Below are 57,671 nucleotides of genomic sequence, written 5' to 3'. Positions count from 1 at the left end.
TCTGGGCAATCGTCGATTCAAGCGAACCAGCTTCCCCCGTCCGTAAGCGAACCTGAGACGCACGCAGAAAATTGGCATACAGCGAATCCTGCGTTTGCAAGTACTTCCGCAGTTCCAGCAGGTAGGACAACTCGTACCAGGAAGACTTGACCTGATACGCCAGTTCGTTTTCCGAAACCAGCGTCTGAGCTTCCGCCGTTCGGGTCTGATTTTCCAGCACCGAAGCACGAGCCCGAAATACCGCCGGGTTGGGTATGGTTTGACTGATGGTGACGTTCTGGTCGAATTTGTAGCTGTTGTACTGTCCGAGCAGAGCCGTAACCTCGGTTTTGGGCATTTCGCGGGCCGTTTGCTGAAGCGTTTGCCGGGCTTTTACTTCCAGTCGGGAGGCCGCCAGGGAGCGATTGTTTTGCAGGGCCGTTTGTACGGCCTGTTCGGGACTCAATGGGGTCTGGGCCTGACTCAGTAGTGGCGTAGTAAAAAGGAGCAGGAGTGCCGCTAGCCCCTTCGTTTTCGGTCGAAAACCTTTTTCCAGATACATATACAGAATGGGAATGACAAAAAGCGTAAGCAGCGTGGAAGTAATTAGTCCACCGATGACGACCGTAGCCAGCGGTTTTTGTACCTCACCCCCCGCACCCGTCGAAAGGGCCATAGGGAGGAAACCAAGGGAGGCAACCGTGGCAGTCATCAAAATGGGACGTAGCCGGGTGTTCGTACCCTGAAGAATAACCTCAGTCAAGTCTTCAATCCCCGATTTTCGCAGGTAGTTAAATTCTCCAATCAGTACGATGCCATTTAGTACCGCCACGCCAAACAGAGCAATGAAACCCACACCCGCCGAAATACTGAAGGGCATATCCCGCAGGACCAGAGCGAAAATGCCTCCAATGGCCGCCATCGGAATGGCCGTGAAAATCAGTAAAGACTGGCGGATGGACTGAAACGTAAAGTACAGCAACGTGAGAATGAGACCCAGGGCGACGGGTACGGCGATGGACAAACGACCCGTGGCTTTTTGCAGGTTTTCGAACTGCCCGCCGTAGGTGACGTAATAGCCCGTCGGGAATTTGACCTGCTGTTCGATTTTCGCCTGCAACTCTTCCACGACACTTCTGACGTCCCGACCCCGCACGTTGAAACCAATGGTAATCCGGCGTTTGGCGTCTTCCCGCTGAATCTGATTAGGTCCCAGTTGCAGGGAAACATCCGCCACCTGTTGCAGGGGAATGTGATTACCGTTGGCTGCCGTTACGAACAGATTCTGGACGTCTTCAATGCGTTGCCGGTTTTCGGGAGCGAAGCGTACGACCAGTTCAAAGCGTTTTTCGCCTTCGTACACCAGTCCGGCCGATTCGCCCGCGAAGGCCATACTCACCGCCTGATTGACGGTAGCAATGTCCAGACCAAACTTGGCGAGTTTATCCCGGTCGATACGGACGATGATCTGCGGTAAGCCGGAAATTTTTTCCTGATATACATCCTTTGCTCCATCGACGCTCCGGACCAGACCCACCACCTGCTGTTGCAGGCGGGCCAGTTCGTCCAGATTCTCACCAAAGATTTTGACGCCCACATCCTGCCGGACGCCGGAAATCAATTCGTTGGATCGGAACTGGATGGGCTGAGAGATGCCGAAGTTCACACCGGGAATGTCTTCCAGAGCTTCCGTCATCTGGTTGGCGAGGTCTTCACGCGTGCGGGCGGAGGTCCATTCTTCCTTGGGTTTGAGCTTAATTGTTAAATCACAGGCTTCCATCGGCATGGGATCGGTGGGGATTTCGGCCGCTCCGATTTTTCCAATGACCTGCGTGACTTCCGGAAAACGCTTGAGCAGTAAATCCGAAGCCTGCGTAACCTTATCGACGGTCTGGGTGATTGAACTGCCCGTGAGCAACATGGTTTCGGCCACGAAATCACCTTCTTCCAGGGTGGGAATGAATTCGCCCCCTAGTCGGGTAAATGTCCAGACCGAGACCGCAAATACGCTTAACGAAACGAGCAATACGGCAACCCGATGACGTAATGCTCCGCGAATCAGCGGGGTGTATTTTCGGTGGAAGAAGGCCATCAGTCGGTCGGAAAGCGAAGGCTTATGCGTAATGTTCTTACTGAGCAGCAAGGCCGTCATCATGGGCACGTAGGTCAGCGAAAGCAGAAAAGCACCCAGAATGGCAAAGCTTACGACCTGAGCCATAGGTTTGAACATCTTGCCTTCAATGCCCGAAAGCGTCCAGAGGGGCAGGTACACGATCAGAATGATGATTTCCCCAAAAGCCGCCGAACTCCGGATTTTACGAGCCGATTCGTACACTTCTTCATCCATTTCGGTCTGGGTCAGTCGGCCGGGCTTACGCAAGCCAAAATGGTGCAACGTGGCTTCCACGATGATGACCGAGCCATCGACAATTAGTCCGAAATCAATGGCTCCGAGGCTCATCAAATTGCCCGATACGCCGAGCCATTTCATCAGCGAAAAGGCAAAAAGCATGGAGAGTGGAATGACCGAAGCTGTGATGAGCCCCGCCCGCCAGTTCCCCAGAAACAGAACCAGTACGAAAATGACGATGAGTGCTCCCTCGACTAGGTTTTGCGTGACGGTACCAATGGCTCGTTCCACGAGTTCACTGCGTACCAGAAAAGGATCGATGACGACGCCTTCGGGTAAGGTTTTCTGAATCTGCTCGACCCGTTTTTCGACTCGCTTCACGACCTCGTTCGAGTTTTCCCCTTTCAGCATCATTACCAAACCGCCCACGGCTTCTCCTTCACCATTCCGGGTCAGAGCCCCGTACCGATTGGCGTAACCGAAACGTACCTGAGCCACGTCACGAATGAGAATGGGCGTACCGGCAGTAGTATTCCTGACGACGATCTTTTCAATATCTTCCAGCGTACCTACCAAGCCTTCCGACCGGATGAAAAGAGCCGTAGGTTTTTTGTCGATATACGCCCCGCCGGAGTTCTGGTTATTCCTTTCCAGAGCCGTGAAAATGTCGCTGATGCTGAGGTTGTAACTGCGAAGTTTTTCGGGCTGAACCGCCACTTCGTACTGCTTTAGAAATCCGCCCCAGCTATTGACTTCCGCAACGCCGGGTGTACCCAGCAGTTGCCGCCGTACGTACCAGTCCTGAATACTCCGCAGGCTCATGGCGTCGTACTGCTTTTCGTAACCTTTCTTGGCATGAAGGGTATACTGGTAAATTTCGCCGAGTCCGGTTGAAATGGGCGATAGTTCCGGGTTGCCTACGTTTTCCGGAATCAGGGTTTTGGCCTCGGTGAGGCGTTCACTTACCTGCTGCCGGGCCCAGTACAGGTCCGTTTCTTCGTGAAAAACGACGGTAACCACGGACAAACCAAACCTAGAAATGGAGCGTACTTCCTCAATTTCCGGAATACTGGCCATGGTTTGTTCAATAGGAAAGGTAATGAGCCGTTCGACTTCGGGAGCCGCCAGCGAAGGCGTCAGGGTAATGACCTGCACCTGATTATTAGTAATGTCGGGAACGGCATCGATGGGCAAGCGACTTAGGGAGTACGACCCCCAGCCAATCAGAGCCAGAATGACCACGCCCACAATGAGTTTATGGTCAATCGAAAACCGAATGATTTTATCCAGCATGGAAAGAAAATACTAAAGATGAACGGTAGAATGGGAGGAAAGGGGAGCAAATACCGTACGCCTAGCGAAGTACTCTCCGGTAGTACCAAGCGACGTATGTGTACGGAAAAATCATCCGTTTCCTAAGGAAAACGGATCGTATGGGCACACTGCTCCCGGCTTAGACCTGCAGGGGCGGTTGCCAGATCGAAAAAGCATAGCCTTGCGGCTGGGCGAGGATGTACCAGAACGAAGGTTTGTCTGGCGAAAGAGAAAGGGAGGTACTGGTAAACTCGGGTACGGTCAGGAGCGTAGCTACAAAGCCACCCGTACAATGGCAGACGCAAAAGGGCGAACACAGGGCGTGTTCGTGCGAATCTTCATCGTGATCCTGCGTCTGGATACTTACCTGTGTCGTTGTTGAGGCCGTACGTACGTGGTGATGCTCGGTACAGGGAGCTACCGAAAGAATCAACGTGTACAAAGCCAGAAACAACGCAAGGATTCGCATGCGGCAAAGATAAAGAATGGCTGAGGGAATATGTTCTTTGGGGGAGATGAATTTTGTGCGGGCAGACGGAGAGTTGATAGGTACTAGTGGTTGGTTGATAGTGAATGGAATCTCGGTTTTAAAATACAAAGAGCTGGTAACGCCATCGTTGCCAGCTCTTTGGTTTGCTTACGAAGCAATCCTTATTCAATCACCACGCGTTTCACGGTGCCGTCTTCGCCCTGCGTAACGGTCACGAAGAAGGTACCTTTTTCGGCTTTTTTCGTCAGCGTGATCTGACCTACGAAATCACCCTCAAAATCTTTTATTACTTCTTTGGCTACTTCACGTCCTTTTACATCCGTGACCAGAATCGTTACGTCACCCTTGACCGGAGACGTAAAACGTAAATTCAGGGTTTGATTAAAGGGCCGATTCGGGTATACGCTCAGGCTGCGTACGGTGCTGGACGAACTGCCCCCTTCCCAGGTCAGTACCTGCGGAGCCAGGTTCAGCTGTCGCTTCAATTGCGGAGCCCGGTACCGGAATTCGTTGCCGAACTTCTCCCCAAAATCTTTACCCCAGCGTTCCATGTCCCGGCCAAAGCGTTCCATTTCCTGATCGAACTTCTCCCATTCGCCCCGGGCGAGTGGCTCGTCGTTGCGGTAGGTGCGGGGAGCTTTGGGAGCCTTGGGTGGTTTGGGGGTACGGAAAGTCTGGACTTGATAGTCGCCCTTCTCCAATCGATTCAGTACGTCAGCTTCATCACCGATGATGATTCGGGTACGGCCGCCCGGAGACTGGGTATTATTCAACGAATCAACGAATCGGTCCAGTTGTTCCTGGGTGTCGAACGTGCGGTCAATCTGATGACCGTAGTTCCCATTCGACCGTTCGTAATGAAGCCGAAGCTTTTCTTTTTCTTTCTTGGAAGTACTTTTTTCCTGAGCGAAAGTCGTGCCCGCGGATACAAGAATCACCGCAACAAGTAAGGATGGCAAACGCATAAACGAGTTGGTTTGGTTTCGTGAGCTAAGGACAGTTGAAGCGGAAGCAATGTTGCACGATCGGGCATGATTTGTTGGGACAAATGAGCCGGAGACTTGTTAAAAATGCTTAAACTGATAACTTTGGCATCTTCCGGGGAAGAATCTGGGTCATACCTTCGTTAAACAGTCAGCATAAAACAGGTAGAGAGACCCGCGAAAAGTAAAAATGACGCAACAAAAAATCCGTTGGTTGGTGGCTTTGATGTCGCTGGCTCTTATTGGGCTGGTGGTGTTTCAGGTATTTGGGATTCGGGAAACGCTGAATGCCAAGGCCGATCAGTTTGACGGGACTGTAACTGAGGCCATGGATGCCGTGGTGCATAAACTGGAAAAAGTGGAGGTAACGGTATTGACCAATCGGCAGTTGGCCGCCGAACGCCGCAAGGAGCAGCTACAGCATCTGGCGATTCCGCAGAAAACCGTAAAAACGCCTCAAATTGTAAAGAGTAAAAAACAGCAGCCGCCGAGCAAGCCCGTCACCACTGCGGATCCGGCAACCATTACCCGCAAGTATGCTTCCCAGACGCCCATTGTGCAGCAATGGGAATTTTACGGTCGGGTAACGGCTCCGTCCGATGTACTGGGTCGTCCGAGTGGTCAACTGACGGAAGCGGAAATGCATTATATCGGTGAGTATTACCGCAATGATGGTCCAAACAATACGGCCGACCGTTCACGGGAAGAATTAGAGAAACGGTACGATGAAACCATGTTTCGCAACCTCCGCCGGGATGTAGAAACGGCCAAGCTTCGGAAAGACTCGGTCAGTCGTTTTCTGTCGAGTCGCGTAATAGGTTCAAAGAGCAAAAATACGGCGACGAAACCAGCGAAGACGAAACCTCGAACCGTGGTGGTCAAAGAACCCAAACGGTCCCTGCGGCGGGTAGATAGTAGTAAATCGCGTCCGCTGACGGAGTACGAGAAAGCCGAACAGAAATCGAGAGTGATGCGGGAGGTATTCCTGGATTTGCTCACGAATGATCGTCCGCTGACGCAACGGGTGGATATGACTATACTGGACTCGTTGCTGAAGTACGAATTTCAGCTACGCGGCATCGATCTGCCGTTTGAATATGGCTTGCGTTCAGATGACAACCCGCACGATTTTGTCTTCACCTCTTCGCCGGGGTACCGCGAAGATCGTCTGCTGGCGGGGTACAGTATGCAGCTCTTCCCTTCGGATTTACTGGCGACGGACAATATGCTGTTTGTCTATTTTCCGGAACGCCAAAGTTATCTGGCCGAACAGGTCTGGACGACGCTGATTAGTTCCGTAATTCTGATTCTGGTGATGGGCGTGTGTTTCTATGTGGCCATGAGTACCATTGTTCGACAGAAAAAACTTTCGGACATGAAAAACGACTTCATCAACAACATGACCCACGAGTTTAAAACGCCTGTATCCACCATTTCGCTGGCCACCCAGATGCTGGAGGATAGTGCCGTAGCCGCTTCGCCAACCATGTTGAAACGGTACTTAGGCATTATTCGGGATGAAAATCAGCGTCTAGGCTCACAGGTAGAGAAAGTTTTGCAGGCCGCCCGTTTTGATCGGGGGGAAGTTCGCATGAACCGCGAACAGACGGATATGCACGAGTTGATCGAAACCGTTGTACACAGCTTAAGTCCGCAGGTAGAAGCTCGGAACGGTATTCTGGAGACGCATTTACAGGCCAATCCTTCGATCATTACGGGGGATGAAGTACATTTAACCAACCTGATTTTTAACTTGCTGGATAATGCCATCAAGTACTCAGGCGAAACTACGGATGTCAGCATTCGTACCGAAAACGCCACCGGTGCCTTGAAGATCACCGTCAGCGACAAAGGCATTGGCATGAACAAAGAGGCTTTACGGCATATTTTCGAGCAATTTTACCGGGTTCCAACCGGAAACGTGCACGATGTGAAGGGCTTCGGATTGGGCCTGAGTTACGTAAAGAAAATTGTCGACGAACATAAAGGTAGCATCAAAGTAGACAGCACGCCGGGCAAGGGGAGTACCTTTGAAATAACCCTTCCGTATGTCTAACCGACGCTCCGATTTTTAGCATTGAACGTAAAGAGCAACAGAAATGAAAATCTTACTCGCCGAAGACGATCCGAATTTAGGAACGTTATTACAGGAATATTTAACCTTGAAAGGATACCCGGCCGACTTGGCCCGCGACGGCGATGAAGCCCTGAATCAGTTCGTGAAGCAGTCGTATGATCTGTGCATTTTTGATGTCATGATGCCTAAAAAAGACGGCTTTACGCTGGCGAAGGAAGTTCGTCAGGCCAATGCGGATATTCCCATTATTTTTCTGACGGCCAAAGCCATGAAGGAAGATACCCTGCAAGGTTTCCGACTCGGCGGAGATGATTATCTGACCAAGCCTTTCAACATGGAGGAACTGGTGGCCCGGATGGAGGCCATTCTGCGGCGGAGTCAGCGGAATGAACAAAAAGAACAGAAGTCCAACCGCATCTTCCAAATTGGTACCCTTACGTTCGATGCCGAACGGCAAACGCTCACCCACGGCGACGACGTGCAGAAATTAACCAGTCGTGAAGCCGAGCTTCTGAAAATTTTCTGTCAGCACCTGGGCCAGCCGCTGAGCCGGAGTTACATTCTGAAGGCAATCTGGGGAGACGACAGCTATTTCAACGCCCGCAGTATGGATGTGTATCTGACCAAAATTCGTAAGTACTTGCGTTCCGACGAACGGATTCAACTCATCAATCTCCACGGAGAAGGATTTAAGATGATTGTGGATTAACCGATTACTTGTATCAATTATGGCCCGAAGGTTCTAACACTTTCGGGCCATTTTGTTTGAGGATGATTACGCTGGTCGAATTATGAATCCGGACTAGCGACGTACGAACCCCAACGGGGTTCAATTTCACTAGCCTGGGGTTTTACCCCAGGATTCTTTCGGATGTGTAAGCCGTAACCATGAAACAGTATTCCCGTTTAACCCACAGAATCCGTTACTTTCCCCCGCTGCCGAAACACCAGCGATCCGCCCCACATCCCTACGCCACTGGCCAGTAATCCGTACACAATCGGGTTTGTCGCGGTATTCAGATAAGCACTTAACATCCAGCTAAGCAGCCCCAGACTCATGGAAAGCAGACAACCCGCGAGTGAAGCCCGTTTCCAATATAGTCCTGCCGTCATCGGAATAAATAGCGATACCAGACTAAAGGCCGAAGACTCGCTGACCAGCTCAAATACGTCCTGTTGTTCCAAGGCCATCCAGACTGCTGCCGCGGTGACGCCCAGTACCGAAAGCCGAATGGATAGCAGAAGTTGCTGATCGGTCAGCTTTGGAAAAAAAGGGCGAACCAGGTTTTCGCCTACCACCGCCGCCGGGGCCAGAATCGCCCCCGACGTGGTACTGAGCAGGGCCGAAATCAAGGCTCCGAAAAACAGAATCTGAACGGCCAGCGGAGCGTGTTGCAGTACCATGTTGGGAAGAATCAACTGCGGATCACCCTGCAATAATTCGGGATGAAGTCGTACGGCCAGCAACGCAATGAGCAGTGGAAAAAATGCCACCGTCCAGTACAGAAAACCAGCCGTAACGGCGGATCGTACTGCGGTATTGGCATCTTTTGCTGCCATCACCCGCTGAAATACATCCTGCTGGGGAATGGATCCTAACCCAATCGTAATCCAGGCAACGACGTACTCGGTGGAGTCGTGCCAGGAAAAACGGTGCGGAACGACGCGAAAAAAACCATCGGGTTGTCGGGCGAATACGGCACTTACGCTATCGGTTTCCATCCATAAAATGACTAGTAGAATGACCAGTCCGGCGATCAGGATGATATTATGCAGAAAATCGGTAATGGAGACCGACCACATCCCGCCCGTCAGCGTATACACCATGACAAGGCCCGCTCCGGCCCAGATACCCGTGGACATGGGTACGTCAAAAACGGTTTGTCCGATGATACTCATGGATACGAGCTGGGCGGCAATCCAGCCGAAATAGGAGGGAACAATCAGTAAGGCCGAGAGCAGTTCGGCGGACTTTCCGTACCGTAATCCGAAAAAATCGCAGAAGGTGATGATATTCCAGCGGTAAAAGATCCGGGCGTAAAATAGTCCAACCAATACCAGACACAAGCCCGCTCCAAACGGATCTTCGATCACGCCCAGAAAGCCTTCCCGTACAAAACGTCCCGGTGCTCCCATCATCGTTTCCGACCCGAACCAGGTGGCAAAGGTCACCATCGAAGCCAGGGCAAAATTGAGTTTTCGCCCCGCCAGTACAAAGTCTTCCGTATTCTTTACCCGTCGAGACGCCCAGAGGCCAACCCCCAGATTCAGGAGTAGATACACGACGATGGCAGCGATGAGCATACGGATTTGTTTAAGGATTGAAGGGATAAAAATACGCGGATAGCCGGGAAATCACGCCGGAGAAGTAGAATTTATAGGATTATATGAAAATATGTTCATATATTTGATCGATCATTCAAGACCTCGTATGACGATCACTGAAAAAAATCAGAGTAAGGAGAAACTCGAAAAAGCGGCATTCATTCTAAAGACTGTCGCTCACCCGACCCGACTCGCCATTATCGATTTACTCGGCACCCAGGAACGGATGAGTGTAAACGAGCTGGCCCGTGTGCTGGAATGTGAGCAGTCGTTGCTTTCGCACCACTTAATCAATATGAAGTTGAAAGGCATTTTACGGGCCGAGCAGGAAGGACAGAATCGCTATTATTCGTTAAAAGAACGGGACGTACTCAAGCTGATTGCCTGCATTGAGAACTGCGAATGCCGCATGTAGTATGGAGATTATAGGTTTTGGTTTAGCCATCTTTATTGGCTTATTACTCAGCTTGTTAGGCGGGGGTGGTTCGATTCTGACGGTACCCGTGCTGGTTTATATTTTTAAGCTACCTCCGTCGATTGCTACGGCCTATAGTTTGCTTATTGTCGGCTCAGCTTCGTTGCTGGGTTCGGTCGATTACCTGCGGCGAGGACTCGCCAGCCCCAGAACGGCGTTGTTTTTCTCGTTTCCGTCGTTTATGATGGTGTTTATTTCCCGCAAGTACCTCGTTCCGGCCTTACCCGAAGTCGTGATGGAAAGCAACGGCTGGGTGGTAACGAAAAGTACACTAATGATGCTGCTCTTTGCGGTACTGATGGTGTTATCGGCCCAGTCGATGATTCGCGGACGGCGGGAGCGGGTCGATACGGGTGAAGAAATCCGAAAGCGGCTAAACTATCCACTCATCTTCGTCGAAGGGCTGCTGGTGGGTACGCTTACGGGCTTTGTGGGCGTCGGGGGAGGTTTTCTGATCATTCCGGTACTGGCCAACTTCGTACGGCTGCCGATGAAGCTTGCCGTGGGTACTTCGCTGATGATCATTGCCATAAACTCCTGCATTGGCTTTCTGGGCGATCTGGGACAACATACGATGGATTGGAAATTTCTTGGGGAATTTACCAGTCTGACTTTACTGGGCGTGGTGGTAGGTACGGGGCTTTCCCGACGCATTCCCGGCCAGGTACTCAAGCCGGCCTTTGGCTGGTTTACCTTACTGATGGGAACGGGTATTCTGTTAAAAGAGTTAGTATTCTAAACCCGGACTTTCGAAACAATTTAGTATAGACAGAAGACTTTTATGAACGGAACATTTGAAGAAATTATCGCCTCGGACGAGCCCGTACTGCTCGAATTTTATACCGACTGGTGCAAGCCCTGTAAGAAGATGGCTCCCGAACTGGATACGGTGAAGGACATTTTCGGCGACGATCTGACCATTATTAAAATTGACGCCGAGAAGAACATGGGCCTGAAAAAACACCTTAAAGTAGATTCCGTACCGACCCTGATTCTGTACCAGAAAGGCAAGCAACTCTGGCGGCAGGCGGGTGGCATTTACGCCGACAAACTCGAACGAGTCATTCGGGAAAAGGTACGGTTTTAGTAGGAGCGTTTAGAGTTGAGTGTTTGGCGTTCTGGGTTGTTTTTCGCCAAGAACGAAGCAGAAGCAAAGACGCGACGTTTATAACTTAATGTACCTCCGTGCCAAACTTTGAGTACCTCTGTGGTTAAAACGGAACCCTGTTGGGAAAACTCAAAACCCTGAACTCAAAACTCTAAACCCAAAATACACTCATCCATGAACGGAAACTTTCAACAACTCATCGCCTCGGATAAACCCGTACTGATCGATTTTTTTGCCGAATGGTGTGGACCCTGTAAAATGATGGCTCCGTACCTGAAAGCAGTCAAGGAAAAACTGGGCGATCAGTTAACGGTCGTCAAAATTGACATTGATAAAAATCCGGCCTTGGCTCAGCAACTGCAAATCCAGTCGGTACCAACGCTGGCCCTGTACCAGAACGGCCAGCAACTCTGGCGACAATCGGGCGTACTGACGGCTCAGCAAATGGAGCAGGTCATTCGTCAGAAAGCCAGTATGTAAACGCATTGATTACGTAAAAGCTTTCCCCCATTTTACTTCAACAACACGACGAATCGTTATGATCATTGAGCAAATTTATACGGGCTGTCTGGCTCAGGGAGCATATTACCTCCAGTCGGGCACCGAGGCCGCTATTATTGATCCCCTGCGGGAAGTGCAGACGTATCTGAACAAAGCTGCCCGTAACGGAGCAACGATCAAGTATATCTTCGAGACCCACTTTCACGCGGATTTCGTATCGGGTCACGTGGATCTGTCGGCGAAAACGGGAGCACCCATCGTCTACGGTCCGAATGCTGCTCCGGCTTTTGAAGCCCTGATTGCCGAAGATGGTCAGGAGTTCACACTGGGCGACTGCCGCATTCGCGTGCTGCATACGCCGGGTCATACGCTTGAGTCAACCTGCTTTTTGTTACTGGACGAAAACGGCAAAGAAAATGCCGTCTTTACGGGCGATACGCTGTTTATTGGGGATGTGGGTCGCCCGGATTTAGCCCAGAAAGCCGACCTTACGCAGGACGATCTGGCCGGTATGCTCTATGATTCGCTGCGTTCCAAGCTGCTGCCTCTGCCCAACGACGTCATCGTGTATCCGGCTCACGGAGCGGGTTCGGCCTGTGGCAAAAACATGAGTAAGGAAACTTTTGATACGCTGGGTCATCAGAAAGAAGTAAACTATGCCCTGCAACCGCAAAGCAAGGAGGATTTCATTACGGCCGTTACTGATGGACTAACGCCGCCCCCCGCGTACTTCCCCGAAAATGTTCGCCTGAACAAAGCCGGTACGGAGCCGGTCGAAAAGGTACTCAAACGGGGTAACCACCCGCTTTCACCGGAAGCGTTTGAAGTCGTCGCGAACGAAACGGGAGCCCTGGTACTTGATACCCGAAAAGCTCAGGAATTTGCCCAGGCGTTCATTCCCCGGAGCATCAACATTGGCATCGACGGCGACTTTGCTCCCTGGGTGGGTACGCTCATCACCGACATCAATCAGCCCCTGTTACTGGTCACAGCACCGGGTCGCGAAGAAGAAGTCATTACGCGGCTTTCGCGGGTGGGTTACGATCAGGTACTGGGCTTCCTGGAAGGGGGTATGGAAAGCTGGCGAACCGCAAACAAAGAAGTAGATCAGATTGAATCGGTAGCGGCGGAAACCTTTGCGGCTGGTTTTGATCCCGAAAAAACGATAGTCAAAGACGTTCGTAAAGCCACTGAATTCGAAGGGGGCCACATTGCGGGTGCCGATAACGTTCCCCTGGCTTCCCTGAGCGAACAGATGGCTGAATTTCCCAAAGACGAACCTTTTTACGTACACTGTGCGGGTGGTTATCGCTCCATGATTGCGGCTTCAATCCTCAAAGCTCGCGGCTATGATCAGGTACGGGAAGTGGCGGGTGGCTTTGGAGCAATTGCCAAAACCAATATACCGACGGCTAGCGGACAACTGGCTGAGTAAGATTACGAAAAACTCGGTTACGCATTCAGGAAGATCGTGGATGCGGACTGAGTTTTATTCGTTCAAAAGAATACCTTTTGAGCGATTTTCATCCCTGTATGCAGGGATGAAGCTTTCCCTTCAGATTAAAACCTCTGTATTTTTTCGTCTCTTCATGGAATGGCTTACGCAACCCTGGCCCTGGTACGTGGCAGGTCCGCTCATTGGACTGACCGTGCCGATTCTGCTCCTGTTGGGCAATAAAACCTTCGGTATTTCTTCGTCACTACGGCACATTTGTGCAGCCTGTCTACCCGCGGGAATTCCCTTTTTTCAGTACGACTGGAAGAAGGAAAGCTGGAATCTCTTCTTTGTGGGCGGCGTATTCGTGGGTGGCCTGGTGGCGGGTACGTTTCTGTCCAATCCCGCGTTTATTCAGATTGCTCCGGCGACGAAACAAGCCCTGGCTGCTCAACACGTAACGGACTTTCGTGGGCTCATTCCACACGACTTATTTTCCTGGTCCGCTTTGCTTACCCTTCGCGGCTTCATCCTGATGGTGGTAGGCGGTTTTCTGGTCGGTTTCGGTACCCGATGGGCGGGAGGCTGTACTTCCGGTCACGCCATCATGGGCCTATCCAACCTGCAATGGCCCTCGCTGGTGGCAACGGTTTGTTTCATGATCGGCGGTTTTCTGATGACCTGGCTCGGTCTGCCCTGGATTTTGTCTTTGTAACTTCTACTACGTTTTGAATACGATGAAAACCGAATCGGAAGAATTTATCCCTGCCGTATCGAACGACCCAAAAGCCCGCCTTTCGCTGGGTTCGTTAGTACCATATGCGATCGTCGGAATGTTTTTTGGCATTGTTTTTGTGAAAGCTGAGATCGTCTCCTGGTTTCGAATTCAGGAAATGTTCCGGCTGGAAAGTTTTCACATGTACGGCGTGATCGGCTCGGCTGTATTAACGGGCATGGTATCCGTATTTCTGTTGAAACGATTGAAAGTCAAAGCCTTGACGGGTGAGTCGATTCGAATCTCGGATAAGGTGTTTCAACCGGGACAAATCTACGGTGGATTACTATTCGGTTTTGGCTGGGCCTTAACCGGAGCCTGTCCCGGCCCGTTGTTCGCCCAGATTGGAGCCGGTTATTCCGTGGTACTAATCACCCTGGTAGCGGCTCTGGCCGGAACATGGACGTACGGTGCCCTACGGCGTTTTTTACCCTAAACTGACCAAAGTCATTACACACGGAAGCGATTTAGGGTAGACTTGTAAGGGAATCAGGAAGAATGGAAAGTTGGTAAGGTTAACAGAATTCGTTTACATACACGCAATGGTTGGTGTGAGTAAGGTTTTCGACTCTCTCAGCCATCTAAATGGGACGAAAGAAGGACTTCTCAAACAAAATAAATACATCATCACCTGACCCTATAATCACTTGTTACCTATGAAACGCAGTAAACTCGAAGCCGTAGCGGGCGGCTGTTGCCCCCGTTGCCGGGAAGGAAAAATGTTCAAGTATCCCCTGTGGCAGGTTACCAAGTTTGACCAGATGCACAAGTACTGCCCCGAATGCGGCCTGCGGTTTGAACGCGAACCGGGCTTCTTCATCGGAGCCATGTACGTAAGTTACGGCCTGACTACGGGTATCATTCTGGCCACGGCTATGGTGCTGTTTTACCTCTTCAACGACCCTTCGCCCTTTGTATACATTGGCGTTTCGATTGCCCTGATTGTCATATCGGTACCCTTTACTTTTCGGGCCTCGCGGGTGCTGTACATTCATTTGTTTTCGGGCGTAGACTACGAAGAAAATCCCGAAAAAATTCTGCACGCTGATTCCTAAACTACAGCCCCTGGCCGATGGATTGTCCGGCAATCCAGCCCGTAGTCCAGGCGGCCTGAAAGTTATACCCACCTGTAATCCCGTCGATGTCGAGCACCTCGCCCGCGAAGTACAGACCGGGGATCGCCTTGCTTTCCAGGGTTTGCGGGTGAAGCTGATTCAAAGCGATACCGCCGCAGGTAACAAACTCTTCCTTGAAGGTCGTTTTGCCCTGTACCTGAAACGTTCCGTTGGTCAGATTTTCCAGTAACCGGTTAAAAAGCTTACCGTTTAAATCAACCCAACGAACCTGGTCTTTGATTTCATTTTCAACGAGTAAGGCCCGCCAGAGGCGGTTGGGAATGCCGAACGGAGCAACCGTAGCCACGAACTTTCCGGCATTCATCTTTTTGAACGCTTCCAGTGAGGTACGGGCAGCTTCCGGTTTTTCATTCGTCCAGTTCACCAGACTCGTAAACTGGTAATTGGTTTCCGCCAGTTCGCGGGCAGCCCAGGCCGAAAGTTTCAGTACCGCAGGACCGCTTAAGCCCCAGTGGGTAATCAGTACGGGGCCTTCCTGTTGCAGTTTGGAACCCGCCAGTCGTACCAGAGCGTCGGAAACGGAAAGACCGGGCAACTCGCGGGTAAAAGAATCAGGAATATTGAATGTAAACAACGAAGGCACGGGCGACAGAATGGAAAGCCCCAGTTCGCTTAACCACTGATAGCCCGTAAGTTGCGGATGTCCGCCCGTCGTCACCAGCACCCGATCCACAGCGAAGATTGTTTCATCCGTTCCAACCAGTTCAAAACCGGCATCCACGGGACGAATCTGGCGGATTGGGGTACTCAACTGAAGTTCAACACCCGCTTGCTGAGCCTGCTGTTGCAGACAGCGAACGATGGTTTCGGAGGAATCCGTAGTTGGGAAAATTCGGCCATCGGCTTCCGTTTTTAATTTCACTCCCCGCTGCTCGAACCATTCGATGGTATGCTGATTGGAAAAACGAGGAAAGAGGGGTTTGAGAAACTTCGCTCCCCGGGGATACCCCTTGAGCAAGTCGGCAACCGTAGCGGCGGCATTCGTCACGTTACAGCGACCCCCGCCCGAAATACGAACTTTGGACAGCACATTCCGTCCTTTTTCAAACAAGACCACCCGGGCCTGCGGATACGTTTCCGCTGCGGCAATCGCTCCAAAAAAACCGGCGGCTCCTCCGCCAATCACTGCAATCGTTTTTTTCACGCGACAAAAGTACGGCTTAATTTTCTGAGCATTAGCTAATTTCTCCGGCAGAATCAGAAAGCGGCGAGTCTCGTTTCCGGCATTGAATCGGAAATCACTTCATCGTTTGTATTCACTTTTCAATTGAGCCCGTATTTTTGGCACCTAAACGGGCCTGATGCCTATTCCGTATGCTTCTCAAAGACATTCTCTATAAAGTTTCACTCGAGGCAGTGGCAGGGTCCACTGATCTGGAAATCAGTACCCTCACCTTTGATTCCCGAAAAGTCGTTCCCGGTACGCTCTTTGTGGCCATTCCCGGTACCCAGGTCGATGGTCATGATTTTATACCGAAAGCCATTGAATTAGGAGCCACGGCGATTCTGTGCGAGCGTTTACCCGAAACGTTACAGGAAGGAGTTACTTACATCCAGTCGAAAGATGCGTCCCGTGCGATGGGTTTTGCGGCGTCGAATTTCTACGGACAACCTTCATCGAAACTCAAACTCGTGGGGGTGACGGGTACCAACGGAAAAACGACGACCGTAACGCTGTTATTTCGATTATTTCGGGCCCTGGGCCACCGCTGCGGACTGATTTCGACGGTACAGAATCAGGTGGAAGACGAGATTATCCCATCTACGCATACCACGCCCGATTCACTGACGCTGAATGCCCTACTGGCTGACATGCTCAATAAAGGCTGTACGCACGTGTTTATGGAAGTTTCCTCGCACGCGGTGGTACAGCAACGCATTGCGGGTGTTCAGTTTGCGGGAGGTATTTTCACGAATATTACCCACGATCACCTGGATTTTCATAAGACCTTCGACGCCTACATTAAAGCAAAAAAGGGCTTTTTTGATCAGCTACCGAAAACGGCCTTTGCTCTGGTAAACGCCGACGATCCCAGGGGCCGCATCATGGTGCAGAATACCGTAGCCCGTCGCGAAACGTACTCGCTGGAAACGGGAGCGAGCTTTAAAGGTAAACTGCTGGCCGATTCGATTTACGGACTGGAAATGGAAGTTGATAGCCATCAGGTTCACTTTCAGTTAATTGGAAATTTCAACGCCTACAATTTGCTGGGGGTATACGGAGCGGCAGTTCTCATGGACGAGGATCCGGCAGAAGTACTGACCGAACTTTCGGCACTGCAACCACCTCCGGGACGCTTCGAACAGGTGATTTCGCCCGATCATATCGTCGGAATTGTGGATTACGCCCATACGCCCGATGCCCTGAAAAACGTACTCGAAACCATCGCCGAACTGCGGCAGGGTAACGAACAGATTATTACCGTGGTGGGTTGCGGCGGCAATCGGGATGCGACCAAACGCCCCGAAATGGCCCGGATTGCCTGTCAGTTTTCGGATCACGTGATCTTGACTTCGGACAATCCACGGAACGAAGAACCGGAGGCCATTCTGGAGGATATGAAGAAAGGCGTACCGAATGATACCCCAGCCGAAGTAACGGTACTGGTGGATCGCCGGGAAGCCATTGCCCGGGCTGTATCATTAGCTCAGTCCAAAGATGTAATTCTGGTAGCGGGGAAAGGTCACGAAACGTATCAGGACGTCAAAGGGGTGAAAAATCACTTTGACGATCGGGAAGAACTACGGGCTGCTTTTCAAAAAGGATAGAATTCGCTCAGCTTTGGCGAAAGTGGAGGACAGAAACGGTAGGGATTTCATCTAGCTTTGAGACGTGAAAAAATTACTCCTGTTCGTTGGGCTTGTACTGGCGGCATTTAGTACGCAGGCTCAGGCTCGCAAGCTCATTTTTCAGCAACCCAAAATGGGTTCGATGTTTACGGTACAGGTCTGGACGGCTGATTCCGTAAATGCTGCTCAGGCCGCTACGCAGGCTTTTGCAGCGGTCGATTCACTAAATTTGATTTTCAGTGATTATCTGCCTGATTCGGAATTGAGTCGCCTGAGTCAGACGGCCGGGTCGGGGAAAGCCGTTCGGGTATCCCCGGCGTTGTGGGATATTCTCTGGACTTCCCGGATGGCCTGGGAGAAAAGCTCGAAAACCTTCGATGTAACGGTAGGCCAACTCACGCAACTCTGGCGGCAATCGCGTAAAAGCAAACAATTGCCTTTGCCGGCCGTACGCCAGAAAGCCCTGGCGACCACGGGAACGCAGTACCTTCAGTTCGATGCGAAAAACCATACGATCCTGCTGAAACGTCCGGGTACTAAACTGGATCTAGGGGCAATTGGTAAGGGCTATGCCGCCCAGCGAATGCTGGAAATCATGCAAAAGGCGGGTTTTGCGGAAAGCTTATGTGACGCCGCGGGTAATATGGCCATCGGGAAAAATCCGGAAGCTGGCTGGACGGTTGGCATCGAACTGCCGAACCAGCAGGGCGAATTACTGGCGAGTTGGTTAGTACTGCAACAAATGGCTATTTCCACGTCGGGCGACGCGTACCAGGCCGTTCGCATGGGCGGTAAAAATTACTCGCACATTGTCTCACCCAAAACCGGACTAGGTGTGACCTATCAGCGACAGGTGACGGTACTATCCAAAGACGCCGCTCAGGCCGACTGGCTATCGACGGCCTGCTATCTGTTACCCGTACCGCAGGCCCTGAAACTGGCGGAATTGGAACAGTCTGAAATCTTAATTCTGGATAATCAGCCTTCGGGTTTGAAAACCTTTACTTCCCCGGGATTTAAAAAATTCTTCAAAGAAGAGTAAGTTTCCCCTGTATTTTTCTATTAGTACTAAAGACGTTTCTGTCGTTAACCTCTTAATCAACGCATTGTGACTTTCCGAAATACGCTTGGTACGCTTACCTTTTCTATACTTACATCGCTGGGGCTGGTTTCAGTAGCTCAGGCCCAGGCTCAGGAAGGCAAACCGTATGAACAGGATTTTGCCGGGATACCCGTTAAAATCAGTATGGTTCCCATTCCGGCGGGCGAATTTCTAATGGGAAGTCCAGTAGCGGAGGCCGGACGCCAGGCGGATGAAGGGCCGCAGGTCAAGGTGAACGTAGAGCCTTTCTGGATGTCGGCCACGGAGATTACCCACGATCAGTTTTTCCCCTTTCGTTTCGACGAAAAAGACGTAAAACCCAAGCCAGACGCCATCTCACGGCCCACGGCTCAGTATATTGATCTGACCTGGGGTATGGGAAAAGAAGGCGGTTTCCCGGCCAACTCCATGCAACCCTATACGGCCATCATGTACTGCAAATGGTTATGGAAAAAAACGGGTATCTTCTACCGTCTGCCTACCGAAGCCGAATGGGAATATGCCTGTCGGGCGGGTAGTAAAACGGCGTATCCTACGGGCGTACAGGCTGCCACGTTGGCTCAGTTTGCCTGGTACGGAAGCAACAGTAAAGATGCGTATCATAAAGTAGGGCAGAAGAAACCCAACGCGTATGGTCTGTACGATATGCTGGGAAATGTGTCAGAGTGGACGATGGACATGTACGATGCCAAGTATTTTGAGAAACTGGCCGCCCGTCCTGAAAGCGGTTTTATCATTGAACGTACGGCACCGCGGGCGTATCACACGGCCCGTGGTGGTAGTTTTAAAAGCAAAGCTGCCGAGCTACGTAGTGCGGATCGTCTGGCTCAGGTTGAAGACTGGAATCAGCGGGATCCGCAAGTGCCCCGCTCAAAATGGTGGCTTACCGACGGCGATTTTGTAGGTTTCCGAATCGTCCGACCCGTCAAACAACCCAGCCCCGAAGAAGCGGAAGCGTTTTTCAAGAAAATGCTGGGACAGTAGCGTTTAGGGTTTTGAGTTTAGTGTTTGGAGTTAACGTTGTTTATTATCTGCTAGTTATCAGATGAAAGGTTCATAAAAGCAGCATTCAAAAACACCCAACCCTAAACTCAAAACCCTAAACCCTAAACTTGCAACTCATTACTCTAAACTCAAACCCTTTTCTATGAACAAAGATTTTCAATCTCGCCGGGATTTTGTGAAAGCTGGCTCGTTGCTGGCTGGTGGATTATTAGCCGTACCGCTTACGTCGAAGGCCGACGGTTTTTTCAATTCAAGCGTAGCGGATGAAATCAAGATCGCTCTGGTTGGTTGCGGGGGTCGCGGTTCGGGAGCGGCAGTACAGGCCTTGTCGACCAAACAAAACGTCAAGCTGGTCGCCGTAGCCGATGCCTTCGCGGATCGTATGGAAGGTGGCCTGAAAAATATTACGGAAGCCCTGACGGCTTCGGGTTCTGCCGACAAAATCGCAGTAGGGGATAATAAATTCGTGGGTTTCGATGCTTATACGAAAGCCATTCCCCTGGCCGATGTAGTCATTCTGGCGACACCTCCGGGGTTCCGTCCCATCCATTTCGAAGAGGCTGTTCGGCAGGGTAAGCACATTTTCATGGAAAAACCCGTAGCAACGGATCCGGCGGGTGTGCAAAAAGTATTGGCTGCTGCTGCAGAAGCCAAAAAGAAAAAGCTGAACGTTGTGGTAGGGCTGCAACGTCACTATCAGAATTCGTACCGGGCTTTGCTGAAAAACAAGGCCATGATCGGCGACATTGTTTCCGGAAACGTGTACTGGAACAACGACGGCGTGTGGGTAAATCCGCGTAAAGACGGACAAACCGAGATGGAATATCAGATGCGTAACTGGTACTACTTCAACTGGTTATGCGGTGATCATATCAACGAACAACATATTCACAACATCGACGTATTCAACTGGTTCAAGGGATCGTATCCCGTTCGAGCCAAGGGTACGGGTGGCCGTGAAGTGCGAAAAGGCAAGGACTACGGCGAAATTTTCGATCACCACCACGTTGAATTTGAGTACGCGGACGGTACGATCCTGAATTCCGAGTGCCGTCACATGAAAGGAACCTGGGCCAAGGTGGACGAAACCATTCTGGGTACGAAAGGAAAAATCCTGTGTGGCGACGCGAAGATTGTCGACTACAAAGGCAAGCCCCTGTTCCAATTCAACAAGAAAACGGAAAACAACCCCTATCAGGCCGAGCACGATGAGTTGTTCGCGGCGGTCGCCAAAGGGGAATACAAATTCGCCGATGCCGAAAATGGAGCTAAATCCACGATGACGGCCATTCTCGGACGTCTGGCCACGTATTCGGGTCAGGTAATGGAATGGGATACGGCCCTGATGTCAGGTCTGAGTCTGCAACCCGCTGAGTATAGCTGGGACGCGAAAATGCCCCTCAATCCGGATTCCAATGGTTTGTATCCAGTGGCTGTACCGGGCGTGACGCGGTTTTTTGTATAGAAATTTTATCTCATTTTAGGGGTCTGGACTCGCAAGGGTCCAGACCTTTTTCTGTCTATACCCCCTTTGCCGGTGAATTCTAAAGCGTTCTATTATCTCTTTCGTCATTCGTATGCTCAGTTAGGATGGTGGATTGGAGCAGGTGTTTCGGTACTCCATGTCTTGTTCTATCAATTTGCTGAACTGATCTGGGACCAGTGGACGCCGCCGAAGCCCGAAACCTTAACACCTACGATTGCGTATGGTCTGACCGGTTTATACACCAATCAGACCGAGCCGGATGGCATTGAAGCGTTTGTTTTACACGGCAGCATGTGGGTATTAGTAGGATGGGGACTGATAAAAACGGTCTATCTGAAAAACTGGAGCGTGTGGCCTGCGGTGGGGCTGTGCGTACTGTTTTTCTTTCGGGCGGGTTTTCATCCACCCGCCGATGGGTTCTTATTTGGAACAGGTGTTCGGTATTACCCAGTGGTTTTAGTGGGACTCTCGGCGTTTGTAGCGGGGGTGATCTGGCTTTCCAGCCACTATAAACCCTGGCACGCCTGGTTGTGGCTGGCTGCTCTGGCAGTGCCTTGTTTTATCGCGGGAGGCCGTCCTTCCGATTGGGATTACTCCTTTGTCTTCGCTCCGGCCTATGCCTTAGTCAGTGGTATTTCAATTAAAGATATCTATTTTCAGTATGACTTACTGCTTTCCGGGCTGGCCGCTTTGTTCTTCAAGTGGCATATTGACCTGAATTACTTTCAGGTACTAGGGCAAGCTTCGGTCTGGATTTTCTGTGTATTGATTTTCTGGTGGGCGAAGGAAGTTTTTCAAGCTAAACAACTGGCTCTTTACCTGTTAGTAGTCGTATTCATCATGCGGCTTTTTCCGTACTACACGGATACCTACGCTGAATTTCAGATGAGTCCGCTTCGGCTGGACTGGTGGATTGTCGTAGCCTTACTGGCCTGGAAAAAAGGGACGGATCACTGGAGCGTGGGATTGTTACTAGCGTTTCTTCTCGTACTCCACCGCAGCTTCGGCATTTTCTACTCCATTGCCTACGTTGAGTACATAGTTCTTACGATGGGTAGCGAACTGCTGGGGCCGTCTGGTCAGAAAACGAAATTTCTTCCCCTGGTTCAAACCTATGTACGACGGTACGCCATCAATGTAATCCTGCTGGGAACAGGACTTATCGTGACGTACCTCATCTTTGGTAACGTACTCTCACCGGGCATGAAAATCTACCAGAGCTTAAAGATCGGCTTCATGCGAGTAGCTCCGACTTCCTTTTTCTGGTACATCATTGGCATTATTGCCCTTACGGGAGCTACGTTGTTTCGATTCAAAGAAGAAGTCTCGCTCCAGTACCGGGAAGCCGTCTTTCTGTTGATGGCACTGACGATCTGTAATCTCTTTTACTTTCTGGGTAGAAGTCACGAACATAACCTGCCGAATACTTCCGGTCCGGTATTCGTCTTGCTATTCGTCTGGATTGATTCACTCTGGCGAAGAAAAATACCCGTACGATCGATCCGTAGGGTGCTCTATTGGTTACCCGTAGGCATACTCTGGTTTTCGGGACTGGCGTATATGGTGGGAATAAAAGATAAGCTTTCGGGGATGGCTACGAATGTAAGACACCGACGAACAATTTATTCCTTTCAACACCCCAGTTCAGCAAAAAGAGCTATGATTCGTAGGCTCACGAACCATAGCTCTAAGGTGTATTTTTATGATGAAAGTCTGGGTAAAAATTTCTGGTACACGCTGGATGGTCAGTACCCGCCGGTGGGTTATTACCAGCCTTATTCGGCCTGGCCTTTACTGACCGAACTCATTCCCTTCTTTCAGAACCTACTGGACGAGGGTTATTATCTGGTTACAGAAACACCTTCGGAGGCTGCTGCCATCTTACCGCATCTTCGCTATACCAGTAAAGTAACGAAAGATGGCTTTATTGTTGTTCATGCTATTTCTGAACCGAATCGTTCTCTTTCCACCAGCGACTCCCCGAAAACGACCAGTCACTGATTTCGTACCCAAGAGCCGGGTACCGACGCGGATCGCACTCGTGTAACATTTCGTAGGCTACATCGAATACATCTTCCGTATTGGGTTTCGAGAAATAATCGCCGTCGGTGGTATAAGCCGGACGGTGCGGGTGAGCCGACATCGTACGCGGTTCTGAATCCAGAAAACGGAATACCTTCTGCTCATCCAGAATTTTGTGCAACATAAAAGCCGAGGCTCCACCGGGCATATCTTCGTCGGCAACCAGTAAGCGATTCGTTTTTTGCACCGATTCAGCGACCATGTGTGGCAAATCGAAGGGGATGAGCGTTTGTACGTCAATCACCTCGGCTTCGATGCCTACCTGAGCTAGTTGCTCGGCGGCTTCCAGTACGATGCGGCACATCGAGCCGTACGTTACAATCGTAAGGTCGCGGCCTTCGCGTAAGATTTCCGGATGACCCAGGGGCAGGCAGAAGTCACCCAGATTCGTGGGAAGCCGTTCCTTGCTACGGTACATATTCAGCGGTTCAACCACCAGAGCCGGATCGTCACCGCGTAGCAGGGTATTGTAAAAGCCAGCAGCCTGCGTGAGATTGCGGGGTACAATCATGTGCATCCCGCGTAAGGCGTGCAACAGAACGGCCATCGGCGAACCCGAGTGCCAAACGCCTTCGAGTCGGTGACCCCGCGTACGAACAATGACGGGAGCTTTTTGTCCGCCCGCCGTACGGTAGTGCAGACAGGCCAGATCGTCGGATAGGGTAGCCAGCGTATAGAGCATGTAATCCACGTACTGCACTTCTACGATGGGTCTTAGGCCCCGCAAAGCAGTTCCAATGCCTTGACCAATGATCGTGCTTTCCCGGATGCCCGTATCCGTTATGCGAAGCTCGCCGAACTTGGCCTGTAAACCCGCCATACCCTGGTTAACATCCCCAATCTTGCCCACGTCTTCACCAATGGCGAAAATGCGGGGGTCTTGAGCAAACAGGGCTTCAAAGTTTTTGTTGAGTATTTCTCGACCATCCAGAAAAGGGGCGTCTTCGGCGTACTGCGGAGCTACTGGCGTAACCCGCAACGGTGATTCGTCGGACTGGCTGTATAAAAAAGTATTAAATCGTACCCAATTCTCGTGCTTGGTACGGTTAATCCAATCGATCAACAGTGGTTTCGTTGGCGTTTCTTCAAAGCGTAAGGCTCGAATGGCTTGTTTAACCGCTTCGATTACGTCTGAACGCAGCGGATTCTGCGTTTTTTGTAAGGCCGAACGCAAGGCCATCACTTCCTCGCCGGAACGACTCTCGCGAGCGGCCTGAGCGAGTAAATCCATGGCGGCATCGAAATCAGGCTTTAAAGAAGCCAGATACGCCTGCCAAGCCGCATCCCGACCCGCTTTCGCAACTTTTGCAGCATCGTTTTCAATGGCGGTAAGTTCTGCTTCCGTAGCATAGCCGTTTTCCAGAATCCACAACCGGAACTGGCGGTTACAATCCATTTCCAGCTCCCACTCAAGGCGTTCCTTCGGTTTGTACCGTTCGTGAGAACCGGAAGTCGAGTGGCCCTGAGGCTGGGTAACCTCTTCAACGTGTACCAGACAGGGAACGTGTTGGGTACGAGCCAGTTCGGACGCTTTCTGATACGCTTCTACCAAACCTGGATAATCCCAGCCTTTCACCGTAATAATCTCTAAGCCTGTTTTTTCCGCCGTTCGCTGAAAACCAGCTAGAGCTTCAGAAATACTCTCTTTGGTGGTCTGATAACGGATAGGAACGGAAATACCGTAACCATCATCCCAAACCGAAAATACGACCGGAATCTGTAATACCCCTGCTGCATTGATGGCCTCAAAAAACATCCCTTCGGACGTAGAAGCATCACCAATGGTGGCAAAACAGACTTCATTTCCCTGTATGGAAAAATCACTGAACTGCTGTAAGTCCGGATTCTGACGGTACAACTTGGAAGCGTATCCCAGGCCAATCGAACGGGGAATTTGTCCGGCCGTGGGCGAAATATCGGAAGCGTTATTATACCGGGGCGTTTGCGGAAGCCAGTGGCCCTGTTCATCCAGGTGCCGCGTGGCGTAGTGACCATTCATCATGCGGCCACCCGTGTTGGGTTCCGCTTCCAGATCGGTATGGGCGTAAATCTGAGCGAAATATTGTTGCCAGGTCAGTTCCCCCAACGCTGCTACTACGGTTTGGTCCCGGTAATAGCCTGAACGCCAGTCGCCTTTGCGAAACGCCCGGGCCAGGGCAATCTGAGCCAATTCCTTACCATCACCGGTGATGCCAAATTTTGCTTTGCCCATAAAAACTTCTTTACGAGCGAGCAAGCTGGCATGGCGACTTTCCCAGGCAATCCGGTAGTCGATGAGAATTTGCTCTTTAGTAACTGCAACGCTGTCAAGGGTGGCTTGTTCCATCGAAAAAAGCGGTTAATCGAGTGATACAACGCAGGCAAGTAATTCGTATACAAATGAATACTCGCCTTCTTTACATCATGAACTGAGAAAGAAATTCCTTCAGAGACGGAATTTTTATCCATGTGTACGATGTTTGTCAGGGTAAAAATAAAGCAAAAGCCGCGAGCAATCCAAACGCGGGCGGGGCCGCTCAAATTCCATTAACATATCGTTAACAAGGTACTGTTTTGCTTATAAAAAGGTTCCCACTACTTTTGCTACCGTCAAATTTTCGAAACCAAACAAATCCTATACCAACCAATGAAAAAGCAACTTTTCTTTTTACTGGCTTTTTTCCTGATTTCTGCTGGAGCCTTTGCTCAGGGTAAAATTAAAGTAGATTCGGAAACGAAAGATTTTGGTAAAATTGCTCAGGGTACGCCCGTTACGCACGAATTTACGGTAACGAATACGGGCAAAGCTCCGGTAGTCATCAGTAATGTAACGGCTTCCTGCGGTTGCACGACGCCGAAATGGTCACAGGCTCCCATCCTGCCCGGTAAGACCAGCAAAGTAAGTGCTACGTATAATGCAGCCTCCGTAGGCCCTTTCAACAAACAAATCACGGTATACAGCAACGCTGAAAACAGCACCGTGACGATGTTCCTGAAAGGCGAAGTACAGCAAAAAGCCGCTACGAAAGGCGTGAAATAACCATTGCTCTTCTTTAAAAAGAGATTCCTGCAAGGGGAATCTCTTTTTTTATGGCCTTAGGGAGGGGCAGACGGGTAGCTGGTGGTTCAGGGCAATCCGGTTTGAAAGATTGGATTGAAAATTAATTATTTTTTTATTGAAAATTAATTGTCTGATAATCAATGAATTAATAATATTTTTAACTTTTTTTAAAAAAATCATCCAGGAATAAATCCAGGTGATAGGCAAATCCCGTAACTATCTCTGGACAACCGAAACTGCTCAGACTATACCTTTTGTATCGTTTGAGTAGTAAGTTAAAGGTGTGGGTTAATTCATTTCCGGTACAAAGGGCTTCTCCATAGAAGCCCTTTGTCTTTTCGGTACCCACTGTCCATCCGCCACCCAAACCAATTCATATCAGCGACCCAAGGCACAATCTGAAAACTGAGGAGTTATTGAAAAATATCTATCATCCTGTTAGTTTTGTTCCAAAATATTTAAGTTCTGCCTCCTTTGGGAAAAAAACGCATTGTCGTCGCTGAAAAAGATCTGGTTGGCTTGCTCCGTGAGCGAGATCAACGTGGATTTACTATCCTGTATGATAATTATTCCTCGGCTTTATACGGGGTTATTTTGAAAATCGTCAAATCGGAAGAAACGGCTTCGGATGTTATGCAGGAAGCCTTTGTAAAAATTTGGCGAAATATTGAATCTTATGAACGTTCGAAGGGCAGTTTATTCACCTGGATTTTGAACGTTGCCCGTAATACGGCTATTGATAAGTTACGATCTCAGGACTATCAACAAAATACTCAAAACCAACCGCTTGAGTATTTCGTAAGTGTAGTTGAAGAAGAAAATCCAGTAGAGCATCAGGTAGATGCCATTGGAGTTCGTAAAGTGGTCGATCAACTTCGTCCTGAATATCGTTCTATCATCGATTTGGTTTACTTTCAAGGCTACACGCAGGCAGAAGTCGCCGACGAACTTGAAATACCCCTGGGTACGGTGAAAACGAGGGTAAAAGCGGCCCTAGCTCAACTCCGAACATTGATTAGTATTCTGATTTTGTTGTCGTATTTCACCACCTACATTAATTCGTAACAAATTGAATGAGCATGAAATAGTTTCGTCTGGCTTGCTGGAAAGCTATGTGCTGGGAATTACTTCAAAAGAAGAATCCACGTTAGTGGAGAGTCTTTTAACGAATCAACCTGAATACCAGGCTCAAGTAGAGGCCATACAGGATAGCCTGGAAGCCTACGCTTGGCAAAATGCTCAGGAACCTCCGGTGTCGGTTCGGGAAAAAGTATTGGGAAGTATCCAGGAGTTGGCAGCAGGCCAGGGCGTTCCGGTGGCAGAGTCGCCTGCGAACAACCTGAGAATCCAACGCCCCGGCATTCCGGTTACCAGATCTTTGGTAACGTCCCGTAACTGGGTGGCTGCAGCTGTAGTCATCGTAGTTCTAAGCGTAGTAGGTAACGTATTTTTATTCAAGCGATTGAAGGCTTCCGAGGAACAGTTAGCCTCGCTGGAATCACAAAATACGCAGTTAGCGAATAATCTGGAAGCTCGTAAAGCCAGCTTTGAGAATGCCCGTCAGGAGATTGCTGTCTTGCAAAATCCGGGAACCAAACTCATTAAGCTAAAAGGCGAACCCATCGCTCCAACGGCGTTTGCGATGCTGTATTCGAACAATTCGAAGCGGGAAACGTACATGGCTAACGTCCAGTTACCCGCTGCTCCGCACGGTAAACAGTATCAGCTGTGGGCGATTGTTGACGGCAAACCCGTAGACGCCGGGTTGTTCGACAAAAATACTAGCTTACAGAAAGTAAAGAGTATTGACGGAGCTAACGCCTACGCTATTTCACTCGAACCCGAAGGCGGTAGCGGTATACCGACTGGACAGGTGTATGTGAAAGGGAACTTGTAAAGGAAGTTTAGTGAGTTAGTCCAATAAAAAAGGTGACCTGATTTGTCAGATCACCTTTTTTATTGGACTAGTAGTTAGCGTGAGTTTGAAACGCTCAACTCACACACTGTATTACTTGCGTTGGAAATCATCCTGTACGCGAACGATATCATCTTCGTCGGAAGGATTGGTAGCGTCCGTGTGTTGCCAGATTTCGGCGACGATACCCCAATTATCCAAACCAATCAGTCGGTGACGCTCGCCCTGTTGCAGCGTAATTAATTCGCCGGGTTCGTAGGTACGGGTTTCGCCTTCTTCGTCGGTCGGACTGGTCATCACGGCTACAGTACCCGCAACCACTCGCCAGATTTCGGCCCGACGGAAGTGATACTGCCACGAAAGACGTTTTTCGGGACCAACCACCAGGATTTTCGGACTCAATTTAGCGTAACCTTCCAGATCCGTCATTTGAATCGTAGGGAAATACGTGCTGACAAATTCAGCCGTTTGAGCTTCATCGATAACGAAGAAGCCACCCCAGGGACGGGTTTGATCCTGCGTAGCAATGTTCAGCCCGTGGCTGCCCAGCTCAGTGGCAATTTTTTCGAAAAGTTCGGCCTTAGAAGTTTCAGCAGAAAAAGACAGATTCATGATTTGTATTCGTGATTTACGGTGATAGTATCGAAAGGAGAACACGACCTTGGCCGCAAAGTACTAAAACTTTTAGGGTCCCCGCCATCGCATCAGACCAGAAATTTCTCGAAAAAGATATACCACAGCGTTCCGGCATTCTGATCCCGGGCAATTGCTGTATCTTTGACTTATGCGAATACCACAGGAAACCGTCCAGCTCATTCAGGAAACGGCCGACATTGTCGACGTCATCAACGATTACGTGACGCTTAAGAAACGCGGAGCCAACCTGATTGCCTGTTGCCCGTTTCACAATGAAAAAACGCCCTCGTTCAACGTTAATCCGGTACGGGGTATTTTCAAATGCTTCGGTTGCGGCAAAGCGGGTGATTCCGTGAAGTTTATCATGGAAATTGAAGGTATCGGTTACCCCGAAGCCTTACGGCATCTGGCCAAAAAATACGGCATTGAACTCAAGGAAACGGAGCAGACGCCCGAAGAAATTCAGTCGCAAAACGAACGGGAAAGTCTGTACATCGCCCTCGACTACGCCAAGAAATTCTACCAGGAGCAACTCCTGCAGTCCGACGAAGGCCAGTCGATTGGCCTAAGTTATTTTCAGGAACGGGGCTTCAATCGGCAGACCATCCAGCAATTCGAGCTGGGTTACGCTCTGGAAAGCTGGGATGCCTTTACGAAAAATGCCCTTCAGCAGAAATTCCGGATTGAAGTACTGGAAAAAGCGGGTTTGTCCATCCGGAGGGATTTGGATTCCCGCCCCGACGCCCGCGTTTTTGATCGCTTTCGGGCTCGGGTGATCTTTCCGATTCATAACGTTTCCGGGAAAGTGATTGCCTTTGGGGCCCGGATTCTGAAGGCTGATAAAAACCAGCCCAAGTACCTCAACTCGCCGGAAACGGAAGTCTATCACAAGTCGAATGTCCTGTACGGAATCTATCAGGCGAAGAATGCGATTCGTAATGAAGACGTCGCTTATCTGGTGGAAGGTTACACGGACGTAATTTCTTTGCATCAGTCGGGAATTACGAACGTGGTGGCTTCGTCGGGTACGGCACTGACGGTCGAACAGATTCGACTGATTGGTCGCTTTTCGCAGAATATTACGGTGCTGTACGACGGCGACGCGGCGGGAATCAAGGCCTCCTTACGCGGACTGGATCTGATTCTGGAAGAAGGTCTGAACGTGAAGCTTTGTACTTTTCCCGAAGGCGAAGACCCGGATAGTTACGTCCGCAAAATCGGGGGCGAAGCCTTCCGGCAGTACATCAAAACGCAGGCGGTTGACTTCATCCGTTTCAAGGCCGAAGTACTGCTGCAGGATGCGGGTAATGACCCCTTCCGCAAAGCCGGTGTGATTAAGGAAATGGTCGAGAGCATTTCCAAAATTCCGGATGCCATTACGCGGCAGGTATTCTTCCAGCAGACGGCCCGGCTGATGGATTTGCCCGAAGAAACGCTGGTGGCTGAAGCCAACAAACGCGTACGCGAGCGAATCAAGAACGATACCAAAGTCCGCGAAAAACAGGAACGAAAGTCCGAACCACCGCTGGATTTGCCACCAGGGGTAGGGGCTTTTTCGCCGGACGATGAGCCGGATTTTGCGGAGTTAATGGCGGCTGAACAAGGTCAGTCCGCCCCCGTTCCCGTATCCAAGCCGAAGCGTACGCCACTTTCGTACCAGGAAGAAGCCTTTTGCCGATTGCTGATTTTGTACGGAACGACGGTGATAGAAACGGAAACTCGGGAAGACGGACCACACGACATTACGCTGATGGAATACATGGTGAGTCAGACGTATGACCTGGATTTCCAGACGCCTCTGTACCAGCAATTCATGGATATTTTTCGGGCGGCAACCCAGCAGGAAGCTTATCCGGATACTAATTTCTTCCTGAGCCATTCCGATGCGATTATTCAGGAAGCCAGTATTGACTTTGTGTCGGAACGGCACCCGCTCAGCGAAAACTGGGAGAAAATGCACGAAATTTATATCCCGCACGAACGCGATCAACTGGATAAAGTAGCTCACCGGTGTGTCCTTCGATTGAAAAAATCATTCAACGATCAGCGGATGCACGACATTAAACAACGGTTGACGGAAGTGACGCAGGCCCACGAGCAGGAAGAATTATTGATGCAATTCATGAAAATGAAACGGATCGATCAGGCTCTGGCGAAAGAACTGGGAATTGTGGTAACGGGCTATTGATACCGTAGCCTAAGTATTGCGGAGCGGTTTTCAGAAGCCAAACGAATTCGGCGTAGCTTGGGGACTTTACGACCAGGCTATGAAAAATCAAGTACTGAATCAGCTTGCTCATCTGCAACGTAAGCAAACCGTGCTGTATGGGTGCAGCCTGGGGGTTACGACTCTGAGTGGAACCGTAGTACTGTCGCAGGTAAAATTCCCTGTAATTCTGACTACCGATTTGATGCTAAATGCCAGCATGTTACTGTGGACGGGGTACGGAATTTACAGTCTATATTATTCTCGGAAACTGGCTTTGGGCGTGACTGTACTGGGACTGATTGCTCTCTGGATTAGCGACCATTGGGAAAAGCAGTTCGTAGCGATTAGTTGGGCAGTCGTGGGTGTATGTATTGGTAGCGTTATCCAACTGAGTATGGTTCGAAAGTTATTGGCCTTACTAAACAGTCCACTTACGTTAATACGACTGATTTTTAATCGAATAGGGGTAGAAGAATAAGGTATAGAATGGGTTTTATTAAGAACTGTTCTAAAAAAGTCTGAGCAACGACTGTCCGAAAGGGCGGTCGTTTGCATTTGACGTGTACTTTTGTAGATAGAGTAGATCGACTGTTCATTATTCCGGAACTCGTCAGGGGGGGAAGGAGTTTACTTCGTAGTAGATAAAGAAAATCAGTACATGCAGGATCAGAGCTACTGGGGGACCATTAAACGTGGCATACAATCCAGCCTGAAAGGACTTCAAATTTCCCTGCGACATTTGAAAGACTCCACGCGGCGGCGTAAGCCCATTTATGTAGACGACCCGAATTATTTTGAACAAGACACGGGAATGGTAACCCTACGGTATCCGTACGAAGCCATTCCGGTTCCCGATAACGGACGATACCGGCTTCACAATGAAATGGACGACTGTATCGTCTGCGATAAGTGTGCGAAAGTTTGTCCGGTGGATTGCATCGAGATTGAACCCATTCGAGCCACGGGCGAGGTGGGGAAAGCCTCCGATGGATCAGCGATTCGCTTGTTTGCGGCCAAATTTGACATCGACATGGCTAAGTGCTGCTATTGCGGCCTGTGTACGACCGTCTGCCCGACGGAGTGCCTGACCATGACGAAAACGTACGACTATTCGGAGTTTGACATTCGGGATATGGTCTACCATTTCACGAATCTTACGCCCGAAAAAGCCGAAGAGAAGAAACAGCTTTACGAACAATTCGTGGCCGAAAAAGAAGCGGCCAAGACCAGTAAGCCCGTTGTCGCGAAAGAAAAAGAAACGCAGCCCACAGCTCGTCCGGCCTTTAAGCCTGGCTTGAAGAAAACCACCGAAGACGCAACTCCGGAAGTACAGGCGGAACGAAGCGAAGAGGCGAAACCGGCCCGACCTGCGTTCAAACCTGGATTCAAGAAAACGGCTGAACCTACGGAACCGGAATCAACCGAACCGAACGAGGCGAAACCGGCTCGACCTGTATTCAAGCCTGGGTTTAAAAAAACTACGGAGGAACCAGCGGTACAGCCCGAAGCAACCGAAGAAGATCGACCCGCTCGTCCGGCATTCAAACCTGGATTCAAAAAGCCGACGACTGAACCTACGGAATCCGAACCCACGGAAGAGGCAAAACCTGCCCGCCCGGCATTCAAGCCCGGATTTAAGAAAACACCCGTAGAAGCCAAGGCCCCGGAAGAGATTCCGGAGAAAACGGAAACGCCGGCGGAACCCGAAGACGAAAAAACCGACGAGTTTTAAACCGAACTTTAAGCGAAAAGAAGCCGAGCCGACGGTAGAAGAACCGATTCAGCCGGAACCTGCCGCAGCGGCAAAAACCTCTGACGAACCACCGATAGCCAAAAGCTTTAAGCCGGTATTCAAGAAAAAAGCGGCGGAACCCGAAGAACCGAAGATAGAAGAACCAACGCCCGAGGTACCCGCGGAACAGCCTGTAACGAAAAGTTTCAAACCCGTCTTCAAAAAGAAAACGGAAAACGAGCCGACGTCCGAACCGCCCGTTTCGGAGGAACCGAAAGTAGCGGAGCCGAAGGCCGAAGCTCCCGCCGAAGAAGCTCCTGTACAAAAGAGCTTCAAGCCCGTGTTCAAAAAGACTGCTACGCCTGCAGCCGAGGTGCCAAAAGTTGTAGAAGAGCCCGCCGCACCGGAGCCTGAAGAACCCAAAGCAGAAGAGCCAGTACGGAAAAGCTTTAAGCCCGTCTTTAAAAAGAAGGCCGATGAACCCGCCGCTGTGGAACCCCTAAGCGAGGCTCATCAGCCGGAAGAAACGCCTGAAGTGAAGCCCGAAGAACCCGAAACGCCCAAACCCGGCGGCAAATCATTCAAGCCCGTATTCAAACGCCCCAATCAGGAATGACCGCTTTTTTGTTTTTATTTTTTGTTGTGCTGACCATCGCGTCGGCAGCGGTGGTGCTGATCAGTCGTAACGTGCTGTATTCGGCGTTTAGCCTGATGGTCACGTTTTTGGGTATTGCGGCACTGTACGTATTCGCCGGAGCCGATTTTCTGGCCGTTACGCAGATTATGGTGTACGTGGGGGGAATTCTGGTACTGCTGGTATTTGGCGTTATGCTGACCCGAAACAAAGCGGATCGGGGTACAGGCCAGGCCAACGTTATTCGAACCGAACATAGTCGTACCTTTTGGGGCATACTAACGGCTGGAGGCATCTTTGCCATTCTGTCAACGATTCTGGCCAAAGCTCGCTTCGATACGGTCGAACGTAATCATTTCGAGCTGATCGAGCGTAAAACAACGATTCAGGAGCTGGGAATTGGCTTACTTACGGATTACGCGTTGCCTTTTGAAGTCGCTGGTATTTTACTGATGGTGGCTTTACTGGGAGCGGCGTACTTATCCGGCAAAGCAAAAAACTTCGGTACGAAAGAATAACACCCGTATGCAAATTCCACTTTCTTATTTCCTGCTAACGGCGGCCTTTCTGTTCAGTATCGGCTTGGCCGTAGTCATTGTCAAGCGAAATGCCATTGTCGTACTGATGGGGATTGAACTGATGCTCAACGCGGCTAATCTCAATCTGGTGGCCTTCAGTCGCTTTGATACGGATTTGACCGGGCAGTTTTTCAGTCTCTTCGTGATCATTGTAGCAGCAGCCGAAATTGTGGTAGCTCTGGCGATCGTACTGAAAGTTTTCCAACACTTCCAGACCGTACAACTGGACGAAGTCTCCGAATTGAAAGACTAGACAAACATACAGTAGCCCTTTCGAACGGATGCTATGCACCGAGGATTGAGGTAATAAAAAAAGGCTGGTATTCATAGACCAGCCTTTTTTTATTGGGTACGAATCGGGACCGCTACTTCCGTATGATCCCAGTGGAGTACGAGATCAGTACCACCCGTTTGGGGTGTAAAGCTTATTTCGAAAAGTTCCTGTACTTCCGGCACCTGATGCGAAGGGACGGCGGCTCGAAAGAGGTCTTTGGATGCATCATATTCCGTACCCCACTGACCCGTTTCCTGATTGATGACTACTTGCCAGTCCTGTGGTCCCGGGATGGTCCAGAGCGTATATTCACCCGCTTTTAAAGGATGCCCGGCCAGCGTTACATTGTGATTAACGATCAGCTTCGTGGCTTCATTGGCTCCCGTACGCCAGACTTTCCCGTAGGGAACCAGGGCACGCGTGGAAGAATCACCAAAAATGGTTCGTCCTTTTTTAGCAGGCTGGCAGTAGGTAACCTCCAGGCGAAGTCCGTTCTGGTTGAAACGAGCATGAGCCTCCTGACTTAAAGGCTTGGCGTACTGCTTGTACAGAAACGCCGAAAGTGCCGCCAGTCCACCTACGACAACCAGTGCAATGATTACTTTTTTCATAAGTTGTATGCAAAACGTTCAGTGAACGCTAAATGCTCAAGACTATTTCAGTCCGAAGAGCCTTATACTTGGATTAGAGTAGATTAGGTGAAAGACATACTCATGGAAAGCCTAAAAAATTTCACCTGAAAGCCATCCAAACCGTAAACACTCAATTTCAAAAAGCGTAACACAGGTCTTTAAATCGTTCCCAGTACGCAACGTTCTCCGGTCAGCAAAGGTAAATTCTCTTCGACAGCCAGACTGGTTTTTGCGTTATTTAATTCATTCTGATACGCTTTCCGGATTTCTTTTCGCTTCAAGGCTTCCAGAAAACGACGGGCATCTTCTCGGGTTTCCAGTAACAAAGGCGGCACCAGCGTGGGCTGGTTGGTTTCTTCATCTTTGGCGACCATGGTAAAATAACTGGTATTCGTATGGACCTTTTCGCCCGTCTTGATGGATTCAGCAATGACCTTAATGCCCACAATCAAGGAGCTTTTGCCAACATAGTTAACCGAAGCCAGCAACGATACCAGTTGCCCCACTTCGACGGGCTGTAAAAACTCCACGTGATCAACGGCTACTGTAACTACGTACGTACTGGCATGTTTGGATGCACAGGCGTAGGCCGCTTTATCCATTAATGACAAAAGAATACCGCCGTGGATCTTGCCGCCGAAATTGGCATAGCTCGGAATCATCAGTTCGGTAATGGTAGTCTGGGAATACGAAACAGATTTAGGTTCCACGGGCGAGTGCGTTAAGAAGTGATTGGGAAGTTATTTGGAAGAGTTCTAAATAAATTTCAAAAACAAGTGCTTTTGTCTACTAATTCAATTGGTTTTCCCGAACGGAGAACGGATATTTGCCGACGAATTAACAAGATTTCTGCCATACTCTTTTCGTAGGTCTGATCGAAATCGCTTCCCAAGTATTGTTACATGAACCCCGAACTACTGCTCTGGATCACCTTGCTTTTGCCGTTCGCTGGGTTTTTACTGCTTATACTTTCGGGGAAAAAAGCCAATACAGCAGCGGGCTGGCTGGGGTTGGGACTTTCTGTATCAGGACTGGCTCTTTCCTATCTGCTGACGGATCAGGACGTTACGGCCGTTGCTTATCCCTGGCTTACGGCGAAACTCAGTTTCGGTTTTCGCGTGGACGCACTGACGGTACGGATGCTGCGACTGGTATTGTTCATCGCTTCGCTCGTGCAGCTTTTTTCCATGGAATACATGCGGGAAGACGCCGCCCGCTTCCGGTATTTTGGCTTTTTGCAGTTGTTTGTCGGCTCGATGCTGGGCATTGTACTGGCCCATAATCTACTGGTTTTATACGTCTTCTGGGAATTGGTAGGGCTAAGCTCGTACCTGCTGATTGGCTTCTGGTTCACGAAAAAAGAGACCATTGCCGCTTCCAAAAAAGCTTTTCTGGTCAACCGAATCGGGGACGTCGGGCTGGCTCTGGGCGTATTTGGGGTCTACCATCGCTTCGGGACCCTCGACTTTTCGACGTTCGCGGGGATGGCCGAAGGGTCCGATCCATACCTGACGGCAATCGGACTGTTGCTGTTCTGCGGTACCGTAGCCAAATCGGCTCAGTTTCCCCTGCACGTCTGGTTACCCGACGCCATGGAAGGGCCAACCCCCGTATCGGCCCTGATTCATGCGGCTACGATGGTAGCGGCTGGCGTATACCTGCTGGCTCGCATTTTTCCAATCCTGACGCCCGAAGCCTTAGTCGTTATTGCCAGTATCGGAACCATTACGATGGTAATGGGAGCCGTGTACGCCCTCTCGCAAACGGACATTAAGAAAACGCTGGCCTATTCCACCATTTCCCAACTCGGCCTGATGGTACTGGCCTTGGGGGTAGGGGCTCCGCAGGCGGCTCTGTTTCACTTGTTTACGCACGCTTTCTTTAAAGCGGGCTTGTTCCTGTCCTCGGGTTCGGTCATTCATTCACTGCACCACGCAGGGCACGGGTTCGACGCTCAGGACGTGCGTCTGATGGGCGGTTTACGGAAACAGTTACCCGTAACCTTTCTGGCTTATACGGTTTGTGCGGCGGCTCTGGCGGGATTGCCCCTGACGGCTGGATTCCTTTCGAAGGATGAAATTCTACACGAAGCCTTCACGCATACGGCTCATTCCTGGCAACTGATTTTTCCCATTCTGGCTCTTATCTCAGCGGGTTTAACGGCCTTTTACATGACGAAGCAGTGGCGGATCGTCTTTTTCGGGAATTGGCGAAACCCAATCCTTTCACTGGATCAGGTCCACGAATCGTCCTGGTTGCAGAAAGGCCCGCTGGTAGGGCTGGCTTTATTGTCGCTGCCTTTTGCGTTTTCACTCAATCCGCTGGGCGAGCATTTTGCCCCGCTGGTAGCCCTGGGTTCGACCGCCGTGGCCGTAGGAGGCATTGCCCTGGCCTGGATTCGTTACCGGTCTGTACCCGATGCGGAATCGCTACGGGATACGCCGCTCACGACCCTCGATGCCGCTTATCAACGCTTTTTTGTACAACCCGTACTCAAGTTCGCCCAAATCTGTACCTGGCTGGATCGGGTTGTGGTGGATGGCATCGTGGATGGAATTGCTAAACTACAGGTCATTCTGGCTCATCTGATGGGCTGGTTTGATCGGAATGTCATTGATGGATTTGTAACCGCTTTGGCCTGGTTGAGTCGAACGTTGGGCGATACGACCCGTCAGGTACAGAGTGGAAAAATTCAGTCGTACATCGTAGCGATGGTCATGGGACTGGCGGCTTTGCTGATCTGGTGGACCTGGTAGTACGAATGAAATTTTAGTCGGAAAAGGAGGATTACTTTTCCATTGTATACGTAGAAAAATGCCGATACTGACTACCCTTATAGCTTTACCTTTTCTCGGAGCGGTGCTTTTGCTACTGCTACCCGAGGCAGTCCGGAACGCCTGCCGCTGGCTTACGGTGCTGTTGTGTACCGTCCATCTGGCCTTGAGTAGCTGGCTGTGGTTTCAGTTCGATCCGCAACTGGTGGGGTACCAGTTCGCCGAAAATCACGACTGGATTACGATGGCTCTGGGGCAGTTCGGTATTATTTCCATTGATTATTCCGTAGGAACGGATGGGTTGAGCTTACCGATGGTCTGGCTAACGAGTCTGGTGATGTTGGTGGGAGCAGTATCTTCCTTCGAAATCAGGGAAAAAGAACGGGCGTATTACGCCTTATATCTGTTGCTGATGGGTAGTGTGGTAGGCTGTTTCGTCGCTCTCGACCTGTTCCTGTTCTTCCTGTTCTTCGAATTCATGCTCCTGCCGATGTACTTTCTCATCGGGATCTGGGGTGGACCCCGACGCGAATACGCCAGTTTGAAATTTTTCATTTATACGCTGGCCGGTTCTGTATTCATTCTACTGGTAATGATCGGTTTGTACCTCTCCGTGATTGATCCGGTGGAAACGGCTCTGAATATTGGACTGGTACAGGATCGGGCCCAGATTACGGAAGACGTACTGGCCGAGGTACAATCGCTGGTGAGCCAGTTGCAGATTGATCCGGCTCAGCTCGTTCATACGTTTGAAATCCCGTACCTTACGAATCCCCGCAACTTTGTACCCGAGTCTCTGCTGAGTACTATGGCCGGTCACGAAATCTTCGGTTTATCGGCCCGTTTGCTGGCTTTTCTGATGCTCTTCATTGGTTTTGCCGTAAAGCTGCCGATGGTGCCCCTGCATACCTGGTTGCCCGATGCCCACGTGGAAGCTCCCACGCCGATTTCGGTCGTACTGGCGGGGATTTTGCTGAAAATTGGCGGGTACGGATTCTTCCGGATTGCCTACGAAATCTTCCCCGACGGAGCCATTTATTTTGCCGACTGGATTGCCGGGCTAGGCGTCTTGAGTATCGTTTACGGAGCCTTTAATGCCCTGAGTCAGAAAGACCTCAAACGGCTCATTGCCTATTCTTCGGTTTCGCACATGGGCTTTGTGTTGCTGGGCTTAGCGGCCCTTACGCCCGAGGGAGCCAATGCGGCCATCTACCAGCTGTTTTCGCACGGAATTCTTTCGCCCATGCTGTTTCTGGTGGTGGGTGTGGTGTACGCCCGAACGCACGACCGGAACATTGACCATTACCAGGGGCTTGCCAGTACCATGCCTGCCTATACGGGTTTGACGGCCATCGCCTTTTTTGCTTCCCTGGGCTTACCCGGTTTCTCGGGCTTTATTGGAGAGTTTTTTAGTCTGATGGGAGCCTTTAACTCGCTGTACATTCCCGTATGGATGGTGGTAGCGGGGGGCTTTGGTTTGATTCTGGGAGCGGGCTATTTCCTCTGGACTTTCCAGCGGGTGTTTCTGGGAAAACGCTGGTCCACGCACGACGCCCAGTTGCTGACGGATCTCAACGCCCGGGAAAAACTCATGCTGGTACCCCTGGCTCTGCTTTCCCTATTTTTCGGAATACTCCCGGGCACCGTATTCGCCATTACCGAAGGTTACGTCCTGGAGTTCATGAAACACTTTTAACGCAATGAAAAGGACCTTGGTCCTTCGTCCATAACAGCCTGCCGCCTGGAGCGAACGGCCTATACGTACCATGCTTCAAAAACTCGACCACATCCTGGCCAGTCTTTCCGGCTTCACTCCCGAAGTTTGGCTGGTAGTGGCTTTTGTGGGAATTATTACCTGGGATTTGATTGCTCCCGAAGTACACGCCGAAAGTCGGGGGGGATTCTTTCACGGACTGACCTTTCTGGCCTTTGCTTTTCTGGGAGTATTGCTGGTGCAACAGTGGCAGATACAGCCGCGGGGCGTCCTGTTTGGATCCATGCTGCGGCTCGACGACCGGGCTATTTTCTTTAAGCTACTGGTGACGCTGACCGCTCTAATTACCATTTTACACAGTTGGGTGACGGGACGGCGGTGGTCGGGCGAATTTTTCTCCGTACTCATCGGGACGGTATTCGGATTGCTGGTACTGTCGATGGCTACGAACCTGCTGATGGTGTACCTTTCCCTGGAAGTCGTATCCATTTCCAGTTACATCCTCACCGCCCTTCGCGGCGACCGGAAAAGCTCCGAGGGGGGTATGAAATACGTGCTGTTTGGGTCCGTCGCATCGGCCCTGATGCTGTACGGAATGAGTCTGTTGTATGGCCTGACCAGTACGCTTGATTTCACCAATCCGAGCTTTAGTCGGGCATTGCTCGAAACCGATCCGCTGGTATCGGCATCGGCCGTTTTACTGGCAATCAGTGGGTTACTTTTCAAGGTTTCGGCGGTACCCTTTCAGGTCTGGAATCCCGACGTATACGAAGCGGCCGACACACCCGTCGTTTCCTTCTTTTCGGTAGCACCGAAGGCGGTGGCTTTTCTGGTTTTGATGCGTTTGTTTAGCGTACTGCCATTGAATTTCCAGCCCGTACTAGCGGTGCTTTCGCTGGCCACCATTACCGTAGGCAATTTCTCGGCTCTATGGCAAACTGAAGCCAAGCGACTCATGGCGTACTCCTCCATTGCTCAGTCGGGTTTTGTGCTGGTGGGTTTGGTGGCTTTTTCGGAATTGGGTCAGCAAACAGCTACGTTCTACCTGGGGAGTTACGTCTTCGCCAGTATGGCCTGCTTTCTGCTGATTGACATTTTATCGACGTCCCGTTCGAAAAATGAAGTACCCATTCAAAGTTTTAGTGGGGTAGGGCGGCAACAGCCGTTACCCGCTATTTTGCTCAGTATCGCTTTTATTTCGCTGGTAGGCTTGCCGCTAACGGTGGGGTTCTCGGCCAAGCTACTCATCTTTAGTTCGCTGTGGGAGGCGTATCAGCATACGAACGCATCACTGTTCCTGATACTGTTTGTCTTTGGCTTGCTCAATACGGCGGTTTCCCTAGCCTTTTACGTCAAAATTCCTTACGCTCTATTCTTCAAAACAGCCGAACCGGGGCAACCCCTGGTATCGCTCCGCTGGCCGCAAGTGATCCTCGGTCTGGTGCTGGTGATTCCCATTATTGCCCTGTTCCTCCGGACGGACTGGCTGATGAACTGGATTGCGGGATTTGTGAGCTAGAGAGGGATTAAATTAGTTAGTTTGTGGTTACGGATTCTTAAGTTCTTACTTCAATTTTGGGAATGGCTAATCAACTATTCCCGGTCGAGTTTTTAGAAAATTCCGTCGAGGCATATATACCGCAATTGACTTTGCGGACCCGCTTACTATATACTTCCTGCCTTTTAATACTTGGTGTTGCCAGTATTGCTCTTCCTTTCATTTATGTAGATATATCCATTCAGAGTGCAGGAATCATACGTACAGTCTCTGAGAAAACGGAAATCAAGCCGCTTTTTTCTGGGCATATTCATTCTTGGAATATCAAGGAAAATCAGCGAGTGCATCGCGGTCAGACTCTTCTTGTGATAGAAACAGCACAACTCGATAGCAAACTAAAAATAAATCTTTTCCAACAACGAGAACAAAGACGGTTTCTCTCGGATCTGAATGCATTAACAGAAAAGCATATTGAGAAGTTGCAAACTCCCCTATATAAGCAGCAGTGGTATGAATTTCAATCACAATTAATTACGCTGCAAACAGAGAATACCTTACTACGCAGAGAATACGAAACAGATCAACAACTATATGCTGATCGAGTAATTGCACGTCAGGAATTTGAAAGGAAAGAAAATGCTTATCGCAGAAAAGAGACTGAAATACAGGCATTAACTGAACGACAATTAGCCAATTGGGAAATGGCTAAAAAGGATCATTACTTAGCATTGATTAACTTGCAGGGGGAGGAGAAACAATTACTTGCAGAAAAAAAACTTTATACCTTATATGCACCCGTAGCCGGTACGATTCAGCAGGTAATAGGTAAATATCCAAATGGGTATATACAAGCTGGAGAAGTTGTAGGAGAGATATCTCCTGATTCGAGCCTATTAGCCGAGTGTTATATCACTCCACGAGATATTGGATTTATTAAAAAGAGTATGTCGGTTCAATTTCAAATTGAAACATTCAATTATAATGAATGGGGTTTAATACCAGGAAAAGTAATAGATATAGGAGATGATTTTATTTTAATAGATAAACATCCCACCTATGTAGTAAAGTGTACATTGCAGAAGCATTCGCTAAAATTGGCAAATGGATATATTGGGCAACTAAAAAAGGGTATGACGTTACAAGGGAGGTTTACAATAGCTCGCCGAAGTTTGTACCAACTTTTATATGATAAAGTAGACGACTGGGTTCATCCCAAGTTGAAATAAATGATTAGCAACCTCGATCATTGTTCATCAATCGTAATAAGTGGATGATGCAATCAATTTTTTCTTCTAATAGATCTATTCTCTGATTCAGAAAGGCGGGTAAAACTTGTTCATTTGGATTAATCAATTCATGGATTGGTATTCCAAATACTTCGGAAATACGCTGAAGATGGATCAGATCAAGTTTAACTTTACCTAACTCAATACGACTGTAAGCAGTTTGGCTAATCCCTAGCTCAAAACTCATATACTCCTGAGAATATCCTTTGCTATGTCGGATATTACGTATTTTTTCAATAATATATTTCATACATAGTAAAAATAATTGGTTTAATATAGTCTATTATAGAGTAGTAAACAATGCAAATGTAGGTCTATATTCGTACTAGTTAGTACCATTTACTCATTTTGTCTCGAGAAGAATGAATAAGGGTATAGCTTCAGTCATATGTTCAACTTTTAAATTTGTACGGTTATGAAAATGCTTGATATTGCCGAGTATGGGGTAGAGGAAGTAAGTAATATTAACGAAATATGTGGAGGATCTTGGTATGATGATGTTATTAAGGATGGCTTACATTGTTGGCATGAAATAAAGCAAGCTGTCAAAGATGCTTGGAACGGAAAATATAACCCGCCATCAGGTAGGGGAGGTTGTTAGATTGGTGATTTTTACTATAAATTCATTCATTTTAAAGACTAATCATTATGAATATTGATAACTATTCAGTTGAAATTTTAAATGTTGAAGATTCGATTAACGTCACGGGGGGTGGAGAGTGTCCATGTGAAGCTTGGTATGACAGTATATGGACAATAGCTACAGGTGTAAAAGCTTGGTGTAAAATGGCTATAGAGGCTGGCCGTTACCAATCTTCTCTACCTTCTCACCTTAAGAAATAACTATATTTCTGAGACTAAGTAGTTCCAGAAATTTAAATAATCTGTTGTGAATGATCAATTAATTATGACATAATTTGACAGATAAATGGTTGTATTTAACTAGGTAAACGGAGTGTAAAGGTAAGTTTGTCTTATTTGACAATTCATTGAATGTTAAATACAATCTGTAATTTATAGTCTAAAATGATCATTCACAACAGGTTTAATTAATATGTAATATGTTTTCTAGAGCTAATGGATTAATAGTATTATATACGTATATATATTGTTTAGCTTCAACATTGATATTTAGTTTTTTTATTCATTTAGCAAAACTAGATATTAGGTCATTGTCATTTGATAGTAAAGAAGAAGAAATTTTAGTTTTGATTTTAATTTCTCCATTAATAGAAGTTTATTTTTTTCAAAAACTAATTATTGATTTTTTAGTAAATAAAAAAATCAATTGGTTTATAGATATAATTGTTTCTTCCTTGTTGTTTGGTATTGCTCATTCAAGTACACCTATTCAGTTTGCAAAAGGATTTATAAATGGATATTTTTATGCAAATGGATATTTAAAACTAAAAAAAAATAGCAGTTATCCTTTTACAGGGATTTTTATAGCACATGCTCTTCATAATTTAACAGTTTTTATGATTTCAGAGATTGGACGAAACTTATAAAATACAATTACTTATTTTATGAATTATAAGTAGAAAAAGAAATTAGTATAATCTGTTGATTGGATTAAATGAAGAGTTTGTTGTTCTATAATTTGTTGATTATTTATATTTATTTTTTATGGCCATAATCATGAATCGACGAATCCTAAAATGCTGCGAGGATTTTATGTATTATTAAATCATGATAAAAAACTGAGTTTAATGAGATTCTATGAACTTAATCAATATAATGTATTAAACATACTTGACTTGTTAATCAAAATTTCACTACAATTATGAAATAGTAAAAACCCCGGTAATGATCTAAAAGTGTAAATCAAAGAAAAATCGATTAATGAATAGCCCTATGACTGTATCGTGCATGAGCTGAGATTTAGAAAATGCGATGGTTTTACGTGTCAAACGTTTTATTCTAGATCGAAGAGTAAGATGCTTTCTTTCAATTGATTGCATTTGTGACTTATCGATTATTCTTTTATTTTGATCCAGACAATCAAAGTAAGTCCACCAGGCATCTGTAATCCACTGTTCTATCTTTCCCTGAGCTTCTTCTAATCATAATAAAAGCTTCTTGAATGTTGCGTTAGTACGCCTTCCAAAGGTAAAAGCGGCAATTTTTCCTGTAGAAGCATCTTCTGCCCACCAAAGCCAACGAGGTTGTGAGTTTTTGCCAACATAACTCCACATCTCATCTACTTTCAAAACCAGATGGTCAATAGTTTTTGAGCAGTAGTCCGGGTTTAAGTTAGTAATGTAATCACTTTTTTTTCAAATATTTAGCTACTGTCATTGGACTTATACCAAGTACTCGACCTGTTTGACGAACTCCACTACCATTTAATGCCATTTCTATAATCTTTTCTTGAACATCCCGCTCATGACCTCGATTAACCTATTTATTAATAAATGTCTTTCCGCATTCATAACAACGGTATCGAGGTTTTCCTCCAGGAGTTACACCGTGGCGTTTGACAGATTCAGCCTTTCCACAATGTTTACATACTATTGCTTCATAAACCATTCACAAATATAAACTGTTTTACACTTTTATACCACTACCAAAACCCCTATTAAATTTGTAACTCAAATTTGGCTCAAGATTTTGAGTCATTTAAATATGATTAGTTTAATCGAAAATAATTTTGGTTAAACTAATTGCAGTTATTTTTATTTATAAAATCATTATATAATATTTAATTAAATAAAAATAATATAAATTGTGATTTACATACGTAATCAGAAATTTAATGAGACTTTATGAAAAACCTTGATTATATATTTGAGAAAATACTTCTTATTATTGGACTAATTTTGGGTTTATTTAGTTTGTACTACGATAAAGTAGGACTATTGAATATATCATTACTAATGACTAGTTCGGGTCTTTTACTCAAAATGAAAAATAACGAACAGGATAGAGGAAATTTTTTCAATAGTTTTGTGAGAGGTTTTGTATTATACATTATTTTATTTTTTTTTATGATAATCGTTTCATATGATCCTGTTAATAAAGTTAGTAAGTTTAGTTTTATCGGGTTCGCTTGGGTTTTATTAATGTATAATTATTTAAGAAGTCGATTAAAATAAAGACGATTAGCGATTAAATTACTTTATTATCGTTTTAAATAAATAACAGTTTTGGCTGTAGCTTCGGTTCTTTAAATTAGAGATATGAAGCGTTCAGTACGAATTAAACAACATGATATTACAGATTGTGGTGCTGCCTGCCTAGCTTCAGTTGCAGCTCATTATAAATTACTTCTACCTATTGCCCGAATTCGTCAGATAGCTTCGACAGATCAGAAAGGGACAAACGTACTTGGCTTAATAGAAGCAGCTCAGAAAATAGGTTTTCAGGCTAAAGGCGTAAAGGGAAGTCCTGATAGCCTATTGAAAATTCCTAAACCAAGTATTGCTCATGTAGTTACTGCCAGTGGGCTACATCATTATGTAGTTATCTACAAGGTTACCGCTAAATCCATTGTGATAATGGATCCTGCGGATGGCCGTTTATACTACAAAAAGCATAAAGAATTTCACCAGGAGTGGAGTGGTGTACTAATCCTATTGCTACCAACAGAGGAATTTCAGTCAGGAAATGAAAGAGTTTCTACTATTAAAAGGTTTTGGACTTTACTACAGCCGCATCGTAGTGTATTAATCCAAGCTTTATTTGGGGCATTAATTCAAACCTTACTAGGTCTTTCTACTTCTATTTTTATTCAAAAAATTACGGATCATGTTTTATCAGCAGAGAATAAAAATTTACTCAATCTGCTTGGCTGTCTAATGATCATTCTATTGCTTTTCCAAACGTTTATCGGGGTGACTAAAAGCATATTTGCCCTATATACGGGTCAACGGATAGATGCTCAGTTGATTCTTGGCTATTACAAGCATCTGCTTCGCCTTCCTCAGTCTTTTTTTGATACCATGCGAGTAGGGGAAATCATTTCAAGAGTAAACGATGCGGTTAAAATACACGTATTTATCAATGAGGTGGCTCTAAATCTGGTGGTGCAGGTACTGACCATTACCTTCGCTTTCGGCTTAATGGTTACTTATTACTGGAAACTTGCTTTACTTTTACTGCTCTTAATACCTCTGTATGGAATTCTATATTGGCTATCTAATCGCTTGAATCGTAAACAGGTCCGAAATTTAATGGAAGAATCAGCCCGTTTGGAAACGCAGTTAGTTGAATCACTTCAGTCCGCAGCAACGATCAAGCGGTTTAGTTTGGAAAACTTCATGAACACTCAAACAGAAACTCGTTTTATCGGACTTTTGAGAATAATTCGTCTTTCAGGTCTGAGTGGTTTGGGTATCGGTACGGCTTCAGGCTTCATAACTAGTCTTTTTACGATACTGATTTTATGGATTGGCTCTTATTATGTAATTGAGCGGGAACTTACCCCCGGCGAGTTACTTTCCTTTTATGCTCTGATTGGATATTTTACAGGGCCTATATCAACGCTGATTCAGTCCAATCGAGCTATTCAGGATGCTCTAATTGCGGCTGATCGACTTTTCGAGATATTGGATTTGGAACGTGAAAACCAACATCCAACAGCAGACATTCAGCCAGAATTAATGGGTGATATCCGATTTCATGAAGTAGCTTTTCGCTATGGATCAAGAATTCAGGTTTTCAATGACCTCTCATTAGTAATCCCCGGGGAAAGTTAACGGCTATTGTTGGCGAGAGTGGTTCGGGTAAATCAACCTTACTCTCCCTCTTACAAAATCTGTATCCTTTGCAAAAAGGAACCATATTTCTGGGGCAACAGGATATTCGTTACTTAAAGCCCGAAAGCTTACGGACATTTGTAGGGGTAGTACCGCAACAAATTGACTTATTTGCCGGAACTGTTCTTCAAAATATTGCTGTAGGCGAGTGCAATCCTGACTTGCAGCGAGTTATTACTTTATGTAATGCGTTAGAGATCACATCATTTGTTGAAAAACTTCCAGGTGGATTTAATGCCTTACTAGGGGAAAGAGGTGCCAATCTATCCGGTGGTCAAAGGCAACGTCTGGCCATAGCTCGAGCTTTATATAGAAATCCAGAAATCCTAATCTTGGATGAAGCAACTTCAGCTCTTGATTCCATTGCTGAACAAAGCGTACAGCAGATGATACGTATGCTTCAAAAAGCTGGCAAAACAATCATCGTCATTGCACATCGCCTTAGTACGGTCCGAAATGCTGATCAGATTATTGTATTAAAGCAAGGACAAGTTCAAGAAATTGGAACTCACGATGAGCTTTTGCAAAAACAAGGTAATTATACAGAGCTATGGCGGCGACAGATGGATATACTTTGATAATACATAAAATATGACGCAACAGGACAGTTCATCTATTTAAAACAACACCAAACAAACCGCCGGTACCAGTACCAGCGAGGCTATGGAAGACAGGCCAACCAGCAGAGCTGAGTTTTCTTTTTCGGTATCCAGATTCGTGGCAAACACGACCAGATTAGCTGCAATGGGGAAACTGGCAAGCAGTAGCATCAGCTTACTCTGATCTTCATCCAGTCGGCCAATCAAACCCTTTTCCAGGAAAACCAGAGCGACCAGGATGATCGCTCCCGCGATGTAGCGTACGCTCAGAATCTTGGCAAAGGTGGCGTAGGGAATTTCCTTGAAATCGATCTTTTCCAGCGTAATGCCAATCAGTAGCATGCCTGAGGCCGATACGACCCAGCTAACTACGTCGCCCACTACTTCCATACTTTCGGGTACTTCTACCTCAAGTACGTTCAGGACAATCGCCAGTACGCAGGCATAAATAGCGGGGATCTTGAAAACATTCAGTACGGATTCCTTGACGGGAATATCCTTGGTTCGCGACATCAGATAGTAACAAACCGTGTCGCCGTACAGAGCATTTCCTACGTAAGCACTGATGATCAGCGGCATTTGTTCGTCTCCAAACAGGGCCATCACCACGGGTATACCAAACCAGCCAATGTTGTAGTACGAAAAGCTGCTTTTCAGCATGTTCGGATTCAGATCCTTCGCCAGAAAGCGGGTCGTTAGCAGAGCAGGAAGGTTCATCAGGCAGGCCAGGATGAAAACGATGGCTCCAATGACTGCCGTTTCGGCCAGGTCTGCTTTCAGCAGATTCTCAATGATGATCAGCGGAATCAGGGCATACAGCATCACTTTCGAAATCCACTTGCTTTGGAGACCCCATTTGCGGGCGGCAAAAAAGCCCAGGATAATAAACCCGTACAGCGGCAGTACCTTACGTAATAATTCCTGTAGTATCTCCATCAGCTGATCTTTTCAAGCAGGTGATTCGTAAGCAAATCCGCCTGTTCCACATTAAACCAAAGAGAATTTACTTCGTGCTGGATGCCTGCCAGGGGTTGCCCGATGGCGTACAGATTTCCGGCAGTCTGATCGGCTACGACCTGCATGGTACGCAGATCGACCACGATACCACCCGCTTCGTAGCTACGGATCAGGTCTTTTTCCAGCAATTGCTTGAGCAGGGGTTGGTCAACCATTTCATCAACCGTAACCGCCGGACCGGACGCATTGATGACAAAATCTGCGTACTCGGTCGATCCATCCTGCATTTGTAGCACAAATCGCTTGCCATCCCATTCCAGATCCTTACTGCTGCCCGTAATGCTTAGCTGACCCTGTTTGAGCAAAGCGGCGAGCTTCTCTCCGTTTTTAATGGGAATGGAGTGCCGGTTGATGTCGTAAAAGGGTTTTACCCACGATAAGAAAAGGAGTTTCTGATCGGCGGAAAGCAATTGCCAGATGGGATAAATGTCATCCCGCATGTCGTACAGAATATTCTGGTAGAGGTTACTACCTGCATAGGCCTGTTGAAGATCTTCCTCCAGCAAGGGAAGTGTATCCTTTGCCGTACGCTTTTCAATCGACCATTCGGGTTTCAGGGGCTGATGTTCTTCCACCTCTTTCTTGAAAAGCCGGATCAGGTCCGTGACTCGCAGAGCCCTGCGTTTTTCACGAATACACTGCCGAATCATGGGGAGCGTCAGGTGTTTCCGGTCGAAAGGCACTTCCTGAGCGGCCTGTACGCGGGGAAGTAACCCGGTTTTCGAAAAGAAACGAATCTTGCCTTTATGCTCATTGGACACCAGCGTAATGAGGGCATCAATGGCTGTCAGGCTACTTCCGATAATGGCTACGGAAGCTTCTTTGTCGCGTATGGTTTGCAGAACTTTTTTGGAGGGCCAGGGAGACATCAGAAACTGCGGTAAATCTTTGAATTCCTGAAAAGCAGAGGGAGCCGGATTGCCCGTGGCCAGAATGGCGTAATCGCACAAAAAGGTTTCCCCCTGAGTGGATTGCAGTTCAAAACGGTCGTCATCAAGCAATTGAGCATCAATGATTTCGTCCTGAACCTTTTCTATTTCAATGTCATGCTTTGCCGCCAGATCGGTATATTCCTGAAGCATGGCCTTCACATAACTACCAAAAAGCATGCGGGGCGGGTATGAATCCGGACTAATTTCCAGATCGGGATACTCTTCCTCAATAGCGGCTTTGTTGGCATGCAGCCAGTCAACAAAGTGCAGCCGTTCGCCGGGTACGATTCCCATCAGGCCTGCTTTCGTATTGAGTAAGTGTCCTTCCTGACCCGTACCATAGGCAAGGCCAGGACCAAATTCCGGTTTACGTTCAAAAAGTAACAGACGGAGAGGTGTAGTACAGCGGTTGACAACGTATTTCAGGACGAGCTGGATCAGGCAGGTAGTGCCGCTGGCTCCCGCTCCAATAATGGCAATGGTTTGCCGGTAGTTCTGATTCATCAGTGTGGGTTTTACTCGACTCTTGATTTCCCCCTGGCTGGGGACAGAATTCGAATGGGATATCAGTTTATAAAGAACAGTCAGTACTACTCAAGTGGAGAAAGCCTTCAAAAGGATTAATCACACCCCAGTTTTGTAGTATTAAAAATTCATTAAAAAAACATGCCCTGATTTTGAGGAGGTAGGGATACGAAGGCACTGAAGCGGATAGGAAAAGTCAACGTATATACAATACGTCAATATGTGACTTTTTATTTATTAGGTGATTGATTGAACTCGCTATCCAATGATTTGTTACTGATACATAGACGCCATGTAAATATTTGGTAAATCGGGGGGATAGGTTCTATTTTTAGGAAGATGGCCCGATTATTTTGGATGAATTCATCGGGGATAAGGCATACGCAGAAACCAAAAACCAGTACGTTAACGTAAGTACAAGAGAAATTGAACAATTCCAAGTCCGATTCGGACGTTGATGCGAGTGTGAATTTTTTGTGAACTTTTGTTGAACCATTCCCGGCTTAAAGTTGTAATTTCGGTTCAAGGAAATTTACTTCATTAAGCGAGCAGTCAAAACGACATCCTAAATGTCCGACGAAATCAAACACGAGTGCGGGATCGCTCTTCTCCGCCTCCGCAAACCGCTCCAGTATTACATCGACAAGTACGGCACGCCCTTATATGCCGTAAACAAGATGGCCCTGCTCATGAACAAGCAGGCAAACCGGGGACAGGATGGGGCAGGCATAGCGAACATCAAACTCAATGTAGCTCCCGGGTATCGCTTCATCAGTCGGTACCGCTCCGTGGAGGCCAAGCCCATCGAAGACATCTTCGAAAAAATCAATAAAAAGTATCGCAAGGCCGAGAAGGAAGACTCGAAAAAGTACCTGAACGCCGAATGGTTACAGGAAAATTACGGCTTTACGGGCGAGGTCTGGATGGGACACCTGCGGTACGGTACGCACGGTAAGAATGAAATCGAAAACTGCCACCCGTTTCTGCGTCAGAACAACTGGCGGAGTCGGAATCTGGTCGTAGCCGGTAACTTCAATATGACCAACGTCGATGAGTTGTTCGATAAGTTGGTCTCCCTGGGTCAACATCCCAAAGATAAGGTGGATACAGTAACGGTGATGGAAAAAATTGGCCACTTCCTGGATGAGGAAGTACAGCGTCAATTCGACCGTTTTAAACCTCTGTTCCCCGAAGATAATCAGCAACTGACTTCCCTGATTGAAGAAAACATTGACGTAGCCCGCATGTTACAGCGGTCCTGCCGTGATTTTGATGGTGGCTATACGATGTGTGGCATGTTGGGTTCAGGAGCGGCATTCGTAGCTCGCGACCCGGCAGGGATTCGTCCGGCGTACTATTATGCGGATGACGAAGTGATTGTCGTGGCTTCTGAAAAGCCCGCGATTAAAATGTCGTTCAATTGTGATTACGACGAAATTGCGGAAATCGGACCGGGCAACGCTCTGATCATTGATACAAACGGCGAGTACCGCGAAGAACAGTTCCGCGATCCGCTGGAGAAAAAATCCTGCTCGTTCGAACGCATCTATTTCTCACGGGCTTCCGATCCGGACATTTACCGGGAACGGAAGAATCTGGGTAAGCTGGTGCTGCCCCAGATTCTGAAGGAAATTGATAACGATCTGGCCAATACGGTCTTTAGTTATATTCCCAATACGGCAGAAACGGCCTTTTTCGGTTTAGTTGAAGGGCTGGATGAACATCTGGTGAAGGAACGGAAGAAACACATCCGCGAAGGCGTTCTGTTCGAGGAAGATCTGGATCGTCTGCTTTCCTTCCGTCCGCGTACGGAGAAGATCATTTCAAAAGACGTAAAACTGCGTACGTTTATTACCAACGATACCCACCGGGATGAAATGGTGTCGAACGTGTACGAGACGACTTTCGAAGTAATCAAAAAGAAAGAAGATACGATTGTACTGATCGATGATTCCATCGTACGGGGTACGACGTTAGAGCGTTCCATTTTGCGGATGCTCGATCGGCTGGAACCCAAGAAAATTGTGATTGTCAGCTCTGCTCCGCAAATTCGTTACCCCGACTGCTACGGCATTGATATGTCGAAGATGAAGGATTTCGTAGCGTTCCGGGCCGTACTGAAATTACTGGAAGAAGAAAACCGCGAAGAGCTGCTCGAAGAAACGCTGGCCCGTTGTAAAGACGCCTTGGAGAATGGTTACGCCACGCAGGAAAACTACGTGAAAGCCCTCTACGAACCCTTTACGGACGAACAGATTTCCAAGAAAATTGCTGAAATCGTAACGCCGAAAAACTGTCAGGCGGAAGTTTCTATCATTTACCAGACCGTGGACGACCTGCACAAAGCATGTCCGAACCATACGGGTGACTGGTATTTCACCGGAAACTATCCAACACCGGGCGGAAATAAAGTGGTAAACCGGGCTTTTGTCAATTACATGATTGGCAAAGGCAACGAACGGGCGTACGGAGCTTTCTAATATTCTTAGTATGATTAAGTAAAGACCAGCTTTAAAAAAGGCTGGTCTTTTTCTTGTGTTCCAAAGATCTGAATTCGAGTACGCTGGTTTATAAAATAGACCAGCAACCCCGTAATTTCGACGGGCTATAGTACTGCCATAAAGGGCTCGTTGTATCTTCGCAGCCTCAATGAGCAGATGAGGTATGATTTTTTATCAAACCATCTGACAACCTTTAGTCGCCGTGAAAATCCTCCAGAGTACGTTCTGAGCTTTCAGATCTGCTTTCATAGACCATCCTATCGAATGAATAAAACTGATACCCAAGATGGCAGTAAACGCCTAAGCCGGATCAATCGCTTTTTCTTGGATTTGCATGACGTCTTTCTGTTTGTTATTCGAATTTTTAAGGAAGCGTTTTTGCCTCCTTATGAATTCAAGGAAATCGTTAAGCAATGTTTTGAGGTAGGCGTGAAGTCACTTCCCCTCATTTCGCTGACTGGTTTTATTACGGGTATCGTTTTTGTGAACCAGTCGCGTCCGTCACTTTCTGAATTCGGGGCTGTCTCCTGGCTCCCTTCGCTCATTGCCATTGCCATTGTGCGGGCTCTGGCTCCGCTGGTTACGTCGCTGATTGCGGCTGGAAAAGTCGGGTCGAACATTGGGGCTGAGCTAGGTTCCATGAACGTAACCGAACAAATTGACGCGATGGAAGTTTCTGCTACGAATCCGTTCAAGTTTCTGGTCGTTAGCCGGGTCATTGCCACCACAACGATGATTCCGATTCTTACGGTCTATACAACGATTCTGGCCTTGCTCGGCGGTTTCATTAATATTCACCAGCACGAAGCCACCAGCTTTCAGACCTACTTTACGCAGGTTTTTAATACCATTACGTTTACGGATGTTTTTGCCTCGATTACCAAATCGTTCGTTTTTGGATTCACGATTGGAACGGTAGGCTGTTACAAGGGCTACCATTCTTCCAAAGGAACGGAAGGGGTTGGAAAGGCGGCCAATACGTCGGTAGTACTTTCCATGTTTCTGATTTTCATTGAAGAGCTGCTTTCGCTGCAAATTGTCATGGCACTACTCCCCGGATGATCTTATGAAGAAACAGGCAAAAATAGATACGAGTAATAAAGTCATCGACATTCGCGGACTGAAAAAGTCATTCGGTAGCCTGACGGTACTGCGAGGGGTTGATCTGGACATATACAAAGGTGAGAACCTGGTAGTACTGGGTCGGTCCGGTACGGGTAAGTCCGTTTTGATTAAAATCATTTCCGGGTTACTAAAAGCCGACGAAGGGTCGGTGAAAGTACTGGGCGAAGAAGTAGGGACGCTCAATTCCAAGGAACTGGACGCTTTACGCCTGAAGATTGGCTTTTCGTTTCAGAACAGTGCTCTCTACGATAGTATGACCGTCTATGAGAATCTGGAATTTCCTTTGATTCGCAATGTACGTAACCTGAGTAGAAAGGAAATCAATGCGGCCATCGAAGAAGCTCTGGAAGACGTAGGCCTGTCGCAAACGATTCATCAGATGCCTTCCCAGCTTTCGGGTGGTCAGCGGAAACGGATCGGTATCGCCCGTACCCTGATTCTGAAACCCGAAATCATGCTATACGATGAACCCACGGCGGGTTTGGATCCGATTACTTCCGCAGAAATCAACAATTTGATTAATCAGGTTCAGGCTCAGCACAACACGACTTCCATCATTATTACCCATGATCTGACCTGTGCGAAAACTACGGGTGACCGTATTGCCATGTTACTAGACGGTCAGTTTCAGCGTCAGGGTACGTTTGAAGAAGTATTTGCCTCGGATGAAGAACGGGTGAAACAGTTTTATGAATATAATTTTATTGACTAATGAGCACAGGAGAAAACAAACGATCGGTTCAGGTAGGAATTTTTGTATTCCTGGGCGTCGTCATATTTGTGGTAGGTGTACTGTTTTTGGGCGGACAGCAAAAACGCTTCATTAAAAGTATTGAAGTATCCGCCGTTTTTGACGACGTTGGAGGCTTGAAAACGGGTAACAATGTCTGGTTTTCCGGGGTGAAAGTCGGTACGGTCAAACAGGTACACTTCTACGGGAAATCGCAGGTAGAGGTGACCATGAACATTGAAAAAGAAGCCCAGCAGTATATTCACAAGGATGCCCGGGCGGCCATCAGCTCCGAGGGCTTCATTGGTAATAAAATTGTAGTGATTGAAGGCGGCTCTCCGCAGCTGGCCATGGTAGACGACGGCGACATTATCCAGGCGAAAACCGTGCTGGGTACCGATCAGATCATGGAAACCTTGCAGGAAAACAATAAAAACCTGCTTAAAATCACAACCGACTTTAAAGGACTGGTATCAAAAATTGCTCGTGGGAAAGGTACGGTTGGAGCCGTACTGACGGATTCGTTACTGGCCGAGCAATTCCGTTCAACCATTAATAACCTGGAACGGGCTTCGGCTAATGCGAACCGCATGTCGGGCTCCCTTTCCAACTACACTGCGAAACTCAATACCAAAGGTAGTCTGGCCCATGAACTGGTAACGGATACGAGCGTGTACGCCAACATCAAAACGTCCGTGCGTCAGTTACAGCAGGCGACTTCGTCCGCCAAAGAAATTGCGGATCGGGCATCGGTAGCGACCAACAATGTGGTATCCGCCAGTAATCAGCTGAAAAGCACCGATAATACGTTGGGGCTGTTGTTGAATGATAAAAACACGTCAAACGACGTAAAATCGCTTTTGAAAAACCTGGAAAGCAGCAGCCAGAAGCTCGACCAGAATATGGAAGCTCTGAAGCACAATTTCCTATTGCGGGGTTACTTCCGTCGGGAAGAGAAAAAAGCAGCGAAAGCGGCGAAGGATTCCCTGAAAAACGTACAACCTTAGTGCGTTTGGAGTTTTCAGTTTAGGTTTTTCTGTTTTCAATCAATGGTCTGAGGAGAATCAATAGAAACCGAGCGTACTACTTTTTTCATAAATAAAAGATCCCGGATGGAAACATCCGGGATCTTTTGTTAGGTAACAACAAGTAACTAACTACCAACAACTAAACGTAGCGATTAAGCTTTTTTCTTCTTGCCAGAGACTTTCTTCTTCAGCTCATCTACCGAGGGTAGTTTCGCCTGAATGTCTTTCAACCCATTTTCGATCTGGCCTTTGAAGAATACGTTGAAGGCATTGTCCGGGTTGGCGTTACCCAGAGCCAAAGCTTTCTGAGCTACGGGTAGGGCCTCTTTGAAGTTGGAAAGCTTCATGAGCAATTGAGCCTTCGTCCAGAGCTTCTGGTAGTTTTCACCCGCCGCCAAGGCTTTATCGATCAGCGTCAGGCCTTTCTGCAAATCTTTGCCCTGACCCAGGTAATAGTTCGCTGCCCGTTGGTTTACGGCTGGATCTTCGGGTTTCTCAGCCAGCGATTTAGCTACGCCTGCTTCTACCAAAGCCGATGTCTTCACGGCTACTTTCGTAGCGACCATCGTTTGATCCCAGCCGAAGTTGAAATGGGCTGTACTGTCCGTCAGATCCGAAAACCAGATCGTGAACGATTCCAGTTTGCCATGATTTTGCGGAGCTACGTTTACGCGTAAAGCGTCATCTTCGGGTTTGTAGCTTTGTTCCGTAGCGTTGACGTCTTTGTTGAAAATAACCGTCCAGTTACCCGATGCTGCTGGGATACTAAACAGAGAGTACGTACCCGCCGGTAAGTTCTGTCCTTCAACGCTAGCGTCCGTACTCAGCTTAATCGTGGTAGCGGCATTGGCTCCCGTACGCCAGACTTGTCCATAAGGGCGAACGGTTTGGGCATCAGCAGCGGCTCCGAAGGCAGCACGGCCCTTCAGGCCTGGACGTGAATAGTTTACCTGGAAATCCGTTATACCAACCGTTTGGCTGAGGCTAGCGGCCGGACTAGGCGAAGGCGTACGCTGGGCATGGCTCTGAAAGCCAATGAGTAAGCCCAGAGATAAGGCTGCAAAAAGAGATGATTTCATGTGTGTGATGCAAAAAACAATGGATAATCGGGAACAAAGTAGGCATATTTGCCCGGGGTTTCCAAGATTCACCCCTGCTTATGAATCGACAAAGATTACTACAGTTACTAAATGGTTACGAAGCCGACCCGGCGGAAGAACAAGGGATGAAAACGGAATTGACGGCTTTCGTCCAGCAACACGAAGAGTGTTTCGAGCGAACCTTGCTCGTGGGTCACGTAACGGGATCGGCCTGGGTTTTGGATGAAACCCGCACGCAGGTTTTACTGATGCACCATCGCAAACTCGATCGCTGGTTTCAGCCCGGTGGCCACTGCGATGGGAATCCAGACGTACAGGAAGTGGCTCAGCGGGAAGCCTGGGAAGAAACGGGTGTTATGGTAAAACCTGTAAGCGAGGCCATTTTTGATGTGGACATTCACACCATTCCCGCCCGGGGTCAGGAACCGGAGCATTTGCATTATGACGTCCGCTTTCTGTTTGAAGCCGACGCGACGCAGCCGATCGTCATCAATCAGGAGTCGAAAGACATTCGCTGGGTACCGCTCGCGGACGTGACTACGCTTAATGATGAAGAGTCCATCGCCCGGATGGTACGCAAAACCGTACGGTTGTAAGAGCATGTTCACGACAAGTCCAAGTGTTAGATCACTTGGACTTGTTAGTTAAGAATAGTTTTGGATGGGACTGGGGTGTAATTCTGATTTGATACGATTAAGACCTGTACCCTTTGTCGAAACGGCCATTCGTTCTGCCATTTCAATTCCAACTAGGTACGATTAAGACTAGAATCGGGTCTTTTTCTAACGTCGATGAACTTTATTTCAATTCCAACTAGGTACGATTAAGACACCGTTTACTGATGTCGATTGTATGCGTAGTAATGTATTTCAATTCCAACTAGGTACGATTAAGACGAGCCTGAAACCGCCCAGACCTACCATGAATTGCTCATTTCAATTCCAACTAGGTACGATTAAGACAATGGTGACTGGCTCCGGACTCAATACCGATAAAACATTTCAATTCCAACTAGGTACGAT

General features: G+C 48.1%; 53 protein-coding genes, 1 pseudogene and 1 CRISPR repeat array (1 of these 55 running past the window's edge). Of the genes and pseudogenes, 38 read left to right on the top strand and 16 right to left on the bottom strand.

Going from position 1 to position 57,671, the window contains the following annotated elements:
- The 3 genes from BWI97_RS11760 to BWI97_RS11750 all read right to left on the bottom strand — a co-directional run.
- Positions 1-3,622, bottom strand: the 5' portion of a protein-coding gene (locus tag BWI97_RS11760) for a CusA/CzcA family heavy metal efflux RND transporter (RefSeq protein ID WP_102201148.1). 716 nt of this gene lie to the left of the window's left edge; the window shows 3,622 of its 4,338 coding nt (coding positions 1-3,622); it begins with the start codon at positions 3,620-3,622; the stop codon falls past the left edge of the window.
- 160 nt (positions 3,623-3,782) lie between these two features.
- Positions 3,783-4,112, bottom strand: coding sequence for a DUF6660 family protein (locus BWI97_RS11755; RefSeq protein WP_102201147.1), 330 nt, complete (start codon positions 4,110-4,112; stop codon positions 3,783-3,785).
- Positions 4,113-4,294: 182 nt separating this feature from the next.
- Positions 4,295-5,098, bottom strand: coding sequence for a T9SS type A sorting domain-containing protein (locus BWI97_RS11750; RefSeq protein ID WP_102201146.1), 804 nt, complete (start codon positions 5,096-5,098; stop codon positions 4,295-4,297).
- 208 nt (positions 5,099-5,306) lie between these two features.
- Between BWI97_RS11750 and BWI97_RS11745 the strand changes: the two genes are divergently transcribed.
- Positions 5,307-7,172: a sensor histidine kinase KdpD gene (locus BWI97_RS11745; RefSeq protein ID WP_102201145.1), complete on the top strand. Its 1,866-nt coding sequence runs from the start codon at positions 5,307-5,309 to the stop codon at positions 7,170-7,172.
- A gap of 43 nt (positions 7,173-7,215) precedes the next feature.
- Positions 7,216-7,902, top strand: coding sequence for a response regulator transcription factor (locus tag BWI97_RS11740; RefSeq protein ID WP_102201144.1), 687 nt, complete (start codon positions 7,216-7,218; stop codon positions 7,900-7,902).
- 197 nt (positions 7,903-8,099) lie between these two features.
- Here the strand turns inward: BWI97_RS11740 and BWI97_RS11735 are convergent, their stop codons facing one another.
- On the bottom strand, positions 8,100-9,497 hold the full coding sequence (locus tag BWI97_RS11735) for a sodium:solute symporter family protein (protein ID WP_102201143.1): 1,398 nt from the start codon (positions 9,495-9,497) through the stop codon (positions 8,100-8,102).
- Positions 9,498-9,624: 127 nt separating this feature from the next.
- Here BWI97_RS11735 and BWI97_RS11730 point away from each other — a divergent pair, with 127 nt between their 5' ends.
- The 8 genes from BWI97_RS11730 to BWI97_RS11695 all read left to right on the top strand — a co-directional run bounded on the left by BWI97_RS11730 (position 9,625) and on the right by BWI97_RS11695 (position 14,867).
- Complete coding sequence (locus BWI97_RS11730) at positions 9,625-9,933, top strand: helix-turn-helix transcriptional regulator (protein WP_102201142.1); 309 nt, start codon at positions 9,625-9,627, stop codon at positions 9,931-9,933.
- Position 9,934: 1 nt separating this feature from the next.
- Complete coding sequence (locus BWI97_RS11725) at positions 9,935-10,732, top strand: sulfite exporter TauE/SafE family protein (RefSeq protein WP_102201141.1); 798 nt, start codon at positions 9,935-9,937, stop codon at positions 10,730-10,732.
- Between the two features lie 42 nt (positions 10,733-10,774).
- On the top strand, positions 10,775-11,080 hold the full coding sequence (locus BWI97_RS11720) for a co-chaperone YbbN (protein WP_094814083.1): 306 nt from the start codon (positions 10,775-10,777) through the stop codon (positions 11,078-11,080).
- Between the two features lie 195 nt (positions 11,081-11,275).
- Positions 11,276-11,581, top strand: a complete 306-nt coding sequence (gene trxA / locus BWI97_RS11715) for a thioredoxin (protein ID WP_094814081.1) — start codon at positions 11,276-11,278, stop codon at positions 11,579-11,581.
- A gap of 58 nt (positions 11,582-11,639) precedes the next feature.
- Positions 11,640-13,037, top strand: coding sequence for a rhodanese-like domain-containing protein (locus BWI97_RS11710; RefSeq protein ID WP_102201140.1), 1,398 nt, complete (start codon positions 11,640-11,642; stop codon positions 13,035-13,037).
- A 106-nt stretch (positions 13,038-13,143) separates the two neighbouring features.
- Positions 13,144-13,752, top strand: a complete 609-nt coding sequence (locus tag BWI97_RS11705; protein ID WP_369826560.1) for a YeeE/YedE family protein — start codon at positions 13,144-13,146, stop codon at positions 13,750-13,752.
- Positions 13,753-13,774: 22 nt separating this feature from the next.
- On the top strand, positions 13,775-14,248 hold the full coding sequence (locus tag BWI97_RS11700) for a DUF6691 family protein (protein ID WP_102201139.1): 474 nt from the start codon (positions 13,775-13,777) through the stop codon (positions 14,246-14,248).
- A 220-nt stretch (positions 14,249-14,468) separates the two neighbouring features.
- Entirely contained in the window at positions 14,469-14,867 is a 399-nt protein-coding gene (locus BWI97_RS11695; RefSeq protein WP_094814075.1) for a DUF983 domain-containing protein, read from the top strand.
- A 1-nt stretch (position 14,868) separates the two neighbouring features.
- Here the strand turns inward: BWI97_RS11695 and BWI97_RS11690 are convergent, their stop codons facing one another.
- Positions 14,869-16,092, bottom strand: coding sequence for an NAD(P)/FAD-dependent oxidoreductase (locus tag BWI97_RS11690; RefSeq protein ID WP_102201138.1), 1,224 nt, complete (start codon positions 16,090-16,092; stop codon positions 14,869-14,871).
- Between the two features lie 170 nt (positions 16,093-16,262).
- Between BWI97_RS11690 and BWI97_RS11685 the strand changes: the two genes are divergently transcribed.
- From BWI97_RS11685 to BWI97_RS11665, 5 genes are all read left to right on the top strand, one after another.
- Positions 16,263-17,717 (top strand): UDP-N-acetylmuramoyl-L-alanyl-D-glutamate--2,6-diaminopimelate ligase, encoded by a 1,455-nt coding sequence (locus tag BWI97_RS11685; RefSeq protein WP_102201137.1) that lies wholly within the window; start codon positions 16,263-16,265, stop codon positions 17,715-17,717.
- 64 nt (positions 17,718-17,781) lie between these two features.
- Positions 17,782-18,780, top strand: a complete 999-nt coding sequence (locus BWI97_RS11680) for an FAD:protein FMN transferase (protein ID WP_102201136.1) — start codon at positions 17,782-17,784, stop codon at positions 18,778-18,780.
- 66 nt (positions 18,781-18,846) lie between these two features.
- Positions 18,847-19,824 carry a formylglycine-generating enzyme family protein gene (locus tag BWI97_RS11675; RefSeq protein ID WP_102201135.1) on the top strand — a complete coding sequence of 326 codons (978 nt, stop codon included), beginning with the start codon at positions 18,847-18,849 and terminating at the stop codon, positions 19,822-19,824.
- Between the two features lie 163 nt (positions 19,825-19,987).
- Positions 19,988-21,310, top strand: coding sequence for a Gfo/Idh/MocA family protein (locus tag BWI97_RS11670; RefSeq protein ID WP_094814064.1), 1,323 nt, complete (start codon positions 19,988-19,990; stop codon positions 21,308-21,310).
- A 72-nt stretch (positions 21,311-21,382) separates the two neighbouring features.
- Positions 21,383-23,332: a hypothetical protein gene (locus tag BWI97_RS11665; RefSeq protein WP_146010921.1), complete on the top strand. Its 1,950-nt coding sequence runs from the start codon at positions 21,383-21,385 to the stop codon at positions 23,330-23,332.
- Here the strand turns inward: BWI97_RS11665 and BWI97_RS11660 are convergent.
- The gene (locus BWI97_RS11660; protein ID WP_102201133.1) at positions 23,271-25,739 is read right to left on the bottom strand and encodes a thiamine pyrophosphate-dependent enzyme; all 2,469 of its coding nucleotides are present in this window, start codon (positions 25,737-25,739) and stop codon (positions 23,271-23,273) included. The genes BWI97_RS11665 and BWI97_RS11660 overlap by 62 nt on opposite strands.
- A gap of 300 nt (positions 25,740-26,039) precedes the next feature.
- Between BWI97_RS11660 and BWI97_RS11655 the strand changes: the two genes are divergently transcribed.
- The 3 genes from BWI97_RS11655 to BWI97_RS11645 all read left to right on the top strand — a co-directional run bounded on the left by BWI97_RS11655 (position 26,040) and on the right by BWI97_RS11645 (position 28,350).
- Positions 26,040-26,432 (top strand): DUF1573 domain-containing protein, encoded by a 393-nt coding sequence (locus BWI97_RS11655; protein ID WP_094814055.1) that lies wholly within the window; start codon positions 26,040-26,042, stop codon positions 26,430-26,432.
- A 495-nt stretch (positions 26,433-26,927) separates the two neighbouring features.
- Positions 26,928-27,518: an RNA polymerase sigma factor gene (locus tag BWI97_RS11650; protein WP_094814053.1), complete on the top strand. Its 591-nt coding sequence runs from the start codon at positions 26,928-26,930 to the stop codon at positions 27,516-27,518.
- 34 nt (positions 27,519-27,552) lie between these two features.
- Positions 27,553-28,350, top strand: coding sequence for an anti-sigma factor domain-containing protein (locus tag BWI97_RS11645; RefSeq protein WP_158242741.1), 798 nt, complete (start codon positions 27,553-27,555; stop codon positions 28,348-28,350).
- 111 nt (positions 28,351-28,461) lie between these two features.
- Here the strand turns inward: BWI97_RS11645 and BWI97_RS11640 are convergent, their stop codons facing one another.
- A complete protein-coding gene (locus BWI97_RS11640) occupies positions 28,462-28,980 on the bottom strand; it encodes a phosphoheptose isomerase (protein ID WP_094814049.1) in 519 nt (172 codons plus the stop codon).
- Between the two features lie 172 nt (positions 28,981-29,152).
- Here BWI97_RS11640 and dnaG point away from each other — a divergent pair, with 172 nt between their 5' ends.
- The 3 genes from dnaG (at position 29,153) to BWI97_RS11625 (ending at position 32,945) form a co-directional block, all read left to right on the top strand.
- On the top strand, positions 29,153-31,192 hold the full coding sequence (gene dnaG, locus BWI97_RS11635) for a DNA primase (protein ID WP_102201131.1): 2,040 nt from the start codon (positions 29,153-29,155) through the stop codon (positions 31,190-31,192).
- 79 nt (positions 31,193-31,271) lie between these two features.
- Positions 31,272-31,691, top strand: a complete 420-nt coding sequence (locus tag BWI97_RS11630; protein ID WP_146010920.1) for a hypothetical protein — start codon at positions 31,272-31,274, stop codon at positions 31,689-31,691.
- A 180-nt stretch (positions 31,692-31,871) separates the two neighbouring features.
- Complete coding sequence (locus BWI97_RS11625) at positions 31,872-32,945, top strand: 4Fe-4S binding protein (protein ID WP_102201129.1); 1,074 nt, start codon at positions 31,872-31,874, stop codon at positions 32,943-32,945.
- A gap of 48 nt (positions 32,946-32,993) precedes the next feature.
- On the opposite strand, the gene BWI97_RS11620 is transcribed toward BWI97_RS11625, so the two are convergent.
- Positions 32,994-33,281 carry a hypothetical protein gene (locus BWI97_RS11620; RefSeq protein ID WP_146010919.1) on the bottom strand — a complete coding sequence of 96 codons (288 nt, stop codon included), beginning with the start codon at positions 33,279-33,281 and terminating at the stop codon, positions 32,994-32,996.
- 37 nt (positions 33,282-33,318) lie between these two features.
- Between BWI97_RS11620 and BWI97_RS11615 the strand changes: the two genes are divergently transcribed.
- Genes BWI97_RS11615 through nuoK form a run of 3 tightly spaced genes read left to right on the top strand, consistent with a single transcriptional unit; the run spans position 33,319 to position 34,410 of the window.
- The gene (locus BWI97_RS11615) at positions 33,319-33,561 is read left to right on the top strand and encodes a hypothetical protein (protein WP_158242740.1); all 243 of its coding nucleotides are present in this window, start codon (positions 33,319-33,321) and stop codon (positions 33,559-33,561) included.
- Positions 33,558-34,097: an NADH-quinone oxidoreductase subunit J gene (locus BWI97_RS11610; protein WP_094814043.1), complete on the top strand. Its 540-nt coding sequence runs from the start codon at positions 33,558-33,560 to the stop codon at positions 34,095-34,097. Before BWI97_RS11615 ends, BWI97_RS11610 begins: the two co-directional genes overlap by 4 nt.
- Positions 34,098-34,104: 7 nt before the next feature.
- The gene (gene nuoK / locus BWI97_RS11605; RefSeq protein WP_102201126.1) at positions 34,105-34,410 is read left to right on the top strand and encodes an NADH-quinone oxidoreductase subunit NuoK; all 306 of its coding nucleotides are present in this window, start codon (positions 34,105-34,107) and stop codon (positions 34,408-34,410) included.
- An 89-nt stretch (positions 34,411-34,499) separates the two neighbouring features.
- Here the strand turns inward: nuoK and BWI97_RS11600 are convergent, their stop codons facing one another.
- Both BWI97_RS11600 and BWI97_RS11595 read right to left on the bottom strand, forming a co-directional pair.
- On the bottom strand, positions 34,500-35,042 hold the full coding sequence (locus tag BWI97_RS11600) for a DUF2911 domain-containing protein (RefSeq protein ID WP_094814039.1): 543 nt from the start codon (positions 35,040-35,042) through the stop codon (positions 34,500-34,502).
- Between the two features lie 179 nt (positions 35,043-35,221).
- Positions 35,222-35,773: an acyl-CoA thioesterase gene (locus tag BWI97_RS11595; protein WP_233207816.1), complete on the bottom strand. Its 552-nt coding sequence runs from the start codon at positions 35,771-35,773 to the stop codon at positions 35,222-35,224.
- Between the two features lie 192 nt (positions 35,774-35,965).
- On the opposite strand from BWI97_RS11595, the gene nuoL reads away from it, so the two are divergent.
- From nuoL to BWI97_RS11575, 4 genes are all read left to right on the top strand, one after another.
- A complete protein-coding gene (nuoL, locus tag BWI97_RS11590) occupies positions 35,966-37,819 on the top strand; it encodes an NADH-quinone oxidoreductase subunit L (RefSeq protein ID WP_102201125.1) in 1,854 nt (617 codons plus the stop codon).
- 58 nt (positions 37,820-37,877) lie between these two features.
- On the top strand, positions 37,878-39,533 hold the full coding sequence (locus BWI97_RS11585) for a NuoM family protein (RefSeq protein ID WP_094814035.1): 1,656 nt from the start codon (positions 37,878-37,880) through the stop codon (positions 39,531-39,533).
- Positions 39,534-39,603: 70 nt separating this feature from the next.
- A complete protein-coding gene (locus BWI97_RS11580) occupies positions 39,604-41,070 on the top strand; it encodes an NADH-quinone oxidoreductase subunit N (protein WP_102201124.1) in 1,467 nt (488 codons plus the stop codon).
- A 62-nt stretch (positions 41,071-41,132) separates the two neighbouring features.
- Complete coding sequence (locus tag BWI97_RS11575; protein ID WP_102201123.1) at positions 41,133-42,275, top strand: HlyD family secretion protein; 1,143 nt, start codon at positions 41,133-41,135, stop codon at positions 42,273-42,275.
- 4 nt (positions 42,276-42,279) lie between these two features.
- Here the strand turns inward: BWI97_RS11575 and BWI97_RS11570 are convergent, their stop codons facing one another.
- Complete coding sequence (locus BWI97_RS11570; RefSeq protein ID WP_102201122.1) at positions 42,280-42,585, bottom strand: helix-turn-helix domain-containing protein; 306 nt, start codon at positions 42,583-42,585, stop codon at positions 42,280-42,282.
- 165 nt (positions 42,586-42,750) lie between these two features.
- Between BWI97_RS11570 and BWI97_RS27395 the strand changes: the two genes are divergently transcribed.
- The 3 genes from BWI97_RS27395 to BWI97_RS11565 all read left to right on the top strand — a co-directional run bounded on the left by BWI97_RS27395 (position 42,751) and on the right by BWI97_RS11565 (position 43,843).
- Positions 42,751-42,936, top strand: a complete 186-nt coding sequence (locus BWI97_RS27395; protein WP_146010918.1) for a hypothetical protein — start codon at positions 42,751-42,753, stop codon at positions 42,934-42,936.
- A 47-nt stretch (positions 42,937-42,983) separates the two neighbouring features.
- Positions 42,984-43,178: a hypothetical protein gene (locus BWI97_RS27390; protein WP_141217526.1), complete on the top strand. Its 195-nt coding sequence runs from the start codon at positions 42,984-42,986 to the stop codon at positions 43,176-43,178.
- A 218-nt stretch (positions 43,179-43,396) separates the two neighbouring features.
- Positions 43,397-43,843, top strand: a complete 447-nt coding sequence (locus BWI97_RS11565) for a type II CAAX prenyl endopeptidase Rce1 family protein (RefSeq protein ID WP_102201121.1) — start codon at positions 43,397-43,399, stop codon at positions 43,841-43,843.
- 303 nt (positions 43,844-44,146) lie between these two features.
- Here the strand turns inward: BWI97_RS11565 and BWI97_RS29205 are convergent.
- Positions 44,147-44,530, bottom strand: a pseudogene (locus tag BWI97_RS29205) (IS1 family transposase).
- 70 nt (positions 44,531-44,600) lie between these two features.
- On the bottom strand, positions 44,601-44,699 hold the full coding sequence (locus BWI97_RS29200) for an IS1-like element transposase (RefSeq protein WP_369679186.1): 99 nt from the start codon (positions 44,697-44,699) through the stop codon (positions 44,601-44,603).
- Positions 44,700-45,514: 815 nt separating this feature from the next.
- Between BWI97_RS29200 and BWI97_RS11540 the strand changes: the two genes are divergently transcribed.
- Together BWI97_RS11540 and BWI97_RS29195 are read left to right on the top strand one after the other, a co-directional pair.
- On the top strand, positions 45,515-47,032 hold the full coding sequence (locus tag BWI97_RS11540) for a peptidase domain-containing ABC transporter (protein ID WP_369826559.1): 1,518 nt from the start codon (positions 45,515-45,517) through the stop codon (positions 47,030-47,032).
- Positions 47,008-47,670 carry an ABC transporter ATP-binding protein gene (locus BWI97_RS29195; RefSeq protein WP_369826561.1) on the top strand — a complete coding sequence of 221 codons (663 nt, stop codon included), beginning with the start codon at positions 47,008-47,010 and terminating at the stop codon, positions 47,668-47,670. Before BWI97_RS11540 ends, BWI97_RS29195 begins: the two co-directional genes overlap by 25 nt.
- 39 nt (positions 47,671-47,709) lie before the next feature.
- On the opposite strand, the gene BWI97_RS11535 is transcribed toward BWI97_RS29195, so the two are convergent.
- Together BWI97_RS11535 and BWI97_RS11530 are read right to left on the bottom strand one after the other, a co-directional pair.
- On the bottom strand, positions 47,710-48,627 hold the full coding sequence (locus tag BWI97_RS11535) for an AEC family transporter (RefSeq protein ID WP_094814014.1): 918 nt from the start codon (positions 48,625-48,627) through the stop codon (positions 47,710-47,712).
- Positions 48,627-50,144 (bottom strand): FAD/NAD(P)-binding protein, encoded by a 1,518-nt coding sequence (locus BWI97_RS11530; protein WP_102201118.1) that lies wholly within the window; start codon positions 50,142-50,144, stop codon positions 48,627-48,629. The genes BWI97_RS11535 and BWI97_RS11530 overlap by 1 nt, the downstream gene beginning before the upstream one ends.
- Before the next feature lie 590 nt (positions 50,145-50,734).
- Between BWI97_RS11530 and BWI97_RS11525 the strand changes: the two genes are divergently transcribed.
- The 4 genes from BWI97_RS11525 (at position 50,735) to BWI97_RS11510 (ending at position 55,528) form a co-directional block, all read left to right on the top strand.
- A complete protein-coding gene (locus BWI97_RS11525; protein WP_094814010.1) occupies positions 50,735-52,645 on the top strand; it encodes a class II glutamine amidotransferase in 1,911 nt (636 codons plus the stop codon).
- Between the two features lie 285 nt (positions 52,646-52,930).
- Positions 52,931-53,728: an ABC transporter permease gene (locus BWI97_RS11520; RefSeq protein WP_094814008.1), complete on the top strand. Its 798-nt coding sequence runs from the start codon at positions 52,931-52,933 to the stop codon at positions 53,726-53,728.
- Between the two features lie 4 nt (positions 53,729-53,732).
- On the top strand, positions 53,733-54,503 hold the full coding sequence (locus BWI97_RS11515) for an ABC transporter ATP-binding protein (RefSeq protein ID WP_102201117.1): 771 nt from the start codon (positions 53,733-53,735) through the stop codon (positions 54,501-54,503).
- Positions 54,503-55,528 (top strand): MlaD family protein, encoded by a 1,026-nt coding sequence (locus BWI97_RS11510; RefSeq protein ID WP_102201116.1) that lies wholly within the window; start codon positions 54,503-54,505, stop codon positions 55,526-55,528. The genes BWI97_RS11515 and BWI97_RS11510 overlap by 1 nt, the downstream gene beginning before the upstream one ends.
- 173 nt (positions 55,529-55,701) lie before the next feature.
- On the opposite strand, the gene BWI97_RS11505 is transcribed toward BWI97_RS11510, so the two are convergent.
- Positions 55,702-56,628 carry a DUF2911 domain-containing protein gene (locus BWI97_RS11505; protein ID WP_102201115.1) on the bottom strand — a complete coding sequence of 309 codons (927 nt, stop codon included), beginning with the start codon at positions 56,626-56,628 and terminating at the stop codon, positions 55,702-55,704.
- A gap of 80 nt (positions 56,629-56,708) precedes the next feature.
- Here BWI97_RS11505 and BWI97_RS11500 point away from each other — a divergent pair, with 80 nt between their 5' ends.
- Complete coding sequence (locus BWI97_RS11500) at positions 56,709-57,245, top strand: NUDIX hydrolase (RefSeq protein WP_102201114.1); 537 nt, start codon at positions 56,709-56,711, stop codon at positions 57,243-57,245.
- Between the two features lie 139 nt (positions 57,246-57,384).
- A CRISPR array of direct repeats spans positions 57,385-57,671; the repeat unit is 24 nt; unit sequence ATTTCAATTCCAACTAGGTACGAT.

Source organism: Siphonobacter sp. BAB-5405 (assembly GCF_002872335.1).
Classification (GTDB): domain Bacteria; phylum Bacteroidota; class Bacteroidia; order Cytophagales; family Spirosomataceae; genus Siphonobacter.
The sequence above is the reverse complement of the archived record's forward strand: the minus strand, read 5'-3'. Positions and strand labels throughout refer to the sequence as shown.

Excerpts from the sequence above, each read along its gene's own strand:
- BWI97_RS11740 (WP_102201144.1), top strand. The coding sequence starts at position 7,216 with ATGAAAATCTTACTCGCCGAAGACGATCCGAATTTAGGAACGTTATTA.
- BWI97_RS11500 (WP_102201114.1), top strand. The coding sequence starts at position 56,709 with ATGAATCGACAAAGATTACTACAGTTACTAAATGGTTACGAAGCCGAC.
- nuoK (WP_102201126.1), top strand. The coding sequence starts at position 34,105 with ATGCAAATTCCACTTTCTTATTTCCTGCTAACGGCGGCCTTTCTGTTC.
- BWI97_RS11670 (WP_094814064.1), top strand. The coding sequence starts at position 19,988 with ATGAACAAAGATTTTCAATCTCGCCGGGATTTTGTGAAAGCTGGCTCG.
- BWI97_RS11535 (WP_094814014.1), bottom strand. The coding sequence starts at position 48,627 with ATGGAGATACTACAGGAATTATTACGTAAGGTACTGCCGCTGTACGGG.
- BWI97_RS11520 (WP_094814008.1), top strand. The coding sequence starts at position 52,931 with ATGAATAAAACTGATACCCAAGATGGCAGTAAACGCCTAAGCCGGATC.
- BWI97_RS11685 (WP_102201137.1), top strand. The coding sequence starts at position 16,263 with ATGCTTCTCAAAGACATTCTCTATAAAGTTTCACTCGAGGCAGTGGCA.
- BWI97_RS11510 (WP_102201116.1), top strand. The coding sequence starts at position 54,503 with ATGAGCACAGGAGAAAACAAACGATCGGTTCAGGTAGGAATTTTTGTA.
- BWI97_RS11580 (WP_102201124.1), top strand. The coding sequence starts at position 39,604 with ATGCTTCAAAAACTCGACCACATCCTGGCCAGTCTTTCCGGCTTCACT.
- nuoL (WP_102201125.1), top strand. The coding sequence starts at position 35,966 with ATGAACCCCGAACTACTGCTCTGGATCACCTTGCTTTTGCCGTTCGCT.
- BWI97_RS11630 (WP_146010920.1), top strand. The coding sequence starts at position 31,272 with ATGAAAAATCAAGTACTGAATCAGCTTGCTCATCTGCAACGTAAGCAA.
- BWI97_RS11735 (WP_102201143.1), bottom strand. The coding sequence starts at position 9,497 with ATGCTCATCGCTGCCATCGTCGTGTATCTACTCCTGAATCTGGGGGTT.
- BWI97_RS11660 (WP_102201133.1), bottom strand. The coding sequence starts at position 25,739 with ATGGAACAAGCCACCCTTGACAGCGTTGCAGTTACTAAAGAGCAAATT.
- BWI97_RS11750 (WP_102201146.1), bottom strand. The coding sequence starts at position 5,098 with ATGCGTTTGCCATCCTTACTTGTTGCGGTGATTCTTGTATCCGCGGGC.
- BWI97_RS11610 (WP_094814043.1), top strand. The coding sequence starts at position 33,558 with ATGACCGCTTTTTTGTTTTTATTTTTTGTTGTGCTGACCATCGCGTCG.
- BWI97_RS11695 (WP_094814075.1), top strand. The coding sequence starts at position 14,469 with ATGAAACGCAGTAAACTCGAAGCCGTAGCGGGCGGCTGTTGCCCCCGT.
- BWI97_RS27390 (WP_141217526.1), top strand. The coding sequence starts at position 42,984 with ATGAATATTGATAACTATTCAGTTGAAATTTTAAATGTTGAAGATTCG.
- BWI97_RS11575 (WP_102201123.1), top strand. The coding sequence starts at position 41,133 with ATGGCTAATCAACTATTCCCGGTCGAGTTTTTAGAAAATTCCGTCGAG.
- BWI97_RS11655 (WP_094814055.1), top strand. The coding sequence starts at position 26,040 with ATGAAAAAGCAACTTTTCTTTTTACTGGCTTTTTTCCTGATTTCTGCT.
- dnaG (WP_102201131.1), top strand. The coding sequence starts at position 29,153 with ATGCGAATACCACAGGAAACCGTCCAGCTCATTCAGGAAACGGCCGAC.
- BWI97_RS11700 (WP_102201139.1), top strand. The coding sequence starts at position 13,775 with ATGAAAACCGAATCGGAAGAATTTATCCCTGCCGTATCGAACGACCCA.
- BWI97_RS11640 (WP_094814049.1), bottom strand. The coding sequence starts at position 28,980 with ATGAATCTGTCTTTTTCTGCTGAAACTTCTAAGGCCGAACTTTTCGAA.
- BWI97_RS11755 (WP_102201147.1), bottom strand. The coding sequence starts at position 4,112 with ATGCGAATCCTTGCGTTGTTTCTGGCTTTGTACACGTTGATTCTTTCG.
- BWI97_RS11710 (WP_102201140.1), top strand. The coding sequence starts at position 11,640 with ATGATCATTGAGCAAATTTATACGGGCTGTCTGGCTCAGGGAGCATAT.
- BWI97_RS11525 (WP_094814010.1), top strand. The coding sequence starts at position 50,735 with ATGTCCGACGAAATCAAACACGAGTGCGGGATCGCTCTTCTCCGCCTC.
- BWI97_RS11515 (WP_102201117.1), top strand. The coding sequence starts at position 53,733 with ATGAAGAAACAGGCAAAAATAGATACGAGTAATAAAGTCATCGACATT.
- BWI97_RS11565 (WP_102201121.1), top strand. The coding sequence starts at position 43,397 with ATGTTTTCTAGAGCTAATGGATTAATAGTATTATATACGTATATATAT.
- BWI97_RS11625 (WP_102201129.1), top strand. The coding sequence starts at position 31,872 with ATGCAGGATCAGAGCTACTGGGGGACCATTAAACGTGGCATACAATCC.
- BWI97_RS11530 (WP_102201118.1), bottom strand. The coding sequence starts at position 50,144 with ATGAATCAGAACTACCGGCAAACCATTGCCATTATTGGAGCGGGAGCC.
- BWI97_RS11730 (WP_102201142.1), top strand. The coding sequence starts at position 9,625 with ATGACGATCACTGAAAAAAATCAGAGTAAGGAGAAACTCGAAAAAGCG.
- BWI97_RS27395 (WP_146010918.1), top strand. The coding sequence starts at position 42,751 with ATGAAAATGCTTGATATTGCCGAGTATGGGGTAGAGGAAGTAAGTAAT.
- BWI97_RS11600 (WP_094814039.1), bottom strand. The coding sequence starts at position 35,042 with ATGAAAAAAGTAATCATTGCACTGGTTGTCGTAGGTGGACTGGCGGCA.
- BWI97_RS11505 (WP_102201115.1), bottom strand. The coding sequence starts at position 56,628 with ATGAAATCATCTCTTTTTGCAGCCTTATCTCTGGGCTTACTCATTGGC.
- BWI97_RS11720 (WP_094814083.1), top strand. The coding sequence starts at position 10,775 with ATGAACGGAACATTTGAAGAAATTATCGCCTCGGACGAGCCCGTACTG.
- BWI97_RS11540 (WP_369826559.1), top strand. The coding sequence starts at position 45,515 with ATGAAGCGTTCAGTACGAATTAAACAACATGATATTACAGATTGTGGT.
- BWI97_RS11725 (WP_102201141.1), top strand. The coding sequence starts at position 9,935 with ATGGAGATTATAGGTTTTGGTTTAGCCATCTTTATTGGCTTATTACTC.
- BWI97_RS11570 (WP_102201122.1), bottom strand. The coding sequence starts at position 42,585 with ATGAAATATATTATTGAAAAAATACGTAATATCCGACATAGCAAAGGA.
- BWI97_RS11585 (WP_094814035.1), top strand. The coding sequence starts at position 37,878 with ATGCCGATACTGACTACCCTTATAGCTTTACCTTTTCTCGGAGCGGTG.
- trxA (WP_094814081.1), top strand. The coding sequence starts at position 11,276 with ATGAACGGAAACTTTCAACAACTCATCGCCTCGGATAAACCCGTACTG.
- BWI97_RS11745 (WP_102201145.1), top strand. The coding sequence starts at position 5,307 with ATGACGCAACAAAAAATCCGTTGGTTGGTGGCTTTGATGTCGCTGGCT.
- BWI97_RS11705 (WP_369826560.1), top strand. The coding sequence starts at position 13,144 with ATGAAGCTTTCCCTTCAGATTAAAACCTCTGTATTTTTTCGTCTCTTC.